Source organism: Pseudoalteromonas ardens (genome assembly GCF_030125445.1).
In the GTDB taxonomy this organism is placed as follows: domain Bacteria; phylum Pseudomonadota; class Gammaproteobacteria; order Enterobacterales; family Alteromonadaceae; genus Pseudoalteromonas; species Pseudoalteromonas ardens.
Map to the genome: position 1 here is coordinate 1 of NZ_JASJUV010000002.1, position 57,671 is coordinate 57,671.

Sequence of the window (57,671 nt, forward strand, 5' to 3'; positions counted from 1 at the left end):
GACTACAACGTTGATAGGCGAGATGTGGAAGTGGTGTGAGCCATTGAGCTAACTCGTACTAATTACCCGTGAGGCTTAACCATACAACGCCAAAGTGGTTTTGTTTGTTAGAAGTTAAGAATTAAAGTAGACGATAAGAATTTAATACGCTTTTCCAGATTTTAGTGAGATGTTGTTAAACATCTTGCACACAGAATTTCCTGGTGAACATAGCATTTTGGAACCACCTGACCCCATGCCGAACTCAGTAGTGAAACGAAATAGCGCCGATGATAGTGTGGGGTTTCCCATGTGAAAGTAGGACATCGCCAGGGCCTAATAAAAGAAACCCGTTGCAGCAATGCAGCGGGTTTTTTGCTATGTGCGATTTAAAAAAGTGTCGATGAAGTTGTAGATAGAATTGCGTTGTCTATTCATCCATGAAGCTGGGTCCCATCGCGCGTCCTTGCGCTCATCTCAATGAGCTGCGAAGCGGTGCTTCGGTCTCATTTCGTCCATGTGAAAGTAGGACATTGCCAAGCTCCTAATTAAAGAAACCCGTTGCAGCAATGCAGCGGGTTTTTTGCTATGTGCGATTCAAAAGCTCTAGACAGTGCGGTGTTGTCTATTCATCTATGAAGCTGGTACTAGCAGTCTTTGGGGACACTTCCCAGTGGAGGGCTCCTTTTGTGCTGTGAATAGGTCTGCGTTCTCTACAATTGCTCATTTCACCTTGCGCAAAGGCCGCGCTAAAGCACGACTTTGCACGATAGCTGCGAAGCGGTGCTTCGGTCGCAATTCACCCATGAATATCATCGACATTCGTACCTCCTTGTACATCAAAGCTCGATTCGAAAGAGTCGGGCTTTTTTGCGTTTGGAATTTAAAAAAGCGTCGATGAAGTTGTAGACAGAGCGGTGTTGTCTATTCATCCATGAAGCTGGTACTAGCAGTCTTTGGGGACACTTCCCTGTGGAGGGCTCCTTTTGCGCTGTGAATAGGTCTGCGTTCTCTACAATTGCTCATTTCACCTTGCGCAAAGGCCGCGCTAAAGCACGACTTTGCACGATAGCTGCGAAGTGGTGCTTCGGTCGCAATTCACCCATGAATATCATCGACATTCGTACCTCCTTGTACATCAAAGCCCGATTCGAAAGAGTCGGGCTTTTTTGCTATGTGCGATTTAAAAAGTTGTATAACTTTCCGATCACAAAGCCCACACCACCGTCATCCCGCACTTGATGCGGGAACTACTAACAGGCCAAAATGTGAGCAGGAGATCTTACAAGTTTCATCAGACTCCAAACAAAAAAAGCGGAACTCGAAAGAGGCGGGTTTTTTGCTCTGTCATTAGCTCAACTCTTTAATTGCTTCACTAAGCCCATCTAAGGTCAATGGAAACATGCGACCAGCCACAAGCTGATGCCGCGCGCGAAAACTGCGAAAAATGGGTTTTTAAAATACTTAAACAGCTTTTCGAATAGTTAAACAGAAATTTGCTATTATTTGGGGTCTCGTAATCCACCACCACCTGTAACTTTCTCCCTGATAAATTATATTTCACCCGCGTTATTACCCAGTCACCGTTAACAACTGTCCTGACTCCTGTAACGTTATTAACTATCCATCGTACAAGGCATTGGCAAGCTGTTCATGGACGTGCCTCGCTGCAATCAGTGTACGAGCTGCGAGCTGGCTTTTCAGCACCGTCGAACCGGAGCAGCTTAAAGTAGCTGGTTTCGGCGTTTGAGATCTGGGCTATTAGACTAAGGTCGAAGAACATGTTGCCTGTATGATTTTTGTTCGCTCTGTTACTCTGGGAGGGCAGGTCATCAACTCTTTAAATGTCGGTGCGGCCTGCGTTTGCCGACAAATACAACATGGAAAAGGTAATGAAATATAAAAACTTATTAATGGCGCTGCCATTGCTTGGTGCAATGGAAGTCGCGCTTGCGGTGGACTGTAGCAACTTAACTGACTGGCAGGCTCAGAGTGTCTATACCAAAGGGGATTCAGTCACTTATCAGTCTGTGAGTTATACCGCAAAGTGGTGGACTCAGAATCAAAACCCCGCAAACAACTCTACGACTTACGCTGTATGGAATAAGGATGGTAATTGCGACGCGACTGATCCGGTACCGCAAGTAACGGTCACCTCACCGAGCAATAACGCGAGCATTATTATAGGAACGCCTATCGATTTGTCAGCATCTGTTTCTCATCCGCAGAATGTTGCGATTGAACGGGCTGAATTCTTTATCGATGGTACGCTGATTGCGACAGATAATACCGCGCCGTATTCTGTGCCATGGCAAGCACAAGGGTTAGGCAGTCATCAGTTACAGGTATTTGCAGTTGATGCCGCAGGCGGCAAAGGGGAGTCCAGTGCAGTAAACTTTACTGTCGCAGCCGATGATTTCCCTCCGGGTGATCCTAATTTTAAAATAGTCGGTTACTTCCCAAGCTGGCAGGGGGCTGTTAGTGATATCCAGTTTGATAAACTGACGCATATCAATTACTCATTCTTGTTACCTAACGCAGATGGCACACTTCAGCCGCTTGAAAATTTGAGTAAAATGACAGCGCTGGTAAATTCTGCGCATGCAAACAATGTAAAAGTTGGTATTGCTATAGGTGGCTGGAATGGTGGCGATGACAGCGCATTTGAAACATTTGCGGCGTCAGCACAAGGTCGCGCGACCTTTGTACGCGAAGTAATGGCCTTCGTAGCGTTACACAACCTGGATGGTGTAGATATGGATTGGGAATATCCAGATCCTGGTACTTCAGCAAATAACTACGCTTTGTTGATGAAGGAACTAAGTGTAGAGTTGCGTGCTCGTGGTAAGTTCCTGACCGCTGCGGTTGTTGCGTTAGGCTATACGGGCGGTGGTGTTCTGGAGTCTGTATTCCAGGATATCGATTTTCTGAACCTGATGGCTTACGATGCGAACAATGGCAATCATGCGTCTATGCAATATGCCAAAGATTCCATTGCATACTGGCAGAGTCGTGGCCTGAGCAAAGAAAAAACAGTATTAGGTGTGCCTTTTTACGCGCGCCCAACCTGGAAGGCATATCGGACTTTGGTTCAGGAAAACCCTGCTAATGCCTGCCGGGATACGGATGGCAGCAGTTACTATAATGGTATTCCAACTATCCGTGCCAAAACAGAATACGCAAAACTCAATGCTGGCGGCATCATGAACTGGGAACTGTCTCATGACAGCAAAGGCCCGGCTTCATTGCTAACCGCGAAGTGGGAAGTCGCTAAAGGTTTAGCACCTAGCTACACCTGCCAGTAATACATAAATAAACACAGAGTTCAGCAACTAACTTAGTTGCTGAACTCACCTTCGATTAATAAAACTGTTTTAAAGTTTCCATATCTGGCAGCAAGGGCAGGCTGATCAGTTTGCTTTGCCAAAGCTGAATGACCTCGGATATGTCTTCGTAATGAGGGAGCAGTAAATAGCTTCCCAATAGCACTACACCTAACTGAAGCAGGGAAGCCAGCGGCGCACTGGTCGCGACGGGCTTGAGCGCACTACCAAAGGAGGCTTTCAGTTCATTGTTATTGATGTCTACTGCGTAGCACTCATCGAGGATCAAGTGGGTCAGCATGCCTAATACCACCATCACTGCGCATAACAACGCAAAAGGCAGCCCTTCATCCAAATGCAAAGGGATATTAACTGTGATGATGGCAAACATCAGCACAGACAACAGCGAGTGGCTTGCGCCGCGGTGAATGGTATAACTTTCAAATATAGGCTTCAGGCCATACATAATAAGTAGATAGACGCCCAACCCGGACAACCAGATGCTGAGCAGAGAATGAAACTCGATGGCCAGTGGCAGAGCAATGGCTGCACACAGCGCAAATATCGAAAACAGACTATTTAACGAGCGTGATTTGTCGGCATCGAGATCTGGCAGAAGACCTGCCAACGTACCTAATATAAATAGCAGCAATATATTGCTCATATCGGCAAGGCTCGTTGCCAGTATAACGGATGATGCGGCGGCACTGACTACCACAGCTGCTTTGAAGTGAGTTGCAAAATTGGCCACTAAGTAAATTTCCGAATGTCTGAAGACTACACCAGCCATAAAAATGAATCTGTGGCTGCTCTATCGAGTCTGATCATAATGGCATTATTATTGTTTTACTAGCTATAAAACAGGGGCTTATTTACCACGATAGTCGCACAGTGTGAGCCAGTCGATAAATAAGGTGATGTTACCCAGTGCAGGAAGAGTGTGCGCATATCAAAGTTATGGTCGGGTATTTGCCCGTGCCTGTAATGAATAGTGCTGAGCTGTTACAACAGCAAATTGTCTGCAAAGCTGGTCGTCAGGATCCACAAACACTGTTAGAAGAGTGTATAGAGCTTTAGAGAATGATAGTAATTTAGTATATGTTTTTTCAAAATGCTCTGTTATAAAAGTATTAAGTTCTATTGTGGACACTGCAATTATGAATACTCACCTTTATTTTGCGGCGTTTTGCCTGACAACCCTGGTCGCCTGCGGTGGTGGCTCGTCAGACAGCAGCCCAACCTCAAGTAATACGTCATCAAACACAACAACAGATACTCCAACACCTCAGCAGTCTGCCGGAGATACTGAACAACCCACGCAAGAACAGGGTGATAACTCGGAAGATGAGGGCAACAACGATGTTGCTGAAGGAACTGATGAAACGCCCGAGCAACCAAACACGCCGCCTGAAGTCGTTGTCGCTGTCACTCAGCCCGAGGTGATCAAAGGTGCGCCATTGACCTTGTCTGCCAATGTGGCAGACCCTGAGGATTCTTCATTTCGCTATCTCTGGAAGCAGTTAAGTGGCCCGGAAGTGGAACTGGGTGATGTCACGGGCCCAACGCTGGTAATTACTTTGCCAGAAACTTACCAGGCTACTGGTGATACTTATCAGTTCTCAGTCACAGTAACGGATCCGCAGGGCGCAGAGACAACCTCTGAGATAGATGTCTATGCCAGCAATGCGATGTCAGACGTTCAGGCCGCATTGCTCTTACACCAGGGAACCATGGGGCCAACACTCGAAGAAGTGAATGCGGCTACTGGTATGAGTGAAGAGCAGTGGCTGGATGCGCAAATGGCATTGCCGGCAACTCTTCATTCTCCGTTATTGGAGAACTACCCTGACAGAGATACGCCATATCAGATAAATCGTATTGATGCCTGGTGGAAAGCCACACTGAATGCGGATGATCAACTGAGACAGCGCGTGGCTTTTGCTTTGAGCGAGATTTTTGTGGTCTCAGACGCAAACAACGCATTAAAAGGCGAACCGGAAGGTATGCTGGCCTATTATGATCTGTTACTTGAGCATGCGTTTGGCAACTATCGGGCATTGCTGGAAGCTGTGACTTTGTCACCTGTGATGGGGACCTATCTCAGCCATCTTGGTAATGAAAAGGCAGATCCTGCGCGCAATATTCGACCCGACGAAAATTACGCACGAGAAGTCATGCAGTTGTTTACTATCGGGCTTGATATGCTTAATCAGGACGGCACTATCATGCGTGATGATAACGGCCAAAGTATCGCAACCTATTCTCAGCAAGAGATCACCGGGTTTGCACGTGTTTTCACGGGCTGGACGTTTGCATTCTCGGCTCGCTGGAATCGTCCAAGCCGCAATTTTAGTTTGCCGATGCAAGCATTTCCAGACTATCACTCAGAGTTTGAAAAAACACTACTGAATGGTGAAGTGATCCCGGCCGGTGTCGGGCCAGAAGACTCTATGCAGCTCGCTTTAGATAACCTATTTAACCATAGCAATGTTGGTCCCTTTATCAGCAAGCAGCTTATTCAGCGTTTGATCACCTCAAATCCTACCGCTCAATATGTAGAGCGCGTTGCTATGGTATTTAATGACAATGGGAGCGGTGTGCGGGGAGACCTCAGTGCGGTGATCCGTGCCATTTACCTGGATGATGAGGCGCGGCGGTATGGGTCTGTTCTGGCACATCAGGGAAAAATTAAAGAGCCAATACTGAAAGGGGTTCAGATGTGGCGTACATTGGATGCGCACAGCGAAGAAGGTAACTACTTCACCTGGAACCTGGATGACAGATTTGGTCAGGGCCCGATGTTATCACCTTCCGTATTTAACTTCTTCAGGCCAGATCATCAGCCAGCAGAGCTGAGTGAGCAAGGTTTGTTTGCACCTGAATTACAGATAGCGAATGATGCTGCGATGATTGGCACGTTAAACCAGCACTATAGCGACTTGGTCTGGCGCATGGCTGAGCGCCACGATACGCTCAAGCCATCGGCAATTTATTTGTATGGTCACAGCGATATCTCATTGCTCGAAGCCAGCGGGCTCAACGCGTTGCTAGACAGATATAATGTGCTGTATTTTGCAGGCAATATGTCACAAGCAACCCGGGAAGCGTTCATTGAGCTCGACGCATACTTTGTGAATAAAAGTGCGGCAGACAGAGTCGGACAGCTTTTGTTTATGGTGTCACTATCACCCGAATTTAACGTGCAGTATTAGGAGGCCGGCAAGATGAACAAGAGCAGAAGAGACTTTCTATCACTGTGCCTGAAGGGAGGCATGTCGGCTGCAGCATTGACCAGTTTGCAGCTTCAGGCGCTGTCGGGCAGCGTAGAACAACGTAACTTTTCAGACTACAAAGCTCTGGTATGCGTGTATCTGTATGGCGGCAACGACTCCATGAATATGCTGGTTCCGCTGACGGGCGATCACCGTACCTGGTACGAAGCAAGCCGCCAAAACCTGGCTGTGCAGGATCCGCTGTCACTGACAACTGCCAGCCAGTTTGAAGGTGGCGTTGGCCTGCATCCTGCGATGTCTTCATTACAGCCTTATTTTGACCAGCAGGCTTTGGCCTTTGTGGGCGGCGTGGGGACTTTGATCACACCGACGTCCTTAGCTCAGTATCAAGCCAGGAGCGTGCCATTACCGCAGCATTTGTTTTCGCATAATGATCAACAGGCAACCTGGATGCACGGCCAGGAAAAGCAAACGCTTAACACCGGCTGGGGTGCAAGGTTATTAGAGCGGTTAGATCAGGGCACGGTATTTGGCAGCAATATTACCGTAGATGGGGCAAATCCATGGCAAACTGGCATGAATACCAGTGCGTTTGCATTGAGCAAAAGCGGCATCAGTAAAATTAACGCCCTGAGCGGTTATGAGCCGCGCGTAGAGCATGTAAGGCGCGTGATGCAAACCTTGTTTAACCAGACGTCTCATCCGTTGGCATCGGCGTATGGAAGCAGGTTAAATGGTTCTATTGAACATACTTTATATATGAATGCTTTGCTGGAAGAGGCACCGGTACTGGCTACTGAATTTGGCGAATCGAGCCTGTCAGCACAATTGGCAGCGGTCGCGAAAACCATCAGTATCCAGTCCCAACTGGGTGCTAAACGACAGATCTTCTTTGTTTCTATGGGTGGATTTGATACGCACGACGAGCAGGAGTCTGCCCATCCGGCATTGCTGGGCGCACTTACACAAAGCTTAGTAGAATTCCAAAGTGCCCTGGCTGAGCTGGAGCTGACCGAGCAGGTTAGTACATTTACCATGTCTGATTTTGGGCGCACATTAACCTCTAACGGAGATGGTACCGACCACGGCTGGGCAGGCAATCAGTTGATACTTGGTGGCGCAGTAAATGGCGGAGATGTGCATGGCGCTATGATGCCACAGCAGCTCGATGGCTCAAATGATGTCGGAGGCGGACGTCTGATCCCGGCGTTCAGTAATGAACAGTATTTCGCACCGCTGGCACGTTGGTTTGGTCTCGCGGATAGCGAAATGACAGAGCTGTTTCCGAATCTTAGCAATTTTGATGCACAGGCACTTTCTTTATTCAAAGCATAGTCGGGTAGTTTTGCTTCTGCACCAGTCATGTTAGATTACTTCGTGAAATATCACGAGGTAATCTATGTCTTCTGTAATCGCACAATTCTTGAACGATCCCCGTCTGCTGCTTAATGCAGTTGGCGAAGGAATATACGGCTTTGATCTATCAGGTAATGCCGTGTTTATTAACCCGGCCGCAGAAAGAATGACAGGCTGGTCTGCAGACGAGTTATTGGGCAAGAAAATACATCAATACCATCACCATAGTTATGCAGATGGCACGCCTTATCCAGCGGATCACTGCCAAATTTATCGAACCATGTTTGACGGCAAGACCCGGCATGTCACAGATGAGGTGTTTTGGCGCAAAGATGGCAGTTGTTTCGCTGTGGAGTACACGTCAACACCCGTATATAAGGATGGCCAAGTTATCGGTGCTGTCGCGATATTTCGCGATATATCAAAACAAGTGGAGGCTGAACAGGCACTGAGAGACGCGCTCGAGCAAGTTCAGACGCTGTCTGAGCAACTCAAAGAGGAAAACAGCTATCTGCTGGCAGAGATTAATGAAGACTGGCAGGATTCCGGGTTGGTGGGCCAGAGTCATATTTTTCAGACTATGCTGGAGCAAATAAAGCTGGTTAGCCAGACCGATAGCACTGTACTGGTCCTGGGTGAGAATGGCACCGGAAAAGAACTGGTTGCGCGGAATCTGCATCGCCTGAGCTTAAGAAGTAGCCAACCGTTTGTACGTGTTAACTGTGCCGCTTTTTCACCCAGCTTGCTGGAGTCTGAACTGTTTGGCCATGAAAAAGGGGCGTTTACAGGGGCGAATGAACGACGTAAGGGGCGTTTTGAACTGGCACATCAGGGCACGTTATTCCTCGATGAAATTGGCGAGTTGCCACTCGAAGCACAGAGCAAGCTACTGAGGGTGCTCCAGGAACAGGAGTTTGAGCGTGTTGGGGGGAGCAAAACCATTTCAGTAGATATTCGGGTGATTGCCGCGACCAACCGAGATCTGTGGCACATGGTGGAAAAGGGGGAGTTCAGGATGGACTTATACTATCGCCTCAATGTCTTTCCTATTAAAGTACCGGCACTCAGAGAGCGGCTTGAAGACATCCCTTTGTTATGCGCCAATATGCTATCGCGGCTTAACGCTCGTTTGGGTAAGCAATTGCGTGGTATCGCCAAATCTTCACTGGTAAAGTTACAGGCTTATGACTGGCCGGGCAATATTCGTGAACTGCAAAATATCCTCGAACGTGAAGCCATATTAGCTACAGGCAGAACACTCAGGCTGACCCAGGCACTGGCTGCAAATATGGGGGAAGCGGCCGTATCTCAGGATTTATCTCTTGAACATGCCCAGCGGGAACACATACTCTCAGTTTTAGAACTTTGTCAGTGGCGGGTGGCAGGTGAGCAGGGCGCAGCAGCACTACTGGGTATGCCAGAAAGCACTCTGCGATCAAAAATGAAGAAGCTAAATATTCAAAGAGAACGTGATATATAACGGGGTTTCGTGATATATCGCGATTTGATGTTTTTCATTAATTTTAAAATCATTATAAAACAACAGGTTAAAAACTTTCAGTTTGGTCTGAAACTTGCAAATTGTATTGGTGTGTTTCACTTTCAATAAGCAAGTATTATGAAGTTCGATATTAAAGAAGAAGATATGATCATTAAGCCCTATAAGCAGGATGGGCCGATTTATATCCGCGAACAAAAGGGGCCTTTCCAGCAGATCCGTCGCTATCTGGGTTGGTTCCTGATGTTGGTTTTCATTGCCATTCCCTGGATCCCATACAAAGGCCAGCAAGCTGTATTACTGGATGTGGCTTCTCAGCAGTTTCGTATTTTTGGCGTCACTTTATTACCGCATGATTTCATGATCCTGGCCTGGGTATTTATGGCTGGCGCATTTGGCTTGTTTTTTGTAACTAACTGGCTGGGCCGAGTGTGGTGTGGTTACACTTGCCCGCAAACGATTTGGATGCTGATGTTCACCTGGGTTGAACATCGGATCGAAGGGACTCGAAACCAAAGAATTAAACTGGATAAAAGCAACTGGGATGGCAAAAAAGTATCTAAGAAACTGGCAAAACATGCAGTGTGGTTGCTGATCTCTGTCTTTACAGCCACTTCTTTTATGGCCTATTTTGTGCCTGCTAAAGCGCTCTATACCGATATGTTTACACTGCAATGGTCAGGTCTTGTGAGCTTTTGGGTGTTTTTATTTGCATTTTGTACCTACGGGAATGCTGGTTTCTTGCGCGAGAAAATGTGTAACGTGGCTTGTCCATATTCACGCTTTCAATCTGTGATGTTTGATAAAGATACCCTAGTTGTATCATACGATAGTGCGCGGGGCGAAAACCGTGGTCCCAGAAAACGCAAAGCAGATCACAAAGCCATGGGATTAGGCGATTGTGTTGACTGTAATCTATGTGTTGAAGTGTGTCCGGCGGGCATTGATATCAGAAATGGTCTGCAATACGAGTGTATTAACTGTGGACTGTGTATTGACGCCTGTGATGAGACCATGCATAAGTTTGGCTATGAGACCGGGCTTATCAAGTACACCAGTGAAAACACGCTGTCGGGTAAAAAGACGAATCCGTTCAGGCTGAAGTTGGTGGGATATGCGGCCCTGTTCGCTATGATTGTGGTCACTATGGTGGTCTGGGCAATGAATCGTACGCCTATAGAAGCTTCAGTGATCCGCGACAGAAACGCGTTATACCGCGTGAATTATGAGGGGCTGGTGGAAAACCCTTATACCCTGAGTATCATCAATAAAACCCAGCAAACCTTGCATTATCAGGTTGGGATCAGTGGGATAGAACATGCCAGTTTATCAGCGCCTGATTCGATCAGGATTGAGGCGGGGCAAATGCTTCTGGTACCAGTGACTGTTACAGCGGATGGTTATGATTTAAGCCGCACAGCAACACCATTGAAGTTTGTGGTGACGGCCCAGGAAGATGCGAGTATCACCATAGAAAAAGAAAGCTACTTTTATAAAAACCGCTAATAGCGGGTTAGTTTCGGTCTTCTCCGATGTGCACCTCATTATTGAATCGAGCTGTTTCATTAATGAGGTGCCTATTCAGTTTGTCTTTCAAGTGAGTTGGTAGCCATTTTAACATAATGCGTTTGTACGCCTCTGTTTTGACCAGGTTAACTAATGCCTGATCAAACAGGGCCACAGCCTTTTTGCCCCAGGCATTGTTGGTACAACCGATATAGCCCTTGGCGATAAGCGGAACGCCGATTAAGGAAATTTGCGTCAGGTTATCTGCACCAAGACGCTTACTCAGGTAGTAGTGTTCACTTGGATAGCCCAGGACCAAGTCCACCCGCTTTTTAACCAGCATATTGGTGAGGCTTTGCAGTGTATCCCATCCAGGACGGATCACAATCTGATCGCGTGGTAATCGTTCGATAAGCTTATCGAGCTTTTCTCCATATGAACGGCTTTGCGCGATGCCCAAAGTAAGGTCATGCTTGAGCATCAGATCGACCAAAGATACCGGCTTAAGGACGTCCAATCCGAGTTTAAGTATGGTTTCTTTTCTGAGTGCCAGCCCGGGTGACAGGCCTACTGTTGAATGGTGTTTTGTATAGGTGATGTATTTTTTTCTGCTGGCTGTTTTATAAAGCGAAATCATACAGTAGCCGTTAGGGCTGTGACTCAGCTCATGGATGGCGCGGCTGGCTGGAAAGCTATGGTGATAATAGTCCAGTGTACTTAACTGAGTATGCAATAACGAAATTACCTGTTCATCTCGCCCTTCGCCTTCATCCCGGTCTGCATAGATGTAGTAAGGTGGAAAGTCTAAGGTGATCCAGGATATAGCATGATTCTCGATATGCGCGTAACAAACTGATGTAATACACGTTAACAACAGCAAAAAGAACTTCACGCATTTCTCCGATTATGTCACCTGAATAAAGAGTTTAGCAGAGGTCCTAAAAAAGCGGAGAATATGGTAGCTCGGGCCGGATATTTCATAGAAATGGCTAAGCGGTATATTTGAGTTTTAATTATTTTTACAAATGGTAATGGTTTGCTACATTTTAGAGGGTTCCACCTCAGTTTGCACCGCTTGATGAACATGGATAGACACACTTAGTTACGCTGCAATTGGTGCACTTTTCAGTTAAGATGGGGGGTTAGCGTAACGATTAATATAATAATTAAATTGGAAATAAGAGAAGACAATCATGGTTACGCTTATCGTCAGTGATATATTCGGTCATAGCGACTATCTCGAGGACTTTGCACAAAACCTGGATGGTGATTGCAAAGTGAGTTCTCCCTACGGTGATCGGCAGGCAAAAGGACACCTGCCAGAAAGCCAGGTTTATCAAAGTTTTATCAATGAAGTTGGGCACGATGCGTATATGCGAAAAGTATTGGACGACATCCTGGCCTACCAACCGGATCTGATCATTGCTTTTAGTGCTGGGGCGGTTGCTGCCTGGCGGGCTTTGTCTGCAATCGCATTAAAGAGCTCCGTAAAGCTGATAGCATTTTATCCCGGACAGATACGGAACTATTTGCATCTCAACCCTGGCTGTCGGGTTGATGTTTTTTTTCCCTATCAGGAAAGCCACTTTGACATAGTGCCAGTAATGGAAATACTACAGCAACAGCCCAATGTTGAGTGCTTCCGTACCCGTTATGAGCATGGTTTCATGAACAGACTGTCTACACATTACGACAGTGATGCTCACGAGCACTACCTTGCGAGGTGTCAGGGAGAAGTGGCGCAGTTGGCAAAGATTAAATTTAACTATCGACGCATTAAAGATGAACTAGACTTAGTGTCATCTTAATCATTGTGGGCACTTAACACCCCGGTTATCGGTCATGGAAGTACAGCTTTAAGTTGTGATGTGGTGGTTGCTGATAGCGCATGGGAGCAGTGATAGCAGTTTATTTGTTATCGCTGTGTTTCTGTCGCCGCATACTACTACCGCAATAGAAGGAGTTTTCTATGTCTGAAAAACTGACTATCCCTTATCGCCATTTTTTGGGTAACCCCATTGCTAAACCACCTTGCAGAATGCTCAATGCAATGATGTATGGATTTTTTTTAAAAGGGAAAATTGAGAAAATACAGGCGTTTTTCGATGCTACGTTGAACTCCGTACCCAATGAAATTAACACCTACAAGGCCATATCTTCGCATTGTCTGCTGACATTTACTGATATCGAAAATATCGCATCTAAGGTTCCGCCATTTAGTAATTATGGCTACATGCAGGAAACAGATATCATTATCTGGGTACCAGTTGCTGAAGTATGTAAAAACACCAACCGTATGACTCATCTTTATTGGTATCCCGCATTTATCACTGTGAATAACATCAATGCGCTGATCAATGGCCGTGAGACCTGGGGGTACAACAAGTACTTATGTCGCTATGAAATGCCCAGTGACCGGCGACATGCCGATCACTTCTCTTTGAGTCTTGAGACTTTTCAACCCTACGATCCAAATAAAAAAATGGCCTGGTACGAGCTCTTATCCATCGAGCGGGTGGCGGATGATGACACCTGGTTCGAGGAGGCGGTAGAGATAAGCAAGGAGGTTGCCGAACTGCTCCATGAAACTGCCAGTGAAATCGATATTAGTAGCGAGTTTATCAAACAGCTACTAACTGGGTTTACTAACCCTATGTTAGACCAAATCTTTTTCAAGCAGTTTCCGGATGGCTACGCCACCAACAGTGTGTACAGTGCGGTTGTTCACTCTCCTTCAGAAGTGAAAAAGCTCCACAAACTGGGCTTTTTAAAGGACGAATACAAAGTCACCATTAATCAGGTTGATGCATTTCCTCTGGAAGATATGTTTGGGATCGCAGTGGGCGAGCAGTTTGCAAAGCTACCTTATTATCTGTGTATGGACTTTGATCAAGACGGGGCTCATGAAATTGTCAGAGCGGAGTTGGGGTAGGGTGTCATTATGAGCAAAGAAAAAATCGCAATTTTAGGTGGTGGCGTATCGGCTATGACCGCCGCTGTTTATCTGACAGAAAAAGAAAACTGGCAGGAAGACTATGAGATTACAGTCTACCAGTTAGGCTGGCGCCTTGGCGGGAAAGGGGCGAGTGGGCGCAATCCTGATGCACATGAGCGCATTGAGGAACATGGCCTCCACGTTTGGTTTGGCGCATACGTAAACTCGTTTCGTGCGATTGAAACCGTTTACAATAACCTCGACCGACCAAGTTCTGTACCTATTGCAACATGGCAGCAGGCGTTAAAGCCACACAGCTTTGTGGTGTTGCAGGAATTCATTGATAATGAATGGGAAACCTGGCCGGTTGATTTTCCATTGGTGCCAGGCAATCCGGCGGATGGTACGCTGGATCTGCATTTTTGGCAGCTGATCCAGATGACCATTGCCTGGTTGCACAAATGGATAGATGGATTAGAAGATGAAGTGGAAGCTGCGCACCGAGAGATCCGACTGCAAACGCGTAAACGTCGTGACCGAGGTTTGTTGCAGCACCTTGCCAGCGAAATCACGTCGGCATTTGATAGTCTTGAAGATAAAGTGTCTGACTTCTTTGATAGTGCACATGATGAGGCCAAAGAGATCTGGTCGACTCCCAGATTATTGATCACACAATTGCATGAACTATTGAACTTGCGGGCATCGGACAAAAACCTTTCAAACAGCCGTGACCGCTTGGTTACCTGGTACATAGTCCGCAAGCTTAAACGCTGGCTCAGAGCTGAAGCGCGAGATCTGTTGGATGATCATCCTGGCATCAGGCGCTTATACATTTGCGCTGACCTGGCCATTGCGATGCTGATTGGCCTGCTTCGTGACCATGTCCATTCAGATGGCTTTGAGGCAATTAATAAATATGACTTTAAGGCCTGGTTGAAACGCAATGGTGCCGATGAAGAGTATGTTGTCGAATCAGCGCCCGTGAGGGGATTTTATGATCTCGTGTTTGGGTATGTTGATGGTGATTTTGATAATGGTAATGTCGAAGCGGGTGTAGCCTCACTGGCGATGCTTAGGTTGATGCTGTGCTATCGCGGTGGCGTAATGTGGAAAATGCAGGCTGGCATGGGCGATATTATTTTTTCACCCATTTATGAACTGCTGGCTAAACGCGGTGTTAAGTTTGAGTATTTCCACCAGGTTGACGAGTTGATCCCGACATTGCAGGGCAGTGAGCACGTTGTGGACGAGATCACGATGACTCAGCAAGTAAAGCTAAAAAATGGGCAGTACGATCCGTTTGTCGATGTTAAAGGGTTACCATGCTGGCCGGATAGACCGAACTATGACCAGATAGACGATGCACAGGCTGCGTTATTACAGCAGAATAATATCAATTTGGAATCTTTCTGGAGTAACTGGCCGGCAATTTATGAAGCTGAGTTTGGTACGTCGTTGCCAACATTGTCACTTAAGCGTGGCCGGGACTTCGATAAAGTGATCTTTGGTATTTCTGTCGGTGGTCTGGAGCATTTGTGTCCTCAGCTGTTAGCGCTGGATAGCAAGCTCAGTTTGCAAAGCAGTGAAGTCAAAACCGTTGCAACGCAAGCATTTCAGGTTTGGCTCAATCAAACTGACGAACAGCTCGGGTTTAATTACACACCACCCAGTGAAGAACGCCCCATTCTCAGCGGATTCTCGCAACCTTTTGATACCTGGGCAGCTATGTCTAATTTGTTACCGCATGAAGACTGGCCTGCACACGGACCCAAGAACATTGCCTATTTTTGCAGTGCGTTTGGTTGTGACGAGTACCCACCCAGTAACCACCATAGTTTTCCGTCAGAGCAAAAAGCCAAAGTAAAAGTAAACGCCATCAATAAGCTCGCGACAGAAATGAAACCGCTATGGCCTAATGCCTATAACGCGGCGGGTCAGTACAACTGGAATACCCTTTATGACGACAGCATCGCACAAGGTGAGGAACGATTTGACAGTCAATATTGGCGGGTTAATGTCGATCCCAGTGAGCGATATGTCTTGTCTGTGGTAGACAGCAGCCAATACAGACTCCCAACAGATGGCAGTATTTTCAGTAACCTTTACCTGACAGGAGACTGGATCAGCACAGGTGTTAATGCCGGGTGTGTTGAAGCTGCGGTGATGGCTGGCATGCAAACCTCTCGAGCCATTTGTGGATTACCTGAAAATATCAGTGGTGAGGATGGCTTTAAACCGGACTAATCTCTGTATAGCTGACTATTCAGGGAGCCAGGTTAGCTAACTATAGAGATAATATACAAAAGACCTCCGATTTTGTTGGAGGTCTTTGCATTTCGACTATACTCAAACAAGCACAAGCGTGAAGCAGAAAAAGAGCACGGATATGTTTAAACTCTCAGCGATATCAATTTCAATAATTACAGTTTTTTTCTCTCCCGTAAGTGTTTTTGCAAACAATGATAGTATCGAAGTCATCGAGGTTTATGCGCAAAAACGTAAGCAAACACTAGAGGAAGTGAGCATTTCAATAGCGACTCTGAAAGGCGATAATTTGACCAGTCAGGGTATTAAAGACATCAGTGAAGTAGGCGGCTATGTTGCCAACTTTAAAATCAGCCAGAATGCTGCCGAGGGCACACCGCCCGCATTGAACATTCGAGGCGTAGGGTTAATTGACTATAACACCGCCAATACGTCGCCCATCGCAATGTATATTGATGGCAGGCCGGTTGGCTCTGCAAACAATCAAATAGCCAACTTGTTTGATGTTGAGCAAATTGAAGTACTGAAAGGTCCACAAGGCACTTTGTTTGGACGTAACAGCACTGGTGGCGCACTGCTAGTCAGGACTAAGCGTCCAGATGATGGTAACTATGGCTTTATTAAGGCCGGTGTTGGCACCGATGAATGGCGTCGGGTGCAAGGGGCGTATAATGCCAAAGTTAACGAGCTAAGCGCGTTACGATTTTCTTTTAATCACACTGATTACGACTACACAAGCTACAACCTATTTGAAGCAGCTCCGGAAGCGGGCCTTAAACAGCAAGATGCCCGACTTAGCTACTTAGCTGAATGGGATGAATTTACACTTTATGCCAAACTTGAATATGGCCACTGGGATGGGATTGTGCAGCCCGTTGGTAATATCGGCATCTATAAAGATCCTGTTAATGGGGTGCGTTGTACGCCGGCGGAGGCTGGTGGCCCAGGGTGTTTTGACATGTTTGGCTTCAATGACGGCAGCGATGATTACTGGGCTGTTCGCGTGAATAATGACTCTCCCCATTTGTCTATCTATAAAGGCTGGACCATACAAGGCGATTGGCAAATCTCAGACAGCCAGCAATTAACCTACATAAATGGCTTTAATCGCCTGGACAGACGACACGCATTTAATTGTGATGGCAGCCCTGCGAGACTGTGTGAAGGGGAGCTTGGTCTGAAGAATGAGATGCTTTCAAACGAGTTGCGATACAGTCAAACCAGTAACAAAGATCACCTTACACTGGGTTTATTCCATCTGGAAGAGCGTATCTATCAGGATAATTTCAATGATATTTTGCGGGATTATCGTGGACTTTTAAGCACTGACCTGACCAATACGTTTTTCTATGACAATGAAATTATAGTAAAGTCTGTGGCGGCGTTTGCGCAGTATGAGTGGCAGCTTAACGACGCACATCGCATTACTGTCGGGCTTCGTTATAGTGATGAAACGGTAGAGTACGATTCCGTTTCCCAGCTGAATATTGTTGCAGATATTACACAGGTAGACGGGGTGACGATCCCTTACTACCACGTTGATGGTGAAGTGAAAGATGATGGTCTGTCCGGTCGTCTGGCCTGGAATTACCAGTATTCTGATTCTCTCATGTTCTACTATAGTTTTGCTAATGGTACCAAAAGCGGTGGATACAACGGCGGATTGCTGGCAACAGAAGAGCAGGCAAAGTTAGCCGACTATGGCCCTGAGGAGCTCTATGCGCACGAAATTGGGGCGAAATATAACAACGCAGATGACTTATCTATCAATGGCGCTGTGTTCTTCTATGATTATAGCGATCAGCAAGTGTTTATGAACCAGGCCTCAACTACGCCTGGCGCACCACCACTTCAGTTACTAGAAAACGTAGGTAGCTCAAAAATATACGGTGCTGAGCTGGCCTTACAATATAAGCTGAGCGAGTCCCTCAAGTTTAGAGGTGCAGCCGGTTATGTGCCTGAGGCAAACTTCGACGAGTTCATTGACCCGGTGGGCAATGTACTGACGGACAATCGTTTACCATTTACCCCGGAGTGGAACATCAATGGCGATGTCACGCACTCTGTGTCATTTTGGCATGGAGAGTTGGTTTCAACGGTTGGGTTTGATTATCAATCCGAGTACTACTTCGACCAAAACCAGAATGCTTACGCTATGCAGTCAGGGTATACTCTGTGGCGTGGCAGCGTGCGTTTTGAGCGAGGGGACTGGCGCTTTGGAATATGGGGAAAAAATCTGTTTGATAAAGAATACAGCCACTTAAAGTTCGATTTAAGTACTTTTCTCGGCATGCTGCAGGACTTTAAAGGAGAGGGGAGACGCCTTGGGGTGGATGTTATGTATAGATTTTAGCCAGGCATTGGCCTCGAGCTGCTACAGTTTAGGTCTCAAATGGGTAGTGTAAGACTATTATGCACAGTGTTGCTGTGCCTGTTTACTTTTTTTGCAAACGCGAGTGTGTATGTCTTTGACGGTACACAGCGAGGGCAAAATTTACATGATAAAGGAATGGTGCTGTCGGCTCAAAATGGCGCGCGTTTCCCGGATAGCTTCGCTGAGGTTGAACAGTGGGCAAGCACACAGCCGGAGCAGACGAAACGTGCGCTTTTTTCTGGCCGGTACTGGTTAGTAACAGAAATTGAAAATCACTCTAAGTACCAGGATTTGGTGCTCTACCCCTATAATACTGTGCTGTCTAATGTCGAAACACGTATTTACTCAGAGTCTGGCGTGGAACGGTTTTTTACTGGTGGTATGCATGCCAATGAATACCCCTTTCACTATGGTAATAAAATACATCTTTTGCCTAACCAGAGGTACTTTGTTGTTACCTTGTTTGAGAGCGACTACTTTTACACACCAATCAAACTAGAGCTTATTCCGGTCAAAGAGTTTGAACGTCAGGTAACAATTGATAACTTACTTATGTCCCTTTGTTTTAGTGTGGGCATTGTACTTGGTTTGTATAACCTGCTGATTTATATCGGCTCCAAAGATATGACTCACTTATACTATGCCATGTTTGCTGCAACCTGGGTGTTTGCCTGGAGTCATTTCTTTCATATATCCGATCAGCTTTTTGGATTCTACTCCGCCCATTTACACTGGCTGGGTTTTGCGCTGACGCCCATCACGAATGTGCTATTTTACAATCAACTCCTCAAGCTAAAAGAGACCCATCCATCTTTGTCTACTGCGTCGCTTTGGGTCGGTGCAATTGGTGCAATCGGTACTCCCTTTTGCATCTTGTTTCCGGGGTTTGGTTTTCTCTGGGCGACCTTGGCTACGGGGTCTGCTTTGTGTATGGGGCTTTATGTAGGCGTGTTGCGTTTGATGGAGGGTTTCAAACCCGCTCGTTATTTCGTTCTGGCCTATGTCTGCATGGCAATTCCTAACATGGTTGGCAATGTCACTAATCTTGGGTTATTGCCTCCCATTGCGGTTAACTTATATTTAATCGGACTGATAGGTACAGCACTTGATGCCTTACTACTGGCATTTGCAGTGGCCGACAAATACCGTCTGACCAATGAGCAAAATATTGAGCTGAATAAAAACCTCGAAGCAAAGGTTCTCAAGCGGACTTATGAGTTAGAGCAACTTGCGTCTGAATTACGCGATGCCAGTGAGGCTAAAAGTCGCTTTCTGGCAAACATGAGCCATGAAATTCGTACACCTATGACGTCGATAATTGGTTATGCCGACGGCATTATGCTCGGTGATATCAAACCTCATGAGCGCAACCATGCAATTTCGGTGATTTTACAAAATTCTCGTCATGTTCTGGGCCTCATCAACGACATTCTGGATATGTCTAAAATCGAAGCAAACCGGCTGGAAGTTGAACTCATAGAGGCGAATCTGTTTCAGTCTATAACCCATGTTGAGTCCTTGCTGGGTAAGCAGATTAGAGATAAAGGGTTGGAGTTTGAACTGAATTACCATTTCCCTTTGCCTGATTACATCGTCATTGACCCGACCCGTTTGCGACAAATATTGCTTAACTTAACGTCGAATGCACTTAAGTTTACCTCTGTTGGTAAAATCTCCATTGATGTCAGTTGCACGCAGGATACCTTGTCGATCAGAGTGCAGGATACCGGAATTGGGATGACCACCGCGGAGCAGAAGGAGTTATTTAACGCTTTTCATCAGGCTGACTCTTCAACAACCAGAAAATACGGGGGAACCGGCCTTGGGCTTAATATCTCAAAAAGCCTGGCTCAGAAACTCGACGGAGACATTGAAGTTGAAAGCGAAGTTGGTTCGGGTACCGCTTTTACTTTGTCTGTGGGCTTGTACACTACGCAGCGTACTAAATGGCTCAACACTTTCTCGGAAATTCATCAAACTCAGGAGCCTGGTGCAGAGCCGGAGGGTTATGAATCCGAGTCATTAAAAGGCGAAGTATTATTGGCCGAAGATCACGTTGATAATTGCCGCCTGATAACCCGTATTCTGGAGCGGATGGGACTGAGTGTGACTGCGGTTGAGAACGGGCAGCTCGCTGTGCAAGCTGTGTTGGACGGGGAATTTGACTTGATCCTGATGGATATTCAAATGCCCGTGATGGACGGTGAGCAGGCATTTAACTTTATTCAGGCTACGGGTAGCACGGCACCAGTGATAGCTTTAACGGCAAACACGATGAGCCATGAAGTAGAGCGTTATCTGAAGCTTGGCTTTACTGACCATCTGGCTAAACCTATCGACAGAGCTGAGTTCGCCAGAAAAGTCAGTCACTACCTGAATATTACTGTTGAAGAAGACCTGGCTTTACCCGATGAAGAGTTTTCGATACTGAAATCTCAGTATATTGCAGGACTGCATGAGCAACTGGTGCAGTTGCAAAATCAGCTCAAATACCACGACTTTGAAGGGCTGGCAAGGTCCATACATGCACTTAAGGGCACATCAGCAATGTTTGATTGTCACGATATTTATCAAACGGCATCTAAAATAGATGTTCTACTTAAAGAAAAAGAATACGATAAGGTCAACGTGCCTATGGCGGAACTCCTGGAGTTGATGCATATCGCGATACAGCAGTCTGAATGTCATCAGGCTATATGATACCAATTTCACTTAATGCCTGGTTTATTTGAAGGAGCAAATAGGACGCTAACAGCGTTAAAAACTTCTCATTTAGAACCTTATACCTTAGACATGGGTTCACAAATTTTTGCCTCGCCTACATGGATGTAGGTGCCTCAGCGATAGCAGGACGCGAGAGCGGTATTATTGACCCTTTTTTCTCGCCTCAAAATAGATCATTTAATTAAGCAAATTGGTATGAGAGCCGACTACTGCATTTTTATTGCGCTACAGGCTGTTTTAAATGTAATAAGTTGTTCGATTTTTGTTATTTAGCGATCGCTACTTTTTGTTTTGGAAAAATCAATAAAGTGTAATGCAATCACTACACTAGTCTTATTTATGTAATGTAAATGAGAATACATGCTTTTACTAGGTTTGTGTAAAACCAGGAACATCAAAGTCTTAGCGATGAAGTGCTCAACATATTTTCACACTTCAGGATGGTGTATTTTTGAGCTGCTGGTCTTTTTGGCTTACCTTTAAAGCGGGTTAGACAACAAGGTATGCAACTATGAAAACACCTATTCCATATATTCTATTGGCTTTGTTAGCCGGGTGCTCTTCATCAGATAACGATGAGCCGAGCAATACTAATACTCAGGAGCAGCAAGCGCAAACGCCTGCTAATAATGATGCCACCAGTGATAACGCGGGCAACGACACTGATAACTCTGATGGTGATAATTCTGGCAATACGGATCCGGGCGATGGTAGTACGGATGATAGTAATGACCCGGGTGAACCCGATGATTCGCGCGGTATTTATTTTCCCACAGAGGTCATGGCGTCTTCTCCTTTCAGTGACAGCAGTGATGAAGTTGAGCGCGGTTTTGGTAATCGGCCAGCGGTGGAGTATGGCCCATCTGTACCAACCTATTTGTGGTCTACGCAGAGGATTGGCCGGATACTCAATGGCACCGTCCCTTTACTGGATGTATTTCGAGTTCAGTCATTTTATCGCAACAGTACGAATGCGGACTGCTTTGGACCGCAGGTAGCCTACACAGGTCACCCAGATGCGACTGATCCTGCTTCGGCTTCTGGCACTTTACCTGGGGGTGACTTAGGGTTGTGGTCAGAGAGTGACAGTACAGGTAATGCGTGTGCTGTTGCACAAACTAATGCGCTGTTAAGTGGGATCAGAGATCAGTCGAGAATGAGTCTGATGACCTTAGCCAGTATGGTCTCAGCAGCACTGGATTCGGGAATGAGCTTGCCCGCAGATGGCAGCAGCATTGATGTGACCGGCGAAATGAATGCCAAAGGTATTGCTGGTGTGACTTTCAGCGGAGCTGCTATTACTCGCTCGGGGAGTGAGTGGCAATATACCGTTTCTCTGACATACACAGTTAGTGGCTCTGATTACGACATTTCATTATCTATGGCACACATACCCGGAGCGGATCTGCTTAATTACTCTGGCCATCTTACTTACCAGGTGGAAGGTGAACAGGGCGTTAGCGGTATAGAATTTCCAGGCGGCAATTGTAGTCAAAATGAACGCACCAGAACGGGTTCTCTGGCCTATGAGCGTTCGGGAGACAATATGTCCCTTCAAGCCAGGGTTGCCACTTTGTGTGGCCACAGTAACAGTGGCATGTTCAACAGCGACAACCAGGTTGATGTGAATAACAAGTATCACAGTGTCGATAATCCGGATGGGTGGAGTGAGAACTTTTCGATATTTGGCGCAAATTTTGACCTTACAACACTGGCTGGACAATATGCCTATGTCTGGCAAGCCGGCGTGAACGACAGCAACAGCCGAATTTTCAATATTGGATTTAATTCCCCCAGCCTGGACAACGGTGAGGCGCACTTTGGATATGGAACAACAATTGAGGAGACAGACGGGCTTATTCAAGGCTTTATCTGTAACTGGGCGGGACCTGGGAATGATCACAGCATGCAGGCATTCTCGCAGCGTCAGTTCTTTGAGTACGACAGTGCAACAGCAACTTATGATGGAACCGGTAGTAAAGCAAATATTGAATATGCACCTACTACGTCTTGTAGTTATGACGGCTCAGGCAGTTTTGTATTCGATATAGATGCCAGTGGCGTATTGGGCGATACTGCTCTGGAAGATGCATCATTGGCGTCCAGTCAGGACCTGTGGGCACCTACTGATCCGAGTAAAACTGTTGCAGAGTCCATCACTGACCGAGGTTTATCCGTACCAGCAGTGCCTTATACCTGGCCCGTTGATGAATAAACCGGTGACAGCGGGTGCTCAGCTGAGGGCCCGCATTCCCTTATCCATGAAAAGCTTGCGGTGGATCAAATTCTTTCCTGCCATCGACCAATGTCTAGTGTTGTCTTTATTTCAGTAATTCTATGTTTAATAGCGTACTCGTCGTTAACCGGGTGTTAGCCAGTTGGCAAAATATCAAACTATCTTTACCCGGCCCAACAGGAAATCATTATGACAACAACAGCATACCAAACCTATCAACAGGCATATGAGCAATTTGAGCAAGACCCTGAGGCATTCTGGCTAGACCAGGCTGCCCGACTCAACTGGCACACCCCACCCAAAACAGGCGTAAGTTACGACCATGAGTCATTAAGCCATTGGTTTGAAGATGGTCGACTCAACACCAGCTATCTGGCATTGGATCAGCAGGTAAAGGAAGGAAGAGCTGAACAAGTAGCGCTCATTTATGATTCACCCGTGACTGAGCAGAAGCAGTGTTACACCTATGCTCAGTTGCTGGATGAAGTCAGTCATTTTGCAGGCGCGCTGAGTAAACTCGGTGTTGTTGCCCGGGATAGAGTCGTTATCTACATGCCGATGATCCCGCAAGCGGTGATAGCCATGTTGGCATGTGCGCGACTTGGGGCTATTCATTCGGTCGTATTTGGCGGTTTCGCACCTAAAGAGCTTGCTGTGCGTATTGACGATGCAAAGCCCAAGTTGGTGCTAAGCGCATCTTGTGGCGTTGAAGTCGGCAGAGTGATTGAGTACAAGCCCATGCTGGATGAAGCACTGGCGTTAGCGACGCATGAAGTTGAGCATACGGTTATATGGCAGCGTGCTCAGTATCGCGCTTCGATGTTGACTCCCCGAGATATCGACTGGTGTGAACTGGTTGCTACCGCCCCTAAGATTGATGCCGTGCCTTTACCTGCAACTCATCCGCTCTATATTTTATACACATCTGGTACAACGGGGGTGCCAAAAGGGGTTGTGCGTGAGCAGGGGGGCCATGCTGTGGCGTTACATTACAGTATGGAAACTGTGTATGGTATGAAACCCGGCCAGGTGTTCTGGGCCGCCTCTGATATTGGCTGGGTTGTGGGTCATTCTTATATCGTTTATGCGCCACTATTGTTTGGCTGCAGCACTTTGCTGTATGAGGGTAAGCCAGTCAGAACCCCGGACGCGGGGGCATTTTGGCGGGTTGTCGAGGAGTATCAGGTCAATGCGTTGTTCAGTGCACCGACAGCTTTTAGAGCCATTAAAAAAGAAGATCCGGAAGGTAAGTTGTTCGCTCAGTACAATACCCGTTCACTGCAAACCTTATTTCTCGCTGGCGAGCGTTTGGACCCGGCTACCTATGACTGGTTGCAGTCGGTGACAAGACTGCCGGTTATTGATCATTGGTGGCAAACTGAAACGGGCTGGCCCATTGCCGCCAACCCCATGGGGTTGTCGCCGTTACCGACCAAAGCGGGCAGTGCATCGGTGCCTACGCCGGGTTATCAATTGACTGTCCTGGATGCGAATGGTGAACCTTGTGCGGCTAATGAGCAGGGGCTTATTGCACTTAAAACACCGCTGCCACCCGGTTGCCTGAGCACTATCTGGCAAAATAGCACTCGCTTTAAGCAGGGGTATCTGTCGGAGTTTCCGGGTTATTACCTCTCAGGAGATGGCGGATACCTCGATGAAGAGGGGTACGTCTTTATTATGGGGCGCACGGATGATGTCATTAATGTCGCAGGCCACCGCTTATCAACCGGGGAGATGGAGGAAGTGGTGGCGGCACATGAAGCAGTGGCAGAATGCGCTGTCTTTGCAGCCAAAGATGAATTAAAGGGGCAGGTACCTGTCGCCATGGTAGTACTCAAAGATGGGAGCGTGCTCACTCAAGCACAATTGCGTGAAGAGCTAGTGCAGTCTATTCGGGGGAAAATTGGCGCAATCGCGTGTCTGAAACAAATTTTGGTTGTAGAGCGCTTACCTAAAACACGTTCTGGTAAGATATTACGCAAAAACTTACGTCAGCTGGTGGATGGCGAAGCGATGACAGTACCGTCAACCATTGACGATCCCGCCACGCTTGATGAAATCAGTACCTTGTGGCACGCTTCGCAGCAGTAACCTGCTGTTTGTTAGACTAGATACACTTAGCCGGTTTTGGCAAACCGGCTATTTTAGTTGCTTGCTTTGCCGGGCCTTTAGGGAAAAGTTTGTACAAATAAATACTTTTCCCTTTGTCTTCCCCTAGCTTTTGACCAATGGCCTTAACCAGCATGCGAATAGCCGGGCTGGTGTTATATTCTTCATAAAAGTCGCGCACAAAGTTGACAACTTCCCAGTGGGCATCTGTCAGCGTAATATTTTCTTGCTCCGCGAGCAGCGGTGCCAGTTCTTTATGCCAGTCCTGATGGTTCAGCAGGTAGCCTTCTTTGTCTGTTTCGATCTGTTTATCTTGAAAAACGAGCATAGTTACCACGTAATTGTTTTTTGACATTGCTCAACCAGCGTGATCCACTGCTGGTCGTCGAGCAATTCGATGTTATCCAGTGCGTTGATGCCCCGTGCCAGTGCACAGACACTGAGCATACAGGTGCGGTTAGCGCTTAATGCACACCATGCACGTTGATCATAACAGGCATCTCGGGTGAGCAATAGCACATCCTGCTCACCGAGCAAGGAGGCATCAAATGCTGCTTTGTAGTAGCTCACTGGCTTGGAAAAAATATGTAATGTCGGGAGACTCATAAACTCACTACCTTGTTCTGCTGCTTGAGTAGTGTTTGTTGTGCATCCAGAGTCAGGATCTGCGCATCGATGTTTAAGTCGTCCGCTGTCAGGGCAAACTGGCTCATGGCTTCGGCACACACATAGATTTGTTCAACGTCATAAATCTCCAGCGTTTTGAGCTGCTTAAAGTAATTTTTCATACCCAGTTGAGACGCATCATTGCCTGCTTTTAACGCCAGTACCGCTGGGCCTTTGAATAGCCAGGACACGTTTTGATCCAGCGCGGCAAAAATCAATGCCATATCTAATCCCTCGCGGATATTAGCGCCATCAAAGGGAGCGGTGTGATTGATCACCAGAATGTTTTCGCTCATTTAAATTGCACCCACTTATCTGCTTTGGTTGCCAGCATGGCAAACTCTGCCAATCCGGCGACTTCAAATGGGCCACAGTTTGAGGTGTCCAGGCCATACTTTTCTGCGGCTGTGACACACAGCTTGAGTGCAATGCCTGCGTCATGCAGCGATTGCCAAAGTTGAGTCGGCTGCAGTTCATCACTGGCGAGACTAAAGTGTTGGCTGGCAAACAAAACGGCCTGCTGGTAAAGAAAAATACATTTGATCTGGTGATCTTGTGCTTGTAAAGCATTGGCGAACCGCACCAGCTGTTGTAAAGCATCATGATCACTTACATTGCTGTGCAGGGAAAGTACGTATTGACTCAAAAGTTACTCATAAAAAAAGCCCCGGATGGGGCTTATTTTAGCAAACTGAGCGTATTAGTCATCACTTGAGCCAAGCAGCGCAAGGATAGACGTGAACAGGTTGTAGATGCTCAGGTACAGGCTTACTGTTGCCAGGATGTAGTTTGTTTCACCACCGTTTACGATGCGGCTTGTGTCGTACAAAATGAAGCCAGACATCAGTAATACAACAGCCGCGTTAATCGCGATAAAGGCAACTGAACTGCCGATAAACAAGTTAACCAGACTTGAAACGATCACGACCAGCATACCTACAACCAGGAAGCCACCCATGAAGGAGAAGTCTTTCTTAGTTGTCAACGCGTATGCAGACAGACCAAAGAATACTAAAGCAGTCGAGCCCAGTGCCTGTGCAATCAACAGGCTACCATTTGGCATTGCTGCATAATGGCTAAGCAGTGGGCCTAAGCCAAAGCCCATGAGGCCAGTGAATAGGAAAACCAGACCAATCGCTGAGCTTGAGTTCGCTTTTTTCTGGATCACGAACAACAGACCAAACGCAATTAAAGAACAGACAAGACCGGTAAAGCGCGGTAGTGCCATAGTCATAGAGATGGCAGCAGTAATCGCACTAAATGCCAGTGTCATTGCCAGTAGGAAGTAGGTGTTTTTAAGCACCTTGTTAGTTTCGACCGTCGACATAGCCACTTTTTGGCCAGTGTACGAATGATTGAACGCCATTTTCAGCTCCTTATTAGAAACACTATGTTCCGAAAATTATTCTAGGCCAAGATTACCAAGAGTTAAAACGCTCGGCAAACCTTTCTGGTTTAGTAGACCCTAAAACTAGGTTAAAAGTTCTCTAACTCCCGATTTTTGACCATAAAACCTCCCAACGTGTCCGATGTTTATACAAATAAAGTGAATTTTGACCAATTAAACAAAAAAGCGAAAAAAAAGCTTCACAAGGAGGCCGGGATTCTCTAATATTCGCCTCGCTGCGGAGAGATGGCTGAGCGGTTGAAAGCACCGGTCTTGAAAACCGGCATACGTTAATAGCGTATCTAGGGTTCAAATCCCTATCTCTCCGCCACCTAATTTTACGCAGGTTTGCCTCTGATAGTTCACAGGTGAACGGCGACAATCTGATTCGGAGAGATGGCTGAGTGGTTGAAAGCACCGGTCTTGAAAACCGGCATACGTTAATAGCGTATCTAGGGTTCAAATCCCTATCTCTCCGCCACATTAAGGCCGTAAGTTTATGACTTGCGGCCTTTTTTCTTATCTCCAGGTGCATAATTTAACCAGATAGCCGCAATGCTCTTTTCACGTAGCGTTTGGCGCGATGTGCGCAGGCATTGATTGCGTCGGATGCTTTGCTTGCCACTTCATTGGCCTCTACAGCTTTATAGCCCTTTAAACCAACGCGTATGGTGCACTGAAATTCTGGCTGGGTTTCATCAGCCAACAGGTACACTTCAACTTTATCTATCTGACCTGCATAGCGGCCAAGCATCAGCCTGATTTGAGCATCTACATAATTATCCTCGGCTTCAGTGGTGTCACTATGGGATGAAAACACATCTACCCACATATTTTGCTCTCGCTGGTTAGTATTATCGTTAATAGACTCGGGGCATGATCGAATATCGCCTCAACATGATCGTTTTACGTCAACAAGCGTATCAATCGAAAAGAATTAAATGAAATCGTTTGTTCTATATACTAAAGTTCGGATTATTCGAAGTGTCAGCGAGTTGGAGAAAGCACCATGCAGGATGTGATTAACTACAAACACTTAAAGTACTTCTGGGCGGTGGCGCACGAAGGCAGCATCGCTAAGGCCAGCGCAAAGCTAAACATAACCCCGCAAACTATCAGTGGTCAGTTGTCTTTACTGGAAGAACGGGTTGGCAACGAGCTTTTGCAAAAAGAGGGGCGAGGCCTGCGGTTAACCGATACGGGCAGAGTGGTATTGCGTTACGCAGATGAAATATTTGAACTTGGCAACGAGTTGAGTGACGTCCTGAAAGGCAACAACGCGGTGGGACCCGCAGAGTTTATTGTCGGAGCGTCGAGCGTATTACCCAAAACCATAGTACACAAAATTATCAAACCGGCTATGCACATAGAACAGGAAATTCGGCTGACCAGCCTGGAAGGGCCGGTAGATAGCATGCTGGCCGATCTGGCCGTTCATAAAGTGGATTTAGTGTTAAGCGATGTGCCTGTAACGGGGGCGTTTAGTGTCAAAGCTTATAACCATTTACTAGGGGAGAGCGGCATTACCTTTCTGGCAGCGCCGGCACTGGCCAGGCAATATGAGAAAAACTTTCCGATTTCGCTTAACAATGCGCCTTTGCTGTTGCCTACACAACAACATGAAATTCGCAAAGAGTTTGATTTCTGGCTGAGCGATCAGAATATTCATCCCAATATTGTGGCGCAGTTTGATGACAGTGCTCTAATGAAGTCGTTTGGTCAGTCTGGTTTGGGGATCTTTTTTATGCCCAGCACGATAGCTGACGATGTATGTGACTCCTTTCATGTGCGCCCGGTGGGTGAACTGACTCAAGTTAAGCAAAAATTCTATGCAATATCAGCGGAACGTAAGATCCGACATCCGGCGATCGCTGCAATTTTGAATTCGGCTAAATCATCTTTATTCGTTTAGTGTACGTTTTCAAAGAGCCATGAGATCAGCTGTTTGCTCAACTAAAAGTTCGCTTTTTTCGATATTTTAAAGTCAATAATTCGAGTTTTACATATCATTGCTGCACCCTAGTATGGAGTTAGTACAACTAGTTCCCGAGGTGTTTTATGCAAGATCTGAAAGACTGGCACAGTCAACACTCAGAAGAAGTACTCAAGCAGTTCGAGGCCGACCTGGAGCAGGGGTTATCTTTGCAACAGGTCGACAGGCAACAGGCGAAATTTGGGCCTAACGCCATTACTAAGCACGATGGAGACGGACCAATTAAACGGTTTGTAATGCAGTTCCATCAGCCTTTGGTTTATATTCTGCTCTCTGCGGTGGTGGTGACACTGGCGCTCCAGGAGTGGGTTGATGCCATTGTCATTTTTGCCGTGGTACTGCTCAACGCCATCATCGGCTTCGTGCAGGAATCTAAAGCCATCAATGCTATTAGCGCCTTGTCTGGCAGCATTAAATCCACCGCGACTGTGATCCGGGATGGCGTAAAAACGACCATACCTGCTCAGCAACTTGTGCCCGGGGACATCGTCCTGCTGCAAGCGGGCGACAAAGTAACTGCGGACATGCGTCTGGTGAAGGTCAGAGACTTGCAGGTTGATGAGTCGGCGCTGACTGGCGAATCAGTTCCTGTTGAAAAGAATCTTGAGGTGCTGGCCAAAGAAGCCCTGCTGGGAGACAGGCAAAACATGGCATTTTCTTCCACTTTGGTTGTGTACGGCACTGGGGTCGGTGTTGTGACCGAAACAGGAGACCATACTGAAATCGGTAAAATCTCAGAGCTTATTGCGACCACGCCCACATTGGACACGCCATTAACCAAGCGCATCAAACAATTCAGTCATGTATTGCTTTACGCAATTGTCGGTCTTGCGGCCATCACTTTATTGATAGGGTATTTACATGGCCAGCCTCTGCTGGAGTCGTTTATGGCTGCGGTAGCTCTGGCTGTGGGCGCAATTCCGGAAGGGTTACCTGCGGCAGTGACTATTATGCTGGCCATTGGCGTCTCGCGCATGGCCAAACGCAAAGCGGTGATCCGTAATTTGCCAGCGGTTGAAACGCTGGGGAGCACCACGATCATTTGCTCAGATAAGACCGGTACCTTGACTAAAAATGAAATGACAGTAGAGCGCATATACAGTGGTGGCAAATTGTATAGCGTATCTGGGAATGGCTATGATCCAGAAGGTGTTATTGGGGACCGTGATGCACAACCGCTGGTCACTGAACCGCAAAAACAACCTGCTTTGTCTGCCACACTCAGAGCCGGCGCGTTGTGTAATGATGCGCAATTAATGGCACCGGACCAGGAAAACTCACAGTGGCGGATCAGCGGTGACCCAACTGAGGCAGCATTATTGGTGTCAGCTCACAAGGCGAGTATGGCGCCAGGCAGTCTTAATGCAAAACGCCTCGACTGTATTCCGTTTCAGTCTGAATATCAGTATATGGCTACCCTGGATGACGTTGACGGTGCGCATATCATCCATATGAAAGGCTCCATCGAGAGCATTTTGTCCAAATGTCAGTTTATGTTGAATGAGCAGGGCGAGACCATCGGGCTGGATCAAGATGGCATTGAGCAAGAAGCCGAACGACTGGCTGCAAAAGGTTTACGTGTATTGGCATTTGCCAGCAAAACATCAACAGGTGCGCAAACCACTTTGAGCCACGAAGATGTTGCTAATGGACTGATATTCCTCGGATTACAGGCAATGATAGATCCGCCACGTCCAGAGGCTATTGAGGCCGTTGCGGCCTGTCACCGGGCGGGGATCCGGGTCAAGATGATCACCGGCGATCACGCATTGACTGCCACCAGCATCGCCAAACAGTTAGGTATTATACAGCCACAAAGTGCGGGTAAAACCGTTACTGGCTATCAGTTGGGTGATTTGTCTGAGCATGAGTTCAGTGATATTGCCAGTAACAACGATGTGTTTGCCCGGGTCAGCCCCGAGAACAAGCTACAGCTGGTGAAATCGTTGCAAGCTGAAGGCCATGTTGTGGCTATGACGGGCGATGGAGTTAATGATGCCCCGGCGCTCAGACGAGCAGATATCGGCGTTGCCATGGCATTGAATGGCACGGAAGTGGCGCGGGATGCCTCTGATATGATGCTGACTGATGATAACTTTGCTACCGTGCGGGCCGCTGTTGAGGAAGGTCGTGGCGTATTCGATAACCTTAAGAAGTTTATCGTCTGGACGTTACCCACTAATGGTGGTGAAGGGTTAGTGATTCTGCTGGCAGTGCTATTGGGTGTCTCATTACCATTACTACCAGTGCATATATTGTGGGTCAACATGACGACAGCCATTCTACTCGGTCTGATGCTGGCTTTTGAGCCAAGAGAAAAGGGCATAATGGAGCGGCCCCCTTATGATCCGAATGCCCCCATAATAGATAGAATATTAATGTGGCGAATTTTGTTGGTGTCCTCTTTGCTCTGTATCACAGCTTTTGGTTTATATGAACTAGAGCTGATGTGGGGGGCCACAGAAGCACAAGCAAGAACAGTCGCAGTCGCTATGTTTGTGGTGGGTGAAGCATTCTATCTGTTTAACTGTCGCTCTCTGGACCGCTCGGTATTTTCGGTCGGGTTGTTCTCAAACCGTTGGATCTGGATAGGTATCGCGCTCATGATGGCACTACAAATATTGTTTACCTATCAACCTCTGATGAATGACTGGTTCCAGAGTGCGCCTATTTCACTGGAAGCCTGGCTACGTGTTATCGCCTGTGGCTGGTTCATCTCTCTGATTGTTGGGGTGGAGAAGCATTTGCGTAGTAAAAGCAAAGATGCACAGGCGACCTCGGATCCAAACACTAACAGAGTGAGTGAATCGGTATGAACTCAAAGACGCATTCTTACAATTCAGACAAACGGACCTTGCTTATCCGGGCAGTGATCTTCAGCGGACTGTGGTTATTACTCACAAAAGGGGCGTGGTCCTCCTGGGTGATAGGTATTGTTGTTGTCCCTGTGTCTGTCTGGATGAGCATGCGTCTTTTTAATGATTCTTCACGCAATATTACGAGTAACAATGGCAAATATGTAACGGGAGAGTTTCATTATGTTCGGCTGCTGCGTTTGTTGCCGTATTTCCTGCTTAATTCCCTGAAAGGAGGAATACAAACTGCGCGTCTGGCATTTTCGCGTCGCGTTTCCATGCGCCCGGGTACGGTATCGTATCCACTGCGCTTACCTCCGGGCCATGCACAGTTGTGGTTTATTCATCTTATCAGCTTATTACCGGGCACATTGAGTGCACAGATTAGAGGTGATTCTTTGTTAGTGCACATGTTAGAGGTAACAGAGGGCAATTATCAGGATGTGATTGGCTGTGAGCAAAAAATCGCCTACTTGTTTGATTTAGATATAGATAAACAAGCAGAGCCAGTTATGAAGGAGCAACAATGAGTGAGTATTTAAACTGGATGGTGACCGTTTTAACTCTGGTGCTACTAGGTGGGCTTTGGCGGCTCTGGCTGGGGCCTTCGAAGCTGACTCGGATACTTTCTTTGCAGCTGTTTGGCACGGTGGGTGTAGCTATTTTGACTCTGCTGGCCGTGGTCTACCAGCAAAGTGCTTTGTTTAATGTCGCGCTGGTTTTGGCTTTGCTGGCGCCCACTGCGACCGTCATTCTGGTAAAAATGGGGGATACCAAATCATGATCTTGATTGACTGGTATAGCGCGTTGATGGTGGCATTGGGTGCTTTTTTCTTTGTTGCCGGGTGTGTCGGTCTGTGGCGCTTCCCTGACGAATTGTCAAAGCTGCACGCACTGACCAAGGCCGATAATGTAGGGTTGGGGTTTGTCGTACTGGGTGTGATCCCACAGGTTGCAGAGATGGCTGATGCCATTCAGTTGCTGGTGATCTGGGTTGCCGTGATGTTGGCCGGCGCGGTTTCTTGCTATTTGCTAGCCAGCCAAACGCAGTCTCAGCAACTGGAGCAGCCAGACGTGGATGAGCATCAAACAGGAGGAAACCAATGATAAGTGGTGAGCTGATTATTGATCTTCTATTGGGCTGTGGCGCCGTGATGACAGCAGTACTGTGTCTCACTGCGAAAGACTTATTCCAGGCCATTTTGCTGTTTATCAGTATGGGCTTGCTGGTGACTTTAGCCTGGGTGCGATTGGGCGCGTGGGATGTCGCAATCGCAGAGGCGGCGATCGGCGCTGGGTTGACTGGTGCTTTACTCATTGCAACACGCAGGCAGCTCAATCAATAGCTTGGATTTGAATAACCACAGGGGGAGCTATGTTTAATGACATTACGCTGGCACGTAACGCGGAGCAGCAAGCAGGACTATCTGGCGGCGTCTTATTTGTTGTTGGTTTAGTGGTTGGTTTAGTTTGCCTGTTTCTTATCTTTGCGCTGATTAACACTTCAGTGGCAGATCAGCCGCTTGTTGCTTTGGTCGCCTCTAACCTGGAGCAAAGCGGCGTTCAGAACCCGGTTACGGCGGTGTTACTGAACTTTCGTAGTTATGACACCTTACTTGAAGTTGCGGTGTTGCTAATTGTTGCTCTGGCGGTGATGCCAGTGAGTCAAGAACAGAGTAACCAAGCGTTTATCACGGTATCAAAACCTATACAGCGCAGCCCTGTATTGGAAGCATTTTTGCGCTGGTTACTGCCTGCAATTGTCGTTACCTCTGGGTACTTGCTATGGACTGGTGCGGCTTTGCCTGGCGGCGCGTTTCAGGCCGGCGCGCTGCTGGCGGGGGCTGGCATTTTATTACTATTGGCCGGGCATCACAGCTTTAACTTTAATGCGCTGATCGCTCGCGTGTTGTTAGTGGTTGGCTTAGCGGTATTTTTGTTGGTTGGCGCTGCCGTAATCGTATCGACTGGCACGGCACTGGCTTATCCGATTGCCTGGGCAGGCACTTTGATCCTGATAATTGAAGTGGCGGCGACGTTGACCATAGCCGCTATTTTGGTTTTGCTGTTCTGCGCACTTCACGTTGCGCCTCAGCAAAGACAAGAGATAGCTCGGTAAAGGAGGATAGTCCATGACACAAGCGCTGGCCTATAGTGTATTTGGTATTATTTTGTTCGGCATTGGATTGTTTGGCGTGTTAGCGATTGCACATGTCGTTAAAAAAATCCTGGCTATCAACATTTGTGGCGTGGGGGTTTTTATGGTGTTTATCGCTAATGCCTCATCCGGCGCTGCGGCTGATTTTGTGCCTCATGCGATGGTTTTGACCGGGATAGTGGTGGCCGTTGCAGGCACAGCGTTAGCTTTGTCTTTGGTGTGTCGGATAAATGCCCTTGAAAAACAGGAGGGTGATGCCTGATGCCCTTAACTGATATGTCCACATTACTCCCTTTGTTGGTGGCCATTCCTTTGGTCGGTGCCATCGTCTCTGTACTGTTAAACACCAAATACGCGCAAGTGTTAACTGGGCTGCTGACAGCAATGAGCTTGTTGCTGGTGATCGGGTTTGTCTTAGGTGGATTATCGTTCAATGGGGCTGGGGACACAATTACGCTGAGGTATTCGCTTGCGGGCTGGGTAGCTCCTCTGGGTATTGCGCTGAGCCTCGATGGCTTTTCGGCCTTGTTGATCACGTTGACGATTTTTCTGGTCGCTGTATTGACCTTGTACTCGGCTTTTTATTTCTCAGCCTCACCTGCGCGCGTGCGTTTTTGGCCTCTGTGGTGGTTGCTGGTGGCGGGGATTAACGCTTTATTCTTATCTGCCGATATTTTCAATATTTACGTAACGCTTGAGATCATTGGGCTGGCGGCAGTTGCGCTGGTTGCGCTTAGTGGTAATAAGGAAAGTCTGACAGCGGCGCTGCGATACCTGTTAGTGGGTTTGCTGGGGTCACTCTGTTACTTACTGGCTGTCGCACTGTTATATCATGCATATGGTACACTGGATTTTGTGCAGCTTGCAGAGCGAGTTGAGTCGAATCCGTTGAGCTGGGCTGCTCTTGCGCTGATCACTGTGGGCCTGGTGTTAAAAACTGCCCTGGTTCCGTTACATTTTTGGTTGCCCTATGCGCATGGCAGTGCGCCGGCACCCGTTAGTGCGATTTTGTCTGCACTGGTTGTTAAAGCGTCGTTTTACTTGCTGGTACGATTCTGGATGGAGATCCTCACGCCTGCCGTGACTAATGATGCCTTGATGCTGCTGGGTGTGTTTGGTGGACTGGCAATTCTCTGGGGGTGTGTGCAAGCGCTCAGAGCAAAACGCCTTAAACTCATGGTGGCGTATTCGACCGTCGCACAAATTGGTTATCTATTTTTGCTGTTTCCACTTTTGATGAGTACGGACGGGGCGTCGGCTTCGCAATTGGCAGCACAACATCAAAGTGCGCTTGCGGCAGTATCTTACTTCATTGTTGCGCATGCCTGCGCAAAAGCTGCAATGTTCATCGCCGCGGGCAATATCATACATTCATTGGGACATGACGACATTGCCAGGTTACAGGGCATGGCGAAATACATGCCTTTGAGTTTGTTTACTTTTGCAATAGCAGGAGGCAGTTTAATTGGCTTACCGCCCAGTGCCGGGTTTATCGCAAAATGGTTATTGCTGAATGTTGCCATAGATACTCAGCAGTGGTGGTGGGTTGTGATCATTCTGACTGGAGGCCTGTTGGCCGCACTGGCTATCTTCAGAGTACTGGACCTGGCATTTATTAAACCTGAGCACGCATGCGAACAAAGCGCGCCGGACAATTGGCAAAAAGTCCCCGTTGCGATGCCGGTTAGTGGCCTGGCTTTAGCACTGTGTACGATGGCGCTGGGGTTTAATGCGGATCTAATTATTGACCTGGTTTCGTTAGGAGGCGGCGAATGATGTGGCAAAGCACACTGCCTTTACTGATATTATTGAGCGCACTGGCATCGGGTGTGGCGATATTTTTTGTCAGTGACAGCAAACCAAAGCTGAGAAAAACGTTAAACTTTTTAGGGGCGTTTACTTGTGTCGCGTTGATACTTGTCATGATCTCGGGCGTTTACCAGGGACAGGTGTTTGAAACGCGTTTGCCATTATTGCCTAACATGGACTTAGTGCTTCATGCGGATGCGTTATCTTTATTGTTTGTCGCTTTATCCGGATTTTTATGGCTGCTGACCACGATTTATGCAATTGGATATCTCGAGCAGTCACCTAACCGCAGTCGCTTTTTTGGATTTTTTAGCTTGTGTGTGTTTGCGACCATTGGCGTTGCGCTTGCGGGTAATCTGATAACGTTTCTGATTTTCTACGAATTACTGACGCTGACAACCTATCCGCTGGTGGTGCACAAAGGGAACAAAGCATCGCTTGCAGCAGGGCGCAAATATCTCATTTACACTATGCTTGGCGGCGCTAGCTTATTGGCCGGGGTAGTGTGGTTAAAAGCGCTGGCTGGATCACTGGATTTTACCGCGACAGGTCTGCTGGCGTCCATGCCACATCTCGATCCGCTCCATCTCAAAGTCATATTTGCCCTGATCATCATAGGGCTGGGTGTCAAAGCGGCATTGGTGCCTTTACATGGCTGGCTGCCTGCTGCGATGGCAGCGCCTGCGCCAGTCAGCGCGCTGTTACACGCGGTAGCGGTTGTTAAAGCGGGCGCATTTGGCATAGTACGGGTCGTATATGATGTTTACGGTGTTGAGTTTGCTCAGGAACTGGGGTTGACTATCATACTCGCTGTGATGGCTTCGATCACCATAGTGTATGGCTCTACCCGAGCTGTATTTCAGGATGATCTGAAACGCAGGCTGGCTTATTCTACCGTTAGTCAGGTCTCCTACATCGCCCTGGGCACCGCGATTGCCGGGCCGATTGCGACGATCGGCGGTATTGCACATCTGGTTCACCAGGGGTTGATGAAGATCACCATGTTTTTCTGTGCCGGCAGTATCGCCGAAACGCTTGGTGTGACTAAAGTCAGTCAGATGAACGGTGCTGGCAAACGCATGCCACTGACAATGCTGGCGTTTAGTCTGGCCGTGCTGGGTATGATAGGGATCCCTCCTGCGGCGGGCTTTATCTCAAAATGGTATTTGGGTACTGGCGCACTGGAAGCGGGTTTTTATTGGGTGCTTGGGGTGCTTATTATTAGTAGCCTGCTTAACGCCATCTATTTTCTGCCTATTTTGTATGCCGCGTGGTTTAAACCGCAACAGGAAGCCTGGCCAAAAGAGCAACCGCGTGGGCGATTTGAGACACACTGGATGTTAATGTTGCCGCCAATTGTCACGGCGATACTGGCACTGAGCGCAGGTTTGTTTGCGGACGCCCAGTTCAGCCCGCTCAATTGGGTTAAACTGATAGCTGCACGGGAATACGGCAGTGAATTTGTGTCGATCCTGACGGTAAGTTCACAACAAATCCCCTGGATGTGGTTGGCCATAGGCGCGCCTGCACTATGTGCATTGTTATTGGTACGCAAGCCGATGCACAGGGCAGCACATTGGTTTTTACCTCTGTCAGCTGGTATTGCACTGTTTGCCTATATGATGTCGGCACAAGGTACAAATACTACCCCCTGGCTGTTTTTTGGCAGCATCATGACATTGAATGAGACGACCTCAACCTTTTTCTTGTTGGCTGGTTGTTTGTGGCTGCTGGCGGCGGTTTTCGCGGTCAATTTTGCTAAAACTGACAAGCGCAAGGTGCGCTTCTGTTTGTTCTTTTTGTTAGCTATGTGCGGTAACTTCGGGCTTATTTTGGCCGAGGACATCTCAGGCTTTATTAGCTTTTTCACCCTGATGAGTCTGGCCTCGTACGGCCTGGTTGTACACTTTGACACCGAAGAGGCGCATCAGGCTGGTAAGTCTTACATGCAATGGGCGGTGCTCGGAGAGTTATTGCTGTTTACTGCACTGGCGGGCTTAGCTTATGGTTCTATTGACCCATCTTCTGCAAGCAATCCCGAGCAGGCTTATCCAGCCTGGGCAATTGGGTTTTTACTGGCGGGATTTGGTGTAAAGGCCGGCTTGTTTGGCTTGCACGTTTGGCTGCCTATGGCACACCCTGTTGCTCCGGTTGCTGCCAGTGCCCTGTTAAGTGGGGTTATGGTCAAGGCAGGTTTGTTAGGCTGGTTGAAGTTTATTCCATTCGGAGAGGTTGCGTTTGCAACTTTTGGTTCATTGCTTGTGGTACTGGGGTTATTTGCGGCATTTTTTGGTGTGCTGGTTGGGGTGACTCAGGACAACCCCAAAGCTTTGCTTGCCTATTCGACCATGAGTCAGATGGGGATACTGATCGCGGCAGTTGGTGTGGGGCTGAAATACCCGGATGTATGGGCATTCCTGTTGCCTGCGATAGTGTTATATGCGGTACATCATGGTCTTGCGAAAGCCGCGCTGTTTTTGTTTGCTGGTATGAATACAAGCCTTGCATGGCAAAAGTATCGTTGGATATGTTGGTTGGTGGTATGCATACCCGCGGCCGCGCTGGCCGGGTTGCCGCTCACCAGTGGCGCTGTCGCTAAAGTCGCTTTGAAGGATGTCGTGGAACGAGATCTCTTGATGGGAACTGTTTTACCGCTTACTGCAATCGGCACGACCTGGCTGATGATGCGCTTTTTAGCACTGGTTGGACAGAAGGCTTCAAAAACAGCAGCTGGACAAGCCGACAGACTCCAGTTGGGCGCATTTGGTGCCTTGCTGATACTGGTGGTTGTGCTCAGTTACTTGTTACCCCAGTCAGAAGGGGCATGGTCTGGCCAGCTAACTGTGACGGGATTTTGGGGAGGCCTATGGCCAGTGTTGCTCGGCTTAGGTTTGTATATCGCGACGCGTGCGTTCATAAACAGTATGGGAGCGTTACCTGCTGGTGATATTAATGTGGCCTACCAGGAAGCGGGCAGTCTGGTACGTCTCGGTGCTGACACCATGGCACAGGGCTTAGCGCTGCTAAAAGACGAGCTCAAGCAAACATCCTGGCAGCTTCCGCAGCATGTTGTCCAGCGTAAAATTCGTTTGATAAGCCTGATATTGACGGTGTTGCGGTCTATGATGACACCGGGCGTGTTGTTTGCGTTGTTACTGTGTGTAATGCTATGGGCTGTTGCAACAGGCGGGTAAATGTATACGACCAAAGTTGACTTGTGATACTGGTGGATCACGTCAACACTGAACATCTCTGTGCAGACTGATAAAGGTGAAAGAGATGATAAAAGGGCAGGTAGCTAAGGCCGTGGGGTACTCGTTGTTGTCACCGCTTATTGTTGGCATTGTGTTGGGTGGCTACTACGCGTTGCTAAGTGGTCAGAGCAAAATCTTGTTTCAAATACTGATGACCGCGGTTGCTAACGCACACATTGTGGGTCTGTCTATGGCGTGTTTTGTGTTGCCGGCTTACATGGCTCTGCTACGCTACAACAAGGTAAGTTATTCAGCAGTATTAACTGCTGGTATGTTGGGTGGCGCCTTGTTCAGCTTCTTGTTTGTTGCAAGTTCAGGCATGGTTTTCATCATCAACGCAGTGATGGCTGCACTGGGCGGCGGGTTGTTTTTGTTCAGTTTACGCCGCAACGCGCGAAGTGCCTGATGGCTTTTTGTACAGCTCGGCGGTGTTTTACACTAATTTAATAGTTTTTCTGTCTAAAAGGTTTCATTTAGCTGCCCGAAAGAGTACCTTTACTTCTTATGTAAATTTGTTGAATGACCGCAATGCAGAAGAAAAAGTTCTACGATACCCTCAGCCTACAAGCTCAGGCCCTGATTGGTGATGAGCACAACTACATCGCCAATATGGCAAACCTCAGCGCCTTATTATTTACCTCAATGGAAGACATTAATTGGGCGGGCTTTTACCTCTTAGATGGTACTGACGAACTTGTGCTGGGTCCTTTTCAGGGGAACCCCGCCTGCATTCGTATCCCATTAGGCAAAGGCGTATGTGGTACAGCGGCCGCTGAGTTAACAACTCAGCTGGTTGAGGATGTACACAGCTTTGATGGTCATATTGCCTGTGACGCTGCGTCAAACTCTGAAATTGTGATCCCCGTGATGCGAAATGGCGAGCTATTTGCAGTTTTAGATATTGATAGCCCGAGTCTGGCAAGATTTGACGATGAAGATAAAATGGGCCTGGAAGCACTGGTAAAATGCTTTGAAGGTACCTTATAAATGAAAGAACTACTAAACGTTCAGGATTATCTGTTTTCCACCTTCGATGTCGGAGACTGGGAAGGAGAAGAAGAGCGTGTCGCAGAGACGTTAAATGAGCTTATCCACGTAGCCTGGGAGCAACTACCTGACGATCTTTCCTGCGAGAAAATTGATTTAATTATAAATGGAATATGGGAGCATCTGCGCGGCGATTTGGCACTAGTCGAGGCCGAGTATGATGAACTCATTGACTGGGTTACACATTACATTCAGTCATCTCTTGATGATAATATTGAACTATAGGTTTAGACATGGAAACCACAAACAAGCTAAAAGATATCAAAGAGGTTCTCGACTTTTTATATGCCGAGTTTCCTCAGTGTTTTAAACAAAAAGACGGTATAAAACCGCTTAAGGTCGGCATCTTCAAAGATATTGCCGCCAGAATTGAAGGATCTGAAAAAGTCAGTAAGACTCAGGTTCGCCAGGCGCTGCGTAAGTACACTTCTTCGTGGCGCTATTTAGAAGCCGTGATTAACAATGAATTTCGTGTTGATCTGGACGGTAATGATGCCGAGAAAGTTGAGCAGGAACATGTAGAGCATGCTCAAAAAGCACTTGAAGAGTCACGTGCTAAAATGGCTAAACGTAAGAAGCCGCAACGTCCAAGACAAGATGGTCGTGGTGAGCGCCGTCGCGATGGTGACACAAAATCTTACAAATCTCGCGGTGAGAACAAGCACCGTCACGGCAATAAAAACGCTAAAGTTAATGCTAAACCAGAGCAACAGCAGCGTCGTAGCTCAGGTAAAGTTGAACCTCTTCCGGCAAATGAGGTCAAGGTAAATAATAAGGTTAAAGTAAAGTTGGGACAGGCCTTAGTTAATGCAACCATCACTGAAGTCAACAAAGACGAAGTTCATGTTGAATTAGTGACAGGGATGCAAGTTAAAACAAAAGCAGAAAGCCTGTTTATTCTTTAAGGAGTAGTGTATGAGTAATAAGTTACCTTTAATTGGTGCAATCGCACTGTTTGTATCTGGCGTGTGTTCAGCTGCAACACAGACCGTAACGGAAAAAGACATTCCTGTACTGGAGCCTGAAATCCAGCATGCGACGGCAACCAAAAGGGTAACCAGTAAATTTACTCGTGAACACTATAAGCGCTTTAAACTTGACGATGCGCTGTCTGAGCAGATCTTCGATCGCTATATCGAAAACTTAGATTACAACAAATCTCTGTTTCTTCAGTCAGACATCGACAAGTTTGCGGGCTACAGAAAGCAATTTGACGACGCGCTCAAAAAAGGCAAACTCGATTTTGCCTTCGAGATGTTCAATGCCAGTATGCAGCGTCGCTACGAGCGCTTTACCTATGCTATTTCTCTGTTAGAGACAGAAATGAAGTTTGACAAGCCAGACGAGTTTGTTTTTGACAGAGAAGACATGCAGTTTGCCAGCACCCAGGCCGAGTTAGATGAATATTGGCGTCAACGCGTCAAGTCTGATGCTTTGCGGCTCAAACTAACAGGTAAAGACTGGGCTGGTATTAAAGAGATCCTCACCAAGCGTTATAAAAATACCATCAAACGTTTGGTACAAACCAATAACGAAGATGCCTTTCAGATTGTAATGAATGCGTTTGCGCGCAGCATTGAGGCACACACGTCTTATTTGTCACCGCGGCGTGCAGAGCAGTTCAAAATGGATATGGAACTTGAGCTGGAAGGTATTGGTGCCGTGCTGGGTTATGACGAAGACTACACGATTATACGTAGCTTAGTGCCGGGTGGCCCCGCAGACAAAACTGAAAAAATTAAGCCGGATGATCGCATCGTTGGTGTGGCTCAGGATGGCGAAGAGTTTGTTGACGTGATTGGCTGGCGTCTGGACGACGTTGTTGATCTAATCAAAGGGCCTAAAGGTACCAAAGTAAGACTGCAATACCTTAAAGGCAGCGATACGCACGGAACGCCTAAAGTTGTGGAAATCGTACGGGATAAAATTCGTCTCGAAGACAGAGCTGCTAAGTCTGAAGTATTCGAAGCGAATTACTCGGACCTGACCAGCAAAGTGGGCGTGATTGAAATCCCAAGCTTCTACAACAACCTCTCAAAAGATGTTAAAAGAGAGCTCGACAAGCTCAAAGAGCAAAATGTGGATGGTATTATCGTTGACCTGAGACAAAATGGTGGTGGCTCATTATATGAAGCTACACAGCTTTCAGGTTTGTTCATCGACAAAGGTCCGATCGTTCAAATTCATACGGCATATAACCGTGTTGAAGCTCAAAAAGACAGTGACGGTGTTACTTATTACGATGGCCCATTGACTGTTTTGGTTGATCGTTACAGTGCGTCGGCATCCGAAATTTTTGCAGCAGCGATGCAGGATTATGGTCGTGCTGTAGTAATTGGTGAGCAAACTTTTGGTAAAGGCACAGTACAGCAGCACCGCGGTTTGCGAAAAACCTATGACCTGTTCGACAATGCGCTTGGCAGTATTACTTATACCATAGCTAAGTTCTATCGTATTGATGGTGGCAGCACGCAAAATAAAGGGGTTATTCCGGACATTTTACTGCCTTCAGCGGTTGAGCCTGCCGAGTGGGGTGAAAGCCAGGAAGATAATGCACTACCATGGGACAGCATTGTTAGAGCCAAATATCGGCAGTTGGATGACTTAAGTCCGACCATCAAGTATTTAAATGAGCGTCATGGGATCCGTATTGCGAAAGAGCCTGAGTTTGCTTATGTTTACGACGATATCGCGCGATACAAAGCTCAAAAGGACGACATTGCGATTTCACTGGTTGAAGCTGAGCGTACAAAAGAGCGTGAAGAACGCGATGAGCGCGCCCTGAAGCGCACCAATGAACGCCTGAAACGTCTGGGACAGGATCCGGTAAAAGACCTGGATGACGTACCAGAGATCATTGCCGAGCTGGACCCATACCTCGAAGAGGCCGCTCTGATCACGCAAGATCTGATCAATTACGGTCGTCTGGCAAAGAACAATACGGCTGACTGAAGACGGTTTAACAAAATAAGACGTACAGAAGGCTAAACTACGAAAAGGCGCATTGAGCGCCTTTTTTCGTTACCAGTGCGTGGGAAATTTGTTATTATTGTCAGCTGCAATATTAAAAATAGTCGGGCAAGAACTTGCCTGGCGCTGTCTTGGGCGCAGATTCATGTGTTGTGCTTAACGGTGAACTGACCCGGCAGAGATAATAATAAAGCACTCCATTAAGTGCGAAGGAGTATTCTGGTTTGAGACAACAAAAACAAGCATCCTATCTGGATGCCTTTATTCCTATTGTGGTATTGGTGAGCCTATTAGGTGCAGCTGTATACCTGTACGGTGATAATTCTTCTTCAGGGCCAAACCAGATAGCCCTGCTGTTTGCTACCTTTACAGCTGCGTTGATCGGGCTTAAAAATGGCTTTACCTGGAAGACACTCGAAGAAGCGATGATCAAAGGGATCACTATCTCTTTGGGGGCAATCCTTATCTTACTGATGGTAGGAGCTTTGATTGGAACCTGGTTGCTTTCCGGTACGGTGCCAACCTTAATCTACTATGGATTACAGATTATCCACCCTTCGTGGTTTTACGCGGCTGGGTGTTTGATTTGTGGCATCGTTGCCATGAGTATTGGTAGTTCCTGGACAACAGCCGCAACCATAGGTGTAGCCCTTCTGGGGGTTGCTAATGGCTTGGGACTGGATCCTGTGGTGACTGCCGGAGCGGTTATCTCGGGTGCATACTTCGGTGACAAACTCTCTCCGTTGTCAGAAACAACGAATTTAGCGCCAGCGGTAGCGGGCAGTGATTTGTTCGAGCATATTCAGCACATGCTATGGACCACAGTGCCGAGCTTTGTTATCGCCTTAATTATATTTATTTTCATGGGGTTCAATGCTGATGTGTCGAATGAATCGAGTAAAATTGATGAGATTGCCTCTATCCTGCAAAGTAACTTCAATATCAGCATAGTTAACCTCGTACCACTGGTTATTCTTCTCGGCCTTGCCATTAAAAAGATGCCAGCTTTTCCTGCTATCTCTATTGGTGCCGTTGTTGGTGCGATTTGGGCATTGTTGTTCCAGGGCGACCTGATAGCGAGCCAGGTAAATCCGGATGAAGGTGCGCTGGTCAGTCATTTCAAGCTGGTTTGGGCGACTTTCTTTGATGGCTTTAGCCTCGAAACAGGCAACGCTAAGATGGATGACTTACTCAGCGGGGGCGGTATGTCGAGTATGCTGACGACGACTTGGTTGGTTATGACGGCGCTGATGTTTGGTGCCATCATGGAAAAAACCGGACTGCTTGAACTGTTTGTTAAGAGCATTCTTAAAGTGGCAAAGAGCACGGGGTCACTCATTGCCTCTACGGTTGCAACTTGTTTTGGTACTAACCTGGTCGCGGCGGATCAATATATTGCCATTGTGGTGCCTGGTCGTATGTTTAAAGAAGAATATACGAAACGGGGTCTGCGAAGTGTGAACCTGTCCAGAACGCTGGAAGACGGGGGGACTATAACAAGTCCTCTGATCCCCTGGAACACTTGTGGGGCATACATGCAAAGTGTGTTGTTAATAAATCCACTTGATTATGCGGTTTACGCCTTCTTTAACCTAATCAATCCATTCCTGGCAATTGTATACGCTTACCTGGGCATTAAGATTCTAAAAATCAAACCCAAAGCGATGCAGCAAGGCGCAGCAGCGCCAGACGCATAGTCCAGAGCTGAAAAGAAACAAAAGCGCCTCATTGAATTTGAGGCGCTTTTGCACGTCTCACATTCATAAATCCCTTTGCCCTTAGCGTGGGCCGTTCTACAATAAAGATATTGATTTGTACTCATTTTTTCATTGTGCTCAGTTATGTCAGTGACGCTGGCACCTGTAATTTGATAATAGGAATTGTCATGACCTCAAAACCTCAGGCCAAATACCTGCATGATTATCAGCCTCCCTCACATGCAGTTGAGAATCTCGCCTTAAGCTTCGAATTAGATCCACAAAATACCAAAGTGACAGCCCGGTTTACGCTGTCATCACTGGGTGGCGCAACGTCTGTGATGCTGGACGGTATCGAGCTGACCCTTCAGTCTGTGACAGTGGATGGACAAAGCCACTCAGATTACAAACTACATGAGACTGGCCTCGAACTATTTGGGCTGGGTGAGCGCGCTGAAATCGAAATCGTTAATACCATTTCGCCAGCTACGAACACCTCTCTTGAAGGTTTATATCTCTCAGATGGTGCCTATTGCACGCAATGCGAGGCTGAAGGGTTTAGAAAAATTACTTATTTCCTCGATAGACCCGATGTGCTAACGACCTATCAGGTCAAGATCATTGGACCCAGGGAAATGCCACATTTACTGTCTAATGGTAATAAGGTCGACAGCGGAGAGCTGGAGGATGGTCGTCACTATGTAAGCTGGGAAGACCCGTTTAAGAAGCCGTCTTATTTGTTTGCGTTGGTTGCTGGTGACTTCGATGTGCTGAAAGATCAATTTGAAACACGCTCAGGTCGCCAGGTTGACCTTCAGCTATTTGTAGATAAGGGCAATCTGAGTAAAGCGCCGCATGCAATGGCATCATTGAAAAAGGCCATGGCGTGGGATGAAGAAAGGTTTGATTTAGAATACGACCTGGACATTTACATGATTGTTGCGGTGGACTTTTTCAACATGGGGGCTATGGAGAATAAGGGGCTCAACGTGTTTAACAGTGCTTGTGTATTAGCCAATCAGGAAACGGCTACCGACAGAGACTTTCATGTAATTGAGTCCATCGTCGGGCACGAATACTTCCATAACTGGACGGGGAACCGGGTAACTTGTCGTGACTGGTTCCAGTTGAGCCTTAAAGAAGGCCTGACCGTATTTCGCGATCAGGAATTCAGTAGTGATCTGGGTTCGCGTGCGTTAAACCGGATAGATGCAGTGAATACGGTTCGCACTCATCAGTTTGCAGAGGACGCAGGACCTATGGCCCACCCAATTCGCCCGCAGCAAGTTATCGAAATGAATAACTTCTACACGGTGACCGTATACAACAAAGGCGCAGAAGTGATCCGCATGATGCACACCATCCTGGGTGAAGCCGGCTTCCAGAAGGGGATGAAGCTCTATTTTGAGCGTCATGACGGTCAGGCGGTAACCTGTGACGACTTTGTCGCAGCGATGAGTGATGCCAATGGCAAAGATCTAACTCAGTTTAAACTTTGGTATAACCAGGTTGGTACGCCAAAAATTAGCGCGCGTACAAGCTTTGATGCGCAGCAGGGCGAGTTTACGCTGCATTTGGCCCAAAGCCACGCAGAGCATGATCCGGTAGAGGCACCTTTGCATATTCCGGTTGCTGTTGAGTTGTTGGATAAACATGGAGAGGTGATAGCAATCCCTGAGTCCATTGCCAAACAGGGTAAAGTAATTGAGCTTACCGAAAAACAGCAGAGCTATGTCTTTTCGGGATTAGAGAGTGAGCCTGTTGTTGTGCTACTGGAAGGGTTCTCAGCGCCTTGTGTTTTGAATTATGACTATCAGCAACATCAGTTGCTTCACATTGCTAAGTATGCCAGCAGTGATTATGCACGCTGGGAAGCTATTCAGCAGCTTTATAAAGCTGAGATTAAGTCACTGGTGAACACTCAGTTGTTCGATGAATATCAGCTACCAGAAAGCTTAACTCAGGCATTACGCATGCTGCTTGATGATCTTAGCGGAGACTTATCAATCCTCGCGGAATTATTCACCGTGCCTGGCTTTGATGCCCTGAGTGCTGACTACACGCCTGTTCCGGTAGAACAGCTGGCGCAAGCTATTTCGACCATTGAGTGCCAGATAGCGACCCAGTTGAAATCAGTTTGGTGTGATGTTTATGCACAGTTACAGGATGATGGAAGCCTTGAAGCGAAAGCAGTCGCTATCCGCACCATGAAGAATAAATGCCTGTTTTACCTCGCACAGGTGTCAGATCCTCAAATTCAAGGCTGGATCCAGGCACAAAGTGAGAGCTATAACATGACGTTGAAATTGGGGGCACTTAGAGCGGCTGTCAACGCTGATCATGTGCTGACTCAGTTATTACTGGATGACTTTGACAAACAGTGGCAGTCAGATCTGCTGGTAATGGACAAATGGTTCGCATTGCAAGCGAGCCGCAGTGACGACAATTGCATCGACAACATTTTATCCCTTTACAACCACCCGTGTTTCGATAAAGCCAACCCAAATCGCGTACGTGCTTTGATTGGCGCTTTCACACGGGGTAACCCAAGGCACTTCCATCGCAAAGATGGTCGAGGATATGCGTTACTTGGTGAGTTAATTGCAGAGCTGAACCAGGTCAATCCGCAAAATGCGTCCAGAATTATTACGCCTTTGCTGTCTTTCAAGCGTTTTGATGACACCAGACAAGGGTTAATGAAAGCTCAGTTAGAGAAACTGGCACGGTTACCTGAGCTGAGTGATGATCTGTATGAGAAAATTGACAAAGCACTGAACTAGCAGTGCTTTTATTCGAAATGTGTAAAGGTTTGTATCCACATTATGCATGAGTATTACTTTTACATGGACTTAAGCCACGAACAATGTATGGCGTATTACCACGGACATGTCGAGTTTATACAAGTCGTCGAGGATGGGGGGAAGCGGATCCGCTTTCCCGCTCATCATATCAGGCGGCATGTATCGACATTAGGCGTTCGTGGACGCTTTCGTTTGTTGCTTGATGAAAATAATCGCTTCGTAGCGCTGGAAAAAGTAGTTTGATGACAATTATGCGACGAGACATAAAGTATTTTTGTTAAATCGGTTTGTTTTAAACTTAAATTACGTGTTATAACTACTCTGGTAGGACGTCTTACCATGAGTGAAATACGCTCCAATGAGATAAAAATGCACCGATCAGACGCGTATTATTTGTAATTTAAAGCTATCGCTTCTATCGTTACGACAACAAAAAACAATAACTTGATAAGAATTACCCGCCAAAGGGGGGAGAAATAATGATAAAAACATCGCGCTTTGTGAAGAACAAGATAATGCTCGGCCTGAGTGCAGCATGTCTTGGTGTCGCTGGCACTGCTGCGCAAGCCGCCACGTTCCAAGTTGGTGATTTTGATGTGACCTTTGATTCCACGTTTTCTTACGGTCAGAGTATTCGTGTAGAAGACCGTGACTTTGATCACATTGGTAAGAGTAATCACCCCCGTTATAACTGGACTGGTTATAACGCTTCATTGGGCAACACCATTTATTCATCTTCTCAGATCTGGTCACAACAGGGTGCATACTCTAATAACGGTGATGCTGGTAATTTGAATTTCGATTCGGGCGACACGTTTTCTCAGTTACTCAAAGGCACCCATGAACTAGGTATCACTAAAGATAACTACGGCTTCTTCTCTCGTTTCATGTACTTTTACGATTTTGCGATGGAAGATGGCGATTTTGCTTACAGTAACCCGGTATCTGGACAGAAAGTCGATCCCTGTGCAGATGACGACACCAAAGAGCAGGTTTGTTCCGATGTTCGCTTACTTGATGCGTTCGTGTGGGCGGATTTTGACATTAATAATGGTAAAAACCCGTTATCAGTCAGATTGGGTCGCCAGGTTGTAAACTGGGGTGAAAGTACCCTTATCAGTCACGGTATCAACGTAAACCCGGTTGATATTGATCGCCTAAAAGCGCCAGGAGCAGAGCTAAAAGAAGCTTTCATCCCAGTCGGTATGTTTTGGGCGTCTTTGGGTCTGACCGATAACCTGACGCTGGAGGCTTTTTATCAGTACGAATGGCATGAAACACGCCTTCCTGCGACAGGTAGTTATTTCTCTACCAACGACTTTGCTTCAGAGAATGGCTATAACCAGAATATCCAGCTTGGCTTCACAGCTAACCCGGATATCGATTTGGCGCACCTGACTGAAGCACTGAATAACCTTCATACAAACTGGATGGGGGCATTGGCCGCGCAAGGTCTGGATGTAACAGATCCAAATGTGCTGCAAAGTGAAGCTGCTATTTCACAGCTGACTTCAATGTATCTTGCGTATCCGACCAAAGTGGCTCTGAAAGGCAAAGGTCTCAATGGTAAGAGAGAGCCGCAGGATGGTGGTCAGTTTGGTATTCGTCTGGGCATGTTTGCACCAGAGCTGAATGACACTGAGTTCGCGCTATATTACATCAACTACCATGCCCGTCGTCCTCTGATCTCTGGTAAGGCGTCTAACTTTACCAGCGATGCCATTGCGGCGGACCTGAATTACATTCAGAACAACCCGCTGAATGATGAGAATTTCACCAACCTTAATGCATTTACGCAAGGTCTGATTGAATACCCAGAAGACATTAAGTTGTACGGTTTGAGTTTCAATACCGCAATTGGTGAAACGGCGTTCTCTGGTGAGTTTGCATATCGTGAAGACGAGCCTTTACAGATTGACGATGTAGAGTTGCTTTATGCGGGTATGTTGGAACAGCTTGCTTTGGCTGGCATTCGCACAGATGTCGCTGGTTTGTCTCAGTTGAGTAAAGGTGACGATGTCGCTTATGTAGAGCCAGGTGCAATTGCGCAGGGTTATGTGTTGAAAGACACAATGCAGCTGCAATTCACTGCAACGCATTTATTCGGCCCTTCGCTGGGTGCAGATAGCTGGGCGTTGGTCGGTGAAGTCGGTGGTGTCACGATTAAAGATATGCCGAGTTACGATGAGCTGCGTTTAAACGTTGCGGGTACCGGCCGAAGCGGGACTATTGAAGGTATTAACGGTCAAAGCTATGACCTGTTGCATATGGCTATCTCAAATGGTCCTGAAGTAAACCCATTCCCAACTGCGTCTGCGTGGGGTTATCGCTTAATTGCGAAAGGCGAATACAACAACTTATTTGCTGGCGTTAACATGTCACCTCGTATCGTGTTTTCTCACGATGTAAATGGTATCACGCCGGATCCAATGTTCCTGTTTGTGGAAGATCGTAAGTCGGTTGGTTTGACGCTGAACTTTAACTACCAAAATGCCTGGTCATTTGACTTTGGCTATAACGCATTCTGGGGTGGTGGCAAGACCAACACATTCTCAGATCGTGATTTCGTTTCATTTAATATCAAGTATTCAATCTAAGGGCTTTCAATATGTTTAGAAAACCTACTATGCTTGCTGCAACAATTATAACAATGATGGCAGCACCGGGTGCATTTGCGAAAATGTCCCCAGAAGAAATTGCGCGTTTAGGCGCAGATCTGACTCCAATTGGAGCAGAAAAAGCAGGTAATGCCGATGGCAGTATCCCCGCTTGGACTGGTGGGATCACTAAGCCACCTGCGGGTTATAAAGTGGGCATGCACCATCCTGATCCTTTTGCAGATGATAAAATCTTGTTCACCATTGATAAGACCAATCTGGACAAGCATAAAGACAAGCTAAGCCCGGGGCAGGTTGCTTTATTTAATACCTATCCTGATACGTTCAAAATGCACGTTTACCCAACTCGTCGCAGTGCTGCGTATCCTCAGTTTGTTTATGACGCAACTAAAAAGTACGCTGCAACAGCGCAGCTGATTGAAGACGGCAACGGCATCAAAGACACTGCAATTGGTATTCCTTTCCCGATCCCTAAAGACGGGTTAGAAGCCATCTGGAACCACTTGTTACGCTATCGTGGTTTGTCGATTGCACGTTATGGCGGCCAGGCAATGCCAACGGCATCAGGCTCTTACAACATCATCGGATTCGACGAGCAACTGTTAGTAAAATACTCAGATCCTGATGCAACACCTGCTGAGCTGAAAGAGTCGAATGTCCTGTTTAAGTTTAAGCAGAAAGTAACTGAACCTGCGCGTTTGGCAGGAACAGCTCTGCTGGTACATGAAACAATGGACCAAATCCTGACACCGCGTCAGGCGTGGACCTATAACACCGGCCAGCGTCGTGTTCGCCGCGCACCAAACGTTGCTTATGACGCACCGGGAACAGCATCGGACAGCCTGCGCACAACAGACGACTTTGATATGTTCAACGGATCACCGAACCGTTATAACTGGACCCTGAAAGGCAAGCAGGAGCTTTACATTCCGTACAACAGCTACAAACTTCACAGTGATAAGCTAAAGTATGACGATATTCTGATGGCCGGTCACGTAAACCCGGAACACGTTCGCTATGAGAAGCACCGCGTTTGGGTTGTTGAAGCAAACCTGAAAGAAGGCACGCGCCACATCTATAAGAAACGTGTTTTCTACATTGATGAGGATAGCTGGCAGATCCACGTTGCAGATTTGTATGACAACCGCGATCAAATGTATCGCGTAGCGATGGCCCACGGCCTGAACTACTATGATGTGCCTACTCACTGGAGTACGCTGGATGTCTATCATGACCTGAACTCTCGTCGTTACCTGGCTATTGGCCTGGATAATGAAGAGAAAATGTACGACTTCAGCCAGTCTTTCCAGGACAATGAGTTTACACAAAGCGCTTTACGTCGCGAGGGTAGACGATAAGCATAGCTGCCGGTTAATACCGGCACAGCACTACTTCTCAGGGGCTACATTGGTAGCTCCTGAAATTGCACTTCCTATTCTCTCTCACACTAATTATCGAGTACTCATCATGATTAAGAAGTTAGTCGCAACCACGATTGCAGTGATGGCAATGCAAAGTGATGCAGTAGCCGCAGCTTCTGATGCACTAATGGTGGCACATCCGCAGCGTACACTATTAACAGATATCAGTTATACCGGTGCGCAGCTGGTCGCTGTTGGTAAGCATGGCACCATAGTAACTAGCAAAGATGGTAAAAGCTGGCAGCAGGCGCACGTGCCGGTACAAAGTTTGCTGACCTCAGTGACATTTGCCAGCGAAAAAAAAGGCTGGGCCTGTGGCCATGACGCAACAATTTTAAACACAGACGACGGTGGACAAAGTTGGCAAATTCAGCAACATTTGCCAGATATCGAAAAGCCGTGTCTGGATATTACCTTTGCCAATGAGCAAATTGGCTATGCCGTTGGTGCCTATGGCATGATGTATGAAACGACCGATGGCGGGCAAAACTGGACGAAACGTTTTATCGATGCCTTTGTGCATCCCGATGATGTGACTTACCTTGCTGAGCTTAAAGCAGATGACCCGGCTGCGTATGAAGATGAAACAGCATTTATTTTACCGCATTTCAACACTTTACTGATTGATGGCGCACAGTATTTATTAGCCGGCGAAATGGGCTTATTCGCTGTCAGCGATGATGCCGGGAAGAATTGGCGTAAGTTACCTGAGTTCTATGCTGGTTCTTTGTTCACCGTCAGCAAAACTGCCGATGGACGGGTAGTCGCTGCCGGGTTACGTGGAAACGCATTTGTTTCTGACCCTGAGTTGTCAGAGTTTCAGCGTCTGGCATTCGACAAAACAGCCACCATTAATCAGGTACTAACGGTGAACGAACAACAATATCTGTTTGCGAACAGTGGTGTGATCCACACTCGTAGCGAAGCGGGTCTGTCTAGCGAGCAGTTGAAAAATGGTAAATCCATTATGGCCGGTGTTATGTTCGAGGGGCAATTGGTGCTGGCAACGGAAAACGGGATCCAGATAGTAGAGGTTAAACGCTAATGCAGTCATTGTTAAACCAACTTGTTTACGTTGTTTTCAGACATCGTGTTGCGATGATTATACTCTTCATCATAACAACTTTGTTCTTAGGCTATCGTGCAACACAGATCCAGCTTGATGCATCTTTTAATAAGAATATTCCTCTGAATCATGAGTATATGAAAGTATACCTGAAACATGAAAAACAGTTTGGCGGTGCAAATAGCATTCTGATATCGGTCTGTGATGCTGATGGAGATATTTTTAATCCTGAGTTCTTTACTCAGTTGAAAGCAGTACATGATCAGCTTTATTTTATCCCTGGCGTGAATCGCCCGCTGGTTAATTCTATTTTTGCGCCTAGTGCACGGTTTGTCGAAGTTGTCGAAGATGGCTTTGCGGGCGGTCCGATTATTCCTGCAAACTTTTCCGCCGACGAGGCCGGTCTGGCTGTGGTTAAGCAAAACATTGAAAAAGCAAAAGTAGTGGGCCGCATGGTCGCCAGTGATTATTCGTGTGCGATGGTCACAGCTCAACTCATGGAAATTGACCCTCAGACACAGGAAAAGTTAGATACGTTGGCATTTGCGAAAAAGCTGGAAAGTGAAATTCGTGAGCCACTCAGCACGGATAAGGTGTCTATTCATATCATTGGCTTTGCTAAAATGGCGGGTGATATTGCAGATGGTGCAAAAGGCGTCATCTTGTTCTTTGCAGTCGCGATCCTGTTCACATTTGTGATGGTCTGGCTTTTCTGTAAAAGCTTCAAATTAACGTTATTGCCGATTATGTGCTCCTTGATAGCGGTAGTGTGGCAAATGGGTCTGCTTACCGTACTGGGCTTTGGGTTAGATCCTATGTCTATTCTGGTGCCATTCCTGGTTTTTGCAATTGGTGTGAGCCATGGCGTACAGATGATTAATGCGATCGGTAAAAAAGTGGCTGAAGGCGTAAACAGCAAAGTGGCTGCTGAGGCGAGTTTTAAAGCGCTATTAATACCGGGTGGTATTGCGTTGCTGTCTGACACAGTAGGCTTTTTGACCTTACTTGCTATCGACATTGGCATTATCCGTGAGCTGGCCATCACCGCAAGTTTGGGTGTTGCCGTGATTATCTTCACTAACCTGATCCTGCTGCCAGTTCTGGCTTCTTATTTTAACTCAAGTAAAATACACCGTGTTGATGACGGTAATTCGTTTAGTAATAAACTTTTTACCTCTATGCGCGAAGCACTGGTGAAAACCACAGATAAGCGCGTTGCACGTGTCATTTTACTGATCAGTGCGATTCTATTCGGCCTTGGTTACTGGCAATCTCAGCACATGCAAATTGGCGATTTGCATGCGGGTGCACCTGCGCTTCATGAGGATGCTCGCTATAATCAGGATACCTTCCTGATCTCAGACCGGTATGCCATTTCATCTGATATTCTCAAAGTACTGGTTGAAGCGTATCCTGCGGCCTGTACAGAGCACGACACCATGGATAGGGTCAGCCGTTTCCAGTGGCGCGTTGAGAACCTACCGGGTGTCCAGTCAGCCGTGTCTCTGAGCTCAGTCGCGCAATCTGTGAATGCGGGGTATAACGAGGGTAATCTGAAATGGCAAACGTTGCCGCGTAATAGCGCGTCATTAGTTCAGGCGACGTCGCGAGTGGAAACAAGCACCGGTTTGCTCAATGGTGATTGCTCTGTGATGCCTATTATTATCTTCATGGCTGATCACAAAGCACAGACTATAGACAATGTGGTCACGCAGATTAAAGCGTTTGCAGAGGAAGAAGGCACCGATACTGTGCAGTTTAAACTGGCGTCTGGGCCAATTGGTGTTATGGCTGCGACCAATGAATCCGTGTCTGAAGCACAGTTGCCTATGATGATCTATGTATATGGTGCCGTTATCGCACTGTGCCTGATCAGTTTCAGAAGCATACGTGCAACCATTGCGGTGGTTTTACCTTTGTATATCGTATCGACTCTGGCGCAAGCCTTGATGGTTAAACTCGAAATCGGTTTAACGGTATCAACCTTGCCAGTGATCGCGCTAGGTGTGGGTATAGGTGTGGATTATGGTATTTATATCCTCTCTTCTATGATGACGCAGCTTAAGCAAGGCGTGCCACTTGCCTATGCATATCGCAATGCGCTGGCAGAAAGAGGCAGTGCTGTGCTCTTTACCGGGATCACTTTGGCAATTGGTGTCAGTACCTGGATTTTCTCAGCACTCAAATTCCAGGTAGATATGGGGATATTATTAACCTTTATGTTCCTGGTTAATATGTTGGGTGCCGTTTTATTATTACCTGCAATAGGAACCTTAATCTGGACAGACCAGAAAAAAAAGTGTGAATAAAAGTGCTTATAAATGGCCGGTTTCGGCCATTTATATCTATATTTAGTGAATATCTGACCAACCAGCTGAAAAGGCTATAATGTTTTCGTCGAAAAGGCTTTTTATTAGCGCCAGAAAGGTTAAAATTCACATGACTCCACGCTAATAAATGGCTGTACAAATAATCTACCGTTCAAAGGTGGTATAGATTAAGGAACACATAATGACACAAAATGAAGGTCCAGCGTCAGTTATCCTGGATAACGTCACCAAGCTGATCCACAAAAAAGTTCATGCCGAAAACGTGTCGCTCGTTGAAACTTTTGCCAAAGCCTTGTACAGCAATATGTCTAAAGAGGACTTGGCACATCGTAACGACAGCGACTTATACGGAGCCGCATTGAGTCTTTGGAATTCTCTGGAAAAGAATGCCAATGACGATGCGGTTATTCGCGTTTTTAACCCTGAAGTAGCCAAAGATGGTTGGCAATCCTCTCACACGATCGTTGAGATCATCGCTAAAGACATGCCGTTCCTGGTTGATTCGGTTCGCATGGCACTTAGCCGCAAAAATATCGTGTCTCACTTATTGTTACACAGCCCGCTTAAAGTAAAGCGCGATGGTGACAATAAGATTACGGCGCTTTCAAACTTAAAAACCGAGCAGGAATCCTCATCGACAAAAACTGTTTTCTTCATTGAGATTGATCGTCAAACTGACGCAAAAGCAATGAAAGAGTTCACCGAAGAACTGGAATCAGTATTGAAAGATGTCTCTGTTGCTGTAGAAGACTGGAAGCCTATCCGCGATAAACTGGTTGCGGTCAGTAAAGAGATACCGACGCGCCATCATGACTGCTCACAGGCAGAAGTCAATGAAGCAGTTGAGTTCCTTGAATGGTTATCTTCAGATAACTTCACCTTTATGGGCTACCGTCAGTACGACTTGGTGCCTGTTCAGGGTGACCATGAACTGCGCGCAGTGCCAGACACTAGTCTGGGCTTGATGAAAAACTCGAGCCATGACGGCGGCCGCCTACTGTCGGAGCTGCCAGAAGTCGCGCGCAAAGAAGCTCGCAGCAAAAATCTCCTGATTCTGACTAAGACCAATTCACTGTCTCGTGTTCATCGTCCAGCCTATATTGACTATGTGGGTATTAAGCGTTTTGACGAGCAGGGCAACGTTATCGGTGAAGACCGTTTCATCGGTTTATTCTCATCGAGTTTCTACAACAACAGTGCGGCAGATGTGCCTGTTCTTAAGAGCAAGATCCAGCGCATTATGGAGCAGTGTGACTTTGCACAAGGGACACACGCGTATAAAGCTGTGCTTAACTTGCTGGAAACTTATCCGCGTGATGAGTTGGTGCAAGCGCGCGAAGTCGAGCTATTAGAAGTCGCGACCGGCGTATTGCAAATTCAGGAACGCGACATGTGTCGTTTGTTCGTTCGTCGCGATGTGTACGGGCGTTTCTTCTCATGCATGGTCTATGTGCCGCGTGAGCGCTATAACACAGCACTACGTCGTGAAACTCAGAAATTGTTGGCAGATGCATTTAAGTCCAATGAAAAAGTTGAGTTTACGACCTTTTTCTCAGAGTCCACACTGGCGAGAACGCATTACATCGTGCGTGTGGCAGATAACAGTATTAAGTACAACGTGAAAGACATTGAAAACAACCTGGCAGAAGCCGCTCGCACTTGGGAAGATAAACTACAATCAGCATTGCTTGGTAGCAATGGTGAGACCCGTGGTAACGAGCTAAACCGTAAATATGCCAACGCTTTCCCACACTCATATAAAGATCAAGTATTGCCAAGTGCCGCGGTAGTCGATATTGAGAAGTTGGAGCAGCTGAGCGATGAGAAAAAGCTGGAAATGCTTTTTTACCGTCCTCAGGAAGAATCAAACAGCGAAATCGTTCGTTTGAGCTTGTTCCACAAAGACGTGCCAATTCACCTGTCAGACGTTATGCCAATGTTGGAAAACTTTGGTTTACGCGTGATTGGAGAAACGCCTTACGCAATCAAGAGCAGCGATGGCCAGGTAAATTGGATCATGGATTTCTCCATGATGATCGACTCAAAAGGGATTGCGGACTT

General features: G+C 47.0%; 44 protein-coding genes, 2 tRNA genes and 2 rRNA genes (1 of these 48 running past the window's edge). 40 read left to right on the plus strand and 8 right to left on the minus strand.

Annotated elements, in window-relative coordinates; all coding sequences use genetic code 11:
- The 3 genes from QNM19_RS05020 to QNM19_RS05030 all read left to right on the plus strand — a co-directional run.
- Nucleotides 1–83, plus strand: a 23S ribosomal RNA gene (locus QNM19_RS05020); the annotation flags it as partial.
- Nucleotides 84–199: 116 nt separating this feature from the next.
- A 5S ribosomal RNA gene (rrf, locus tag QNM19_RS05025) occupies nucleotides 200–314 on the plus strand.
- A 1,557-nt stretch (nucleotides 315–1,871) separates the two neighbouring features.
- Nucleotides 1,872–3,284: a glycosyl hydrolase family 18 protein gene (locus QNM19_RS05030; protein ID WP_284026431.1), complete on the plus strand. Its 1,413-nt coding sequence runs from the start codon at nucleotides 1,872–1,874 to the stop codon at nucleotides 3,282–3,284.
- A gap of 55 nt (nucleotides 3,285–3,339) precedes the next feature.
- Here the strand turns inward: QNM19_RS05030 and QNM19_RS05035 are convergent, their stop codons facing one another.
- Nucleotides 3,340–4,053 carry a metal-dependent hydrolase gene (locus tag QNM19_RS05035; protein WP_197094222.1) on the minus strand — a complete coding sequence of 238 codons (714 nt, stop codon included), beginning with the start codon at nucleotides 4,051–4,053 and terminating at the stop codon, nucleotides 3,340–3,342.
- A gap of 176 nt (nucleotides 4,054–4,229) precedes the next feature.
- On the opposite strand from QNM19_RS05035, the gene QNM19_RS05040 reads away from it, so the two are divergent.
- The 5 genes from QNM19_RS05040 (at nucleotide 4,230) to ccoG (ending at nucleotide 10,895) form a co-directional block, all read left to right on the plus strand.
- Nucleotides 4,230–4,379 (plus strand): hypothetical protein, encoded by a 150-nt coding sequence (locus QNM19_RS05040; protein WP_156202150.1) that lies wholly within the window; start codon nucleotides 4,230–4,232, stop codon nucleotides 4,377–4,379.
- 80 nt (nucleotides 4,380–4,459) lie between these two features.
- The gene (locus tag QNM19_RS05045) at nucleotides 4,460–6,514 is read left to right on the plus strand and encodes a DUF1800 domain-containing protein (RefSeq protein WP_049863184.1); all 2,055 of its coding nucleotides are present in this window, start codon (nucleotides 4,460–4,462) and stop codon (nucleotides 6,512–6,514) included.
- 12 nt (nucleotides 6,515–6,526) lie between these two features.
- Entirely contained in the window at nucleotides 6,527–7,870 is a 1,344-nt protein-coding gene (locus tag QNM19_RS05050) for a DUF1501 domain-containing protein (protein ID WP_049863183.1), read from the plus strand.
- Nucleotides 7,871–7,934: 64 nt separating this feature from the next.
- Nucleotides 7,935–9,371 (plus strand): sigma-54 interaction domain-containing protein, encoded by a 1,437-nt coding sequence (locus QNM19_RS05055; protein ID WP_049863182.1) that lies wholly within the window; start codon nucleotides 7,935–7,937, stop codon nucleotides 9,369–9,371.
- 138 nt (nucleotides 9,372–9,509) lie between these two features.
- On the plus strand, nucleotides 9,510–10,895 hold the full coding sequence (gene ccoG / locus QNM19_RS05060; protein ID WP_049863181.1) for a cytochrome c oxidase accessory protein CcoG: 1,386 nt from the start codon (nucleotides 9,510–9,512) through the stop codon (nucleotides 10,893–10,895).
- A gap of 7 nt (nucleotides 10,896–10,902) precedes the next feature.
- On the opposite strand, the gene QNM19_RS05065 is transcribed toward ccoG, so the two are convergent.
- Entirely contained in the window at nucleotides 10,903–11,787 is an 885-nt protein-coding gene (locus tag QNM19_RS05065; RefSeq protein ID WP_049863180.1) for a transporter substrate-binding domain-containing protein, read from the minus strand.
- A 301-nt stretch (nucleotides 11,788–12,088) separates the two neighbouring features.
- Here QNM19_RS05065 and QNM19_RS05070 point away from each other — a divergent pair, with 301 nt between their 5' ends.
- From QNM19_RS05070 to QNM19_RS05100, 7 genes are all read left to right on the plus strand, one after another.
- Complete coding sequence (locus QNM19_RS05070) at nucleotides 12,089–12,703, plus strand: TroA family protein (RefSeq protein WP_049863179.1); 615 nt, start codon at nucleotides 12,089–12,091, stop codon at nucleotides 12,701–12,703.
- A gap of 161 nt (nucleotides 12,704–12,864) precedes the next feature.
- The gene (locus QNM19_RS05075; RefSeq protein ID WP_284026432.1) at nucleotides 12,865–13,827 is read left to right on the plus strand and encodes an acetoacetate decarboxylase family protein; all 963 of its coding nucleotides are present in this window, start codon (nucleotides 12,865–12,867) and stop codon (nucleotides 13,825–13,827) included.
- Nucleotides 13,828–13,836: 9 nt separating this feature from the next.
- Entirely contained in the window at nucleotides 13,837–16,074 is a 2,238-nt protein-coding gene (locus QNM19_RS05080; protein WP_049863178.1) for an NAD(P)-binding protein, read from the plus strand.
- A gap of 142 nt (nucleotides 16,075–16,216) precedes the next feature.
- Nucleotides 16,217–18,448 carry a TonB-dependent receptor gene (locus tag QNM19_RS05085; protein WP_049863177.1) on the plus strand — a complete coding sequence of 744 codons (2,232 nt, stop codon included), beginning with the start codon at nucleotides 16,217–16,219 and terminating at the stop codon, nucleotides 18,446–18,448.
- A 39-nt stretch (nucleotides 18,449–18,487) separates the two neighbouring features.
- Nucleotides 18,488–21,169: an ATP-binding protein gene (locus QNM19_RS05090; RefSeq protein ID WP_049863176.1), complete on the plus strand. Its 2,682-nt coding sequence runs from the start codon at nucleotides 18,488–18,490 to the stop codon at nucleotides 21,167–21,169.
- Between the two features lie 535 nt (nucleotides 21,170–21,704).
- Nucleotides 21,705–23,408 (plus strand): hypothetical protein, encoded by a 1,704-nt coding sequence (locus QNM19_RS05095; RefSeq protein WP_284026434.1) that lies wholly within the window; start codon nucleotides 21,705–21,707, stop codon nucleotides 23,406–23,408.
- 210 nt (nucleotides 23,409–23,618) lie between these two features.
- Nucleotides 23,619–25,520 (plus strand): propionyl-CoA synthetase, encoded by a 1,902-nt coding sequence (locus QNM19_RS05100; RefSeq protein WP_049863174.1) that lies wholly within the window; start codon nucleotides 23,619–23,621, stop codon nucleotides 25,518–25,520.
- A 16-nt stretch (nucleotides 25,521–25,536) separates the two neighbouring features.
- On the opposite strand, the gene QNM19_RS05105 is transcribed toward QNM19_RS05100, so the two are convergent.
- The 5 genes from QNM19_RS05105 to QNM19_RS05125 are packed head-to-tail and all read right to left on the minus strand — an operon-like array spanning nucleotide 25,537 to nucleotide 27,570.
- Nucleotides 25,537–25,866 (minus strand): TusE/DsrC/DsvC family sulfur relay protein, encoded by a 330-nt coding sequence (locus tag QNM19_RS05105; RefSeq protein WP_010386021.1) that lies wholly within the window; start codon nucleotides 25,864–25,866, stop codon nucleotides 25,537–25,539.
- Nucleotides 25,867–25,868: 2 nt separating this feature from the next.
- Nucleotides 25,869–26,144, minus strand: a complete 276-nt coding sequence (locus QNM19_RS05110; protein ID WP_049863173.1) for a hypothetical protein — start codon at nucleotides 26,142–26,144, stop codon at nucleotides 25,869–25,871.
- Nucleotides 26,141–26,500 (minus strand): sulfurtransferase complex subunit TusC, encoded by a 360-nt coding sequence (gene tusC, locus QNM19_RS05115; RefSeq protein WP_049863172.1) that lies wholly within the window; start codon nucleotides 26,498–26,500, stop codon nucleotides 26,141–26,143. Before tusC ends, QNM19_RS05110 begins: the two co-directional genes overlap by 4 nt.
- Entirely contained in the window at nucleotides 26,497–26,850 is a 354-nt protein-coding gene (locus tag QNM19_RS05120; protein WP_049863171.1) for a DsrE family protein, read from the minus strand. The genes tusC and QNM19_RS05120 overlap by 4 nt, the downstream gene beginning before the upstream one ends.
- A gap of 54 nt (nucleotides 26,851–26,904) precedes the next feature.
- Complete coding sequence (locus QNM19_RS05125) at nucleotides 26,905–27,570, minus strand: Bax inhibitor-1/YccA family protein (RefSeq protein WP_049863170.1); 666 nt, start codon at nucleotides 27,568–27,570, stop codon at nucleotides 26,905–26,907.
- A gap of 261 nt (nucleotides 27,571–27,831) precedes the next feature.
- Between QNM19_RS05125 and QNM19_RS05130 the strand changes: the two genes are divergently transcribed.
- Both QNM19_RS05130 and QNM19_RS05135 read left to right on the plus strand, forming a co-directional pair.
- Nucleotides 27,832–27,922 (plus strand) — tRNA-Ser (locus QNM19_RS05130).
- 59 nt (nucleotides 27,923–27,981) lie between these two features.
- Nucleotides 27,982–28,072: transfer RNA gene (locus QNM19_RS05135), tRNA-Ser, on the plus strand.
- 57 nt (nucleotides 28,073–28,129) lie between these two features.
- Here the strand turns inward: QNM19_RS05135 and QNM19_RS05140 are convergent.
- Nucleotides 28,130–28,423: an HPF/RaiA family ribosome-associated protein gene (locus QNM19_RS05140; RefSeq protein WP_049863169.1), complete on the minus strand. Its 294-nt coding sequence runs from the start codon at nucleotides 28,421–28,423 to the stop codon at nucleotides 28,130–28,132.
- A 177-nt stretch (nucleotides 28,424–28,600) separates the two neighbouring features.
- Between QNM19_RS05140 and nhaR the strand changes: the two genes are divergently transcribed.
- The 23 genes from nhaR to QNM19_RS05255 all read left to right on the plus strand — a co-directional run.
- Complete coding sequence (nhaR, locus tag QNM19_RS05145; RefSeq protein WP_049863168.1) at nucleotides 28,601–29,503, plus strand: transcriptional activator NhaR; 903 nt, start codon at nucleotides 28,601–28,603, stop codon at nucleotides 29,501–29,503.
- 146 nt (nucleotides 29,504–29,649) lie between these two features.
- Nucleotides 29,650–32,400: a cation-transporting P-type ATPase gene (locus tag QNM19_RS05150; RefSeq protein ID WP_284026435.1), complete on the plus strand. Its 2,751-nt coding sequence runs from the start codon at nucleotides 29,650–29,652 to the stop codon at nucleotides 32,398–32,400.
- Nucleotides 32,397–32,969, plus strand: coding sequence for a Na+/H+ antiporter subunit E (locus QNM19_RS05155; RefSeq protein ID WP_049863167.1), 573 nt, complete (start codon nucleotides 32,397–32,399; stop codon nucleotides 32,967–32,969). Before QNM19_RS05150 ends, QNM19_RS05155 begins: the two co-directional genes overlap by 4 nt.
- Nucleotides 32,966–33,223, plus strand: a complete 258-nt coding sequence (locus tag QNM19_RS05160) for an MrpF/PhaF family protein (RefSeq protein WP_049863166.1) — start codon at nucleotides 32,966–32,968, stop codon at nucleotides 33,221–33,223. The genes QNM19_RS05155 and QNM19_RS05160 overlap by 4 nt, the downstream gene beginning before the upstream one ends.
- A complete protein-coding gene (locus QNM19_RS05165; RefSeq protein ID WP_049863165.1) occupies nucleotides 33,220–33,546 on the plus strand; it encodes a monovalent cation/H(+) antiporter subunit G in 327 nt (108 codons plus the stop codon). Before QNM19_RS05160 ends, QNM19_RS05165 begins: the two co-directional genes overlap by 4 nt.
- Nucleotides 33,543–33,785, plus strand: a complete 243-nt coding sequence (locus tag QNM19_RS05170) for a DUF4040 domain-containing protein (protein WP_049863164.1) — start codon at nucleotides 33,543–33,545, stop codon at nucleotides 33,783–33,785. The genes QNM19_RS05165 and QNM19_RS05170 overlap by 4 nt, the downstream gene beginning before the upstream one ends.
- Nucleotides 33,786–33,814: 29 nt before the next feature.
- Complete coding sequence (mbhE, locus tag QNM19_RS05175; RefSeq protein ID WP_049863163.1) at nucleotides 33,815–34,558, plus strand: hydrogen gas-evolving membrane-bound hydrogenase subunit E; 744 nt, start codon at nucleotides 33,815–33,817, stop codon at nucleotides 34,556–34,558.
- A gap of 13 nt (nucleotides 34,559–34,571) precedes the next feature.
- A complete protein-coding gene (locus QNM19_RS05180; RefSeq protein ID WP_049863162.1) occupies nucleotides 34,572–34,859 on the plus strand; it encodes an NADH-quinone oxidoreductase subunit K in 288 nt (95 codons plus the stop codon).
- Nucleotides 34,859–36,373, plus strand: coding sequence for a complex I subunit 5 family protein (locus QNM19_RS05185; protein WP_049863161.1), 1,515 nt, complete (start codon nucleotides 34,859–34,861; stop codon nucleotides 36,371–36,373). The genes QNM19_RS05180 and QNM19_RS05185 overlap by 1 nt, the downstream gene beginning before the upstream one ends.
- Nucleotides 36,370–39,600 carry a complex I subunit 5 family protein gene (locus tag QNM19_RS05190; protein WP_284026436.1) on the plus strand — a complete coding sequence of 1,077 codons (3,231 nt, stop codon included), beginning with the start codon at nucleotides 36,370–36,372 and terminating at the stop codon, nucleotides 39,598–39,600. Before QNM19_RS05185 ends, QNM19_RS05190 begins: the two co-directional genes overlap by 4 nt.
- Before the next feature lie 88 nt (nucleotides 39,601–39,688).
- Nucleotides 39,689–40,066 carry a hypothetical protein gene (locus tag QNM19_RS05195; RefSeq protein ID WP_049863187.1) on the plus strand — a complete coding sequence of 126 codons (378 nt, stop codon included), beginning with the start codon at nucleotides 39,689–39,691 and terminating at the stop codon, nucleotides 40,064–40,066.
- A 122-nt stretch (nucleotides 40,067–40,188) separates the two neighbouring features.
- Nucleotides 40,189–40,647: a GAF domain-containing protein gene (locus tag QNM19_RS05200; RefSeq protein WP_040644932.1), complete on the plus strand. Its 459-nt coding sequence runs from the start codon at nucleotides 40,189–40,191 to the stop codon at nucleotides 40,645–40,647.
- Nucleotides 40,648–40,932: a hypothetical protein gene (locus QNM19_RS05205; protein ID WP_049863160.1), complete on the plus strand. Its 285-nt coding sequence runs from the start codon at nucleotides 40,648–40,650 to the stop codon at nucleotides 40,930–40,932.
- Between the two features lie 8 nt (nucleotides 40,933–40,940).
- The gene (proQ, locus tag QNM19_RS05210) at nucleotides 40,941–41,612 is read left to right on the plus strand and encodes an RNA chaperone ProQ (RefSeq protein ID WP_010386041.1); all 672 of its coding nucleotides are present in this window, start codon (nucleotides 40,941–40,943) and stop codon (nucleotides 41,610–41,612) included.
- A 10-nt stretch (nucleotides 41,613–41,622) separates the two neighbouring features.
- Nucleotides 41,623–43,659, plus strand: a complete 2,037-nt coding sequence (gene prc, locus QNM19_RS05215; protein ID WP_284026437.1) for a carboxy terminal-processing peptidase — start codon at nucleotides 41,623–41,625, stop codon at nucleotides 43,657–43,659.
- A 242-nt stretch (nucleotides 43,660–43,901) separates the two neighbouring features.
- On the plus strand, nucleotides 43,902–45,374 hold the full coding sequence (gene nhaC, locus QNM19_RS05220; RefSeq protein WP_284026438.1) for a Na+/H+ antiporter NhaC: 1,473 nt from the start codon (nucleotides 43,902–43,904) through the stop codon (nucleotides 45,372–45,374).
- A 188-nt stretch (nucleotides 45,375–45,562) separates the two neighbouring features.
- Nucleotides 45,563–48,154: an aminopeptidase N gene (pepN, locus tag QNM19_RS05225; protein WP_049863159.1), complete on the plus strand. Its 2,592-nt coding sequence runs from the start codon at nucleotides 45,563–45,565 to the stop codon at nucleotides 48,152–48,154.
- Nucleotides 48,155–48,196: 42 nt separating this feature from the next.
- Nucleotides 48,197–48,418 (plus strand): DUF2835 domain-containing protein, encoded by a 222-nt coding sequence (locus QNM19_RS05230; protein ID WP_010386048.1) that lies wholly within the window; start codon nucleotides 48,197–48,199, stop codon nucleotides 48,416–48,418.
- 236 nt (nucleotides 48,419–48,654) lie between these two features.
- Nucleotides 48,655–50,772 carry a DUF1302 domain-containing protein gene (locus QNM19_RS05235; protein ID WP_049863158.1) on the plus strand — a complete coding sequence of 706 codons (2,118 nt, stop codon included), beginning with the start codon at nucleotides 48,655–48,657 and terminating at the stop codon, nucleotides 50,770–50,772.
- An 11-nt stretch (nucleotides 50,773–50,783) separates the two neighbouring features.
- On the plus strand, nucleotides 50,784–52,151 hold the full coding sequence (locus QNM19_RS05240; RefSeq protein ID WP_040644927.1) for a DUF1329 domain-containing protein: 1,368 nt from the start codon (nucleotides 50,784–50,786) through the stop codon (nucleotides 52,149–52,151).
- A gap of 109 nt (nucleotides 52,152–52,260) precedes the next feature.
- Nucleotides 52,261–53,259, plus strand: coding sequence for a WD40/YVTN/BNR-like repeat-containing protein (locus QNM19_RS05245; protein ID WP_049863186.1), 999 nt, complete (start codon nucleotides 52,261–52,263; stop codon nucleotides 53,257–53,259).
- Entirely contained in the window at nucleotides 53,259–55,589 is a 2,331-nt protein-coding gene (locus QNM19_RS05250; protein WP_049863157.1) for an efflux RND transporter permease subunit, read from the plus strand. Before QNM19_RS05245 ends, QNM19_RS05250 begins: the two co-directional genes overlap by 1 nt.
- Before the next feature lie 202 nt (nucleotides 55,590–55,791).
- Nucleotides 55,792–57,671, plus strand: the 5' portion of a protein-coding gene (locus tag QNM19_RS05255) for an NAD-glutamate dehydrogenase (RefSeq protein WP_284026439.1). Its footprint extends 2,959 nt past the window's final position; only the first 1,880 of its 4,839 coding nucleotides appear in the window; it begins with the start codon at nucleotides 55,792–55,794; its stop codon lies beyond the right edge, outside the window.

Bases quoted from the DNA above. Each gene is read 5' to 3' on its own strand.
- QNM19_RS05030 (WP_284026431.1), top strand. From the start codon at position 1,872: ATGAAATATAAAAACTTATTAATGGCGCTGCCATTGCTTGGTGCAATG.
- QNM19_RS05045 (WP_049863184.1), top strand. From the start codon at position 4,460: ATGAATACTCACCTTTATTTTGCGGCGTTTTGCCTGACAACCCTGGTC.
- QNM19_RS05050 (WP_049863183.1), top strand. From the start codon at position 6,527: ATGAACAAGAGCAGAAGAGACTTTCTATCACTGTGCCTGAAGGGAGGC.
- QNM19_RS05055 (WP_049863182.1), top strand. From the start codon at position 7,935: ATGTCTTCTGTAATCGCACAATTCTTGAACGATCCCCGTCTGCTGCTT.
- ccoG (WP_049863181.1), top strand. From the start codon at position 9,510: ATGAAGTTCGATATTAAAGAAGAAGATATGATCATTAAGCCCTATAAG.
- QNM19_RS05070 (WP_049863179.1), top strand. From the start codon at position 12,089: ATGGTTACGCTTATCGTCAGTGATATATTCGGTCATAGCGACTATCTC.
- QNM19_RS05075 (WP_284026432.1), top strand. From the start codon at position 12,865: ATGTCTGAAAAACTGACTATCCCTTATCGCCATTTTTTGGGTAACCCC.
- QNM19_RS05080 (WP_049863178.1), top strand. From the start codon at position 13,837: ATGAGCAAAGAAAAAATCGCAATTTTAGGTGGTGGCGTATCGGCTATG.
- QNM19_RS05085 (WP_049863177.1), top strand. From the start codon at position 16,217: ATGTTTAAACTCTCAGCGATATCAATTTCAATAATTACAGTTTTTTTC.
- QNM19_RS05090 (WP_049863176.1), top strand. From the start codon at position 18,488: ATGGGTAGTGTAAGACTATTATGCACAGTGTTGCTGTGCCTGTTTACT.
- QNM19_RS05095 (WP_284026434.1), top strand. From the start codon at position 21,705: ATGAAAACACCTATTCCATATATTCTATTGGCTTTGTTAGCCGGGTGC.
- QNM19_RS05100 (WP_049863174.1), top strand. From the start codon at position 23,619: ATGACAACAACAGCATACCAAACCTATCAACAGGCATATGAGCAATTT.
- QNM19_RS05105 (WP_010386021.1), bottom strand. From the start codon at position 25,866: ATGCTCGTTTTTCAAGATAAACAGATCGAAACAGACAAAGAAGGCTAC.
- QNM19_RS05110 (WP_049863173.1), bottom strand. From the start codon at position 26,144: ATGAGTCTCCCGACATTACATATTTTTTCCAAGCCAGTGAGCTACTAC.
- tusC (WP_049863172.1), bottom strand. From the start codon at position 26,500: ATGAGCGAAAACATTCTGGTGATCAATCACACCGCTCCCTTTGATGGC.
- QNM19_RS05125 (WP_049863170.1), bottom strand. From the start codon at position 27,570: ATGGCGTTCAATCATTCGTACACTGGCCAAAAAGTGGCTATGTCGACG.
- QNM19_RS05140 (WP_049863169.1), bottom strand. From the start codon at position 28,423: ATGTGGGTAGATGTGTTTTCATCCCATAGTGACACCACTGAAGCCGAG.
- nhaR (WP_049863168.1), top strand. From the start codon at position 28,601: ATGCAGGATGTGATTAACTACAAACACTTAAAGTACTTCTGGGCGGTG.
- QNM19_RS05150 (WP_284026435.1), top strand. From the start codon at position 29,650: ATGCAAGATCTGAAAGACTGGCACAGTCAACACTCAGAAGAAGTACTC.
- QNM19_RS05155 (WP_049863167.1), top strand. From the start codon at position 32,397: ATGAACTCAAAGACGCATTCTTACAATTCAGACAAACGGACCTTGCTT.
- QNM19_RS05160 (WP_049863166.1), top strand. From the start codon at position 32,966: ATGAGTGAGTATTTAAACTGGATGGTGACCGTTTTAACTCTGGTGCTA.
- QNM19_RS05165 (WP_049863165.1), top strand. From the start codon at position 33,220: ATGATCTTGATTGACTGGTATAGCGCGTTGATGGTGGCATTGGGTGCT.
- QNM19_RS05170 (WP_049863164.1), top strand. From the start codon at position 33,543: ATGATAAGTGGTGAGCTGATTATTGATCTTCTATTGGGCTGTGGCGCC.
- mbhE (WP_049863163.1), top strand. From the start codon at position 33,815: ATGTTTAATGACATTACGCTGGCACGTAACGCGGAGCAGCAAGCAGGA.
- QNM19_RS05180 (WP_049863162.1), top strand. From the start codon at position 34,572: ATGACACAAGCGCTGGCCTATAGTGTATTTGGTATTATTTTGTTCGGC.
- QNM19_RS05185 (WP_049863161.1), top strand. From the start codon at position 34,859: ATGCCCTTAACTGATATGTCCACATTACTCCCTTTGTTGGTGGCCATT.
- QNM19_RS05190 (WP_284026436.1), top strand. From the start codon at position 36,370: ATGATGTGGCAAAGCACACTGCCTTTACTGATATTATTGAGCGCACTG.
- QNM19_RS05200 (WP_040644932.1), top strand. From the start codon at position 40,189: ATGCAGAAGAAAAAGTTCTACGATACCCTCAGCCTACAAGCTCAGGCC.
- QNM19_RS05205 (WP_049863160.1), top strand. From the start codon at position 40,648: ATGAAAGAACTACTAAACGTTCAGGATTATCTGTTTTCCACCTTCGAT.
- proQ (WP_010386041.1), top strand. From the start codon at position 40,941: ATGGAAACCACAAACAAGCTAAAAGATATCAAAGAGGTTCTCGACTTT.
- prc (WP_284026437.1), top strand. From the start codon at position 41,623: ATGAGTAATAAGTTACCTTTAATTGGTGCAATCGCACTGTTTGTATCT.
- pepN (WP_049863159.1), top strand. From the start codon at position 45,563: ATGACCTCAAAACCTCAGGCCAAATACCTGCATGATTATCAGCCTCCC.
- QNM19_RS05230 (WP_010386048.1), top strand. From the start codon at position 48,197: ATGCATGAGTATTACTTTTACATGGACTTAAGCCACGAACAATGTATG.
- QNM19_RS05235 (WP_049863158.1), top strand. From the start codon at position 48,655: ATGATAAAAACATCGCGCTTTGTGAAGAACAAGATAATGCTCGGCCTG.
- QNM19_RS05240 (WP_040644927.1), top strand. From the start codon at position 50,784: ATGTTTAGAAAACCTACTATGCTTGCTGCAACAATTATAACAATGATG.
- QNM19_RS05245 (WP_049863186.1), top strand. From the start codon at position 52,261: ATGATTAAGAAGTTAGTCGCAACCACGATTGCAGTGATGGCAATGCAA.
- QNM19_RS05250 (WP_049863157.1), top strand. From the start codon at position 53,259: ATGCAGTCATTGTTAAACCAACTTGTTTACGTTGTTTTCAGACATCGT.